We start from the raw sequence: 54,239 nt of genomic DNA, 5'->3' as shown, positions 1-54,239 counted from the left end.
CTTGGTCACAAGAGCTTCGCGGTCGTTTGCCCGCTCGCCCTGGTTGGCACCGCCTCATATCCGGTTCTTGTTCATCGGCCCGCAGTTTCGATCCACGCTTCCTCCCCACGGTCGGTCGCCCTTCCGCAGTTGCGCTTCTCTTCGTTCGCCGTGACCAGCTCACGGTGGGACTTCCACCCACAAGAATGCGCCCATGCTGGGCGCACAAACAAAACGCCCGCGACGAGCGCGGGCGTTCCAGTTTGTGTGTATCAATCAATCAGGCGGCGCGACGGCTGTAGGATGATGCGCCGTGGGATGCTGCCTGCAGGTTGAACTGGGCAAGGAGTTGCATCAGCTTTGCTGCTTCCTGCGCCAGCCCATGGCTCGCTGCCGTCTGCTCCTCGACCATGGCGGCGTTCTGCTGCGTGCCCTGGTCCATCGTGTTGACGGCCGTATTGATCTCGGCAAGCCCCGTCGACTGCTCACGGGTTGCCGTGACGATTGCGTCGACGTGACGGCTGATCTCCTGAACCTGACCGACGATTGCTTCCAACGCCTTGCCGGTGTCGCCGACGAGCGTGACGCCCGAGCGAACCTGTGAGTTCGAGGCGGTGATCAGGCTTTCGATTTCCTTCGCGGCATGGGCAGAACGCTGTGCCAGCTCGCGCACTTCCTGGGCGACGACAGCAAAGCCCTTGCCGGCTTCGCCTGCGCGTGCCGCCTCGACACCGGCATTCAGCGCCAGCAGGTTGGTCTGGAAGGCAATGTCGTCGATGACACTGATGATATTGGCAATCTTCTGCGACGACTGCTCGATCTCGGTCATTGCCGAGACCGCCTTGCGGACGATGTTGCCGGACTCTTCGGCGCCGTTGCGGGTTCGAGTGACCAGCGTGCCGGCTTCCTCGGCACGGCGCGCTGTGTCCTTGACGGTCGTCGTAATCTCTTCGAGCGCGGCTGCCGTTTCTTCGATGGAGGCAGCCTGCTGTTCAGTGCGGCGGGCAAGCCCGTCCGCGGCGGTGCGGATTTCTCCGGCGCCCGCGTCGATCGCATGAGCGTTGTCACCGACCTCCTGAAGAACAGCCCGCAACTTGGCCACGGAGGAATTGAAATCACTGCGCAGCCGGTCGAGGTGGTCGGCAAAAGGCGTCTCGATCGTCCGCGTGAGATCGCCTTCCGAGAGAGCGCCCAGCGCTTCGGCAAGCGCATCGACGGCATGTTGGATCTCGCTGGCTTCACGTGCCTTCGAGGCTTCGTTACGGGAACGCTCCTGCTGAGCCTGCTCGCGAGTGTGCTCGGCGCTCCGTTCGAGGTCGAGGCGTGCGAAAGAGTTGTCGCGGAAGATCGCTACGGCAGCCGCCATGTCGCCGATCTCATCCTTGCGCCCGGCGTAAGGGACGGCCGCGTCGAGATCCCCGTCCGCCAGACGGGCCATGCGGGTGGCGATCGTCGAGACCGGCTGAGAAATGCGCGTCCAGGCAAGGAAGGCCGCAGCAACGGCGACGGCAAGCGCGACGACGAGGCCACCGACGATGGACGAGATGCCTGCGTTATAGTTACCGGTCGCGGCAGCGAGAGCGGCATCGGTCGACTGCCGATCCTTTGCCAACATTCCGTCGACGAGCGTCTGAATGTTGTTGGCGGACATGGAAAGTTCGCCGCGATAGAGGCTGTTGGCCTGGCTGCGCTTGTTGTCGAGCGCCAGCGCAATGATCTTGTCGGCAAGCGCAGCGTCGTTGGTGAGCGCCTTCTGCAGCCGGCCGAAATTCTGGCTCATGTAATCGCTCTTCGGCTGCTTGTCGAAGGCGCCAATGGCAGTGGCAAGGCGCTGGCGGCGGGCCTTGAGTGTCGTCTCCGCGTTGCGGAAGTCCGTCTTACCTGTTGCAAGGAGGTAGTCGGCGTAGCTGCGACGAACGTCGTTCAGCGTCGTGACGATCGCGTGAAGCCGTTCGGTGTTCGGAATGTTCTGCGCCCCGATCTGCCGGGTGTTGGCCTCCAGATTGATCAACGAGAAGGCCGCGATCGCACCCTGCACCAGGGCAATGACGACAAGGGACAGAAAAAGAAGCGGAAGAAGCGTCTTGATCTTCAATTTGGACATAGAGCGGCCTCATTGCGGCTGAACGATGTGCTTCAGTCAATCTCCTGTTGATCGCCTGGGGGAACACTCGTTTTAATGGTGTGGGGAGAACGGTACGGACAACGTCCATCCTGCATCATGCATTGCACGCCACTAAAGCCCAAGATCCGTAAGATTTGATTAAAAGTAATATTTTTTAATCACCGCTGGTCGCGCCCTCCAACGAGAACGCCCGCGACGAGCGCGAGCGTCCGGTCTTCGCAGGATTACATCAGGCCGCGCGACGGCTGACCGCAGCGTGGGATGCTGCTTGCAGGTTGAACTGGCTCAGCAACTGCATCAGCTTTGCCGCCTCCTGCGCCAGCCCATGGCTCGCTGCCGTCTGCTCCTCGACCATGGCGGCATTCTGCTGCGTGCCCTGGTCCATCGTGTTTACAGCAGTGTTAATCTCGGCAAGCCCCGTCGACTGTTCGCGGGTCGCCGTGACGATCGCATCGACATGACGGCTGATCTCCTGAACCTGACCGACAATCGCGTCCAACGCCTTGCCGGTGTCGCCGACGAGCGTGACGCCCGAGCGAACCTGACTATTCGAAGCAGTGATCAGGCTTTCGATTTCCTTCGCAGCCTGGGCCGAGCGCTGCGCCAGTTCACGCACTTCCTGGGCGACGACCGCAAAGCCCTTGCCGGCTTCGCCGGCGCGTGCCGCCTCGACGCCGGCATTCAGCGCCAGCAGGTTGGTCTGGAAGGCGATGTCGTCGATCACCCCGATGATGTTGGCGATCCTCTGCGAGGACTGCTCGATCTCGGTCATTGCCGAAACCGCCTTGCGCACGATGTTGCCGGACTCTTCGGCGCCGTTGCGGGTGCGCGAGACGAGATTGCCGGCCTCCTCAGCGCGACGTGCCGTGTCCTTGACCGTCGTGGTGATCTCCTCGAGCGCTGCAGCCGTTTCCTCGACCGAGGCTGCCTGCTGCTCGGTGCGGCGGGCAAGGCCGTCTGCGGCCGTGCGGATTTCGCTCGCACCGACATCAATGGCGTGCGCGTTGTTGCCCACGGCATGCAGAGCACCGTGGAGCTTGGTGACGGCGTTGTTGAAGTCATTACGTAGGCGGTCGAGATGCGGGGCAAACGGCGCGTCGATGCGATGCGCAAGGTTGCCATCCGACAGCGCGCCGAGGGCACTGGCAAGCGCATCGACGGCATGACGGATTTCGGTTGCCTCGCGGTTTTTCTGCTGCTCACGCTCATGACGCTCACGCTCGGTAAGGGCACGGCCGGTTTCGGCTTCACCCTCAAGGCGCTCTCGATCAACCGCGTTCTTCTTGAAGACAGCCACAGCCTCGGCCATCGAGCCGATCTGGTCGCGGCGCTGCTCGCCAGGAATGGAGACCGACAGATCGCCGGCGGCAAGCTTTTGCATCGCGGCGGTCATATCGGTGACGGGACGGATCACCAGGCCATGCAGCAGCCAGGCCATGGCGCAGATCATCAGGCCGACGGCGAGGATCGTGGCAATGGTTGCGGCAATGCGGAATTCGTTCAGCGAAGCGAAGGCGGCGTCGCTGTCCACGACGAAGCCGAGGTACCATTCGACCGACGGCAAACCTGCAACCGGCATGAAGCTGACGAGGACATCCTTGCCGGCAAACTCAGTCGGAACGAGCCCGGCCTTGATCGCCGGTGTCTCAGCCGGGAAAGCGTCGGCAAGCGTCTTTGTCACCAGCTTTGCATCCGGGTGGATCAGGATCTGCCCGCTCTTGTTGACGAGGAAGGCCGTGCCTTTGCCGCCGAGATCGATCTCCTTGATCATGTCGACCATGGTCTTCAGCGAGAAGTCGCTGCCGGTCACGCCGGCCAGCTTGCCGCCGTGGCTGACGGGAACGGCCGAGCTGATGATGAGATCGCCGCTCGACGCATCGACATAGGGCTCGGTCATGACGCTGGCGTTGGCCTTGACGGCATCCTGATACCAGGGGCGCTTGCGCGGATCATAGCCGTCCGGCATCGGCAGCTTCGGCCACATGGTGAAGACACCCTGCTCGTCGCCAAAATAGGTGCTGACGAACTGGCTGGTCAGAACATCGTTCTGGAGCACGGCTTCGACGCCCTTCTGATCGGCGGCGCGGCCGATGGCGTTCGCGACCATGGCGGTCAGCGTCACACGACCATTCATCCAGTTGGCCAGGCTGCTTGCAGCCTGCTCACCGGACGAGCTGATGTTGGCTTCGATCGCGGCAGTCGCGGTGCTCCGTTCGACGGAATTGATGTAGTAGGAAAAGGCGGCAAAGGCCACAAGAACAACGGCAGACGCGGCAACGAGGATGCGCGTCATCAAATTCGTCTTCTTTTTCAAGGATTTTCCTTTCGTGAGTGGTCCGCGCCGTACTTGACGAAGCGCGGGCTACTCGATGCGCAGGCTATGGGCAAAACGGGACAAAGCGCCTCATGCGCCCGGACGACTGCGCCATTAGCGCGCCGTCATACCCCTAATATTAGAGGGGTATTTAAAACTGGCTTAAAATTTGACGAAACTCGACCATTCCCACGTCAGCGGCGCATGAAGGCTTCGAAGGCGGCTTTCGCTTCGGCGCTGTGTAGGCGGTCGAAGAAGTGACGCGCCTCGTCATCGATGCGCGCAATGACTTCTTCCCGATCGCCCCGGATCAGGTTGCGCGCGATCTTCAGCGCTTCTGGCGGCTTGGCGGCAAGCTTGGCAGCGGTTGCGAGCGTTGTCCTTTCGACCTCATCGGGCGCACAGACTTTCCAGACAAGTCCCGCCTCCCGTGCTTCCTCGCCGGAGAAGCCCTCACCGAGAGCCAACATCGCAAAGGCGCGCTGGTGTCCCATGATCCGCGGCGCAAGCAGGCTGGACGCCGCTTCCGGAACGAGGGCGAGGTCGACGAACGGCGTGCGGAACTGGCTGCGCGCTGAGGCGATTGTCAGGTCGCAATGCATGTGCATTGTGGTTCCGATCCCGATCGCCAGCCCGTCGACACCTGACACGATCGGCTTTTCGGAGCGAACCATGGCGTAGAGGAATTCGACGATCTCGCGAGGCATGGCACCGCCCATCGCCGCTGCGAGGAAATCTCCGAGGTCATTGCCCGCGGAAAAGCAACCTTCGGTGCCGAGAAAAGCCGTCGCCTTGATCGCCGCATCGCCATTGGCGGCAATCAATGCCTCCGCCATTTTCCGATACATGGCGCGGGTGATGGCATTCTTCTTTTCCGGCCTGTTGAAACGGATGATCTGGATGCCGGGGTGTGCCGCAGCCTGCTCGACGATGACCTGCTCTGTCATGATGGTTCCTCAGGCGAGAACTATTTTGGCAGCCGCAAGGCTTGCGGCGCCGTTGATGACGCTGTCCTTCAGCGCCGTCACTTCCGAAAGAAGATTTTCCGCGGCAAAACGGCAGAGTGCGATGCGCCCTTCGGCACCTCCCGCCGGTGCCTGCGCGAGCCCGCCCTTGGCGAGATAGCAGCCGGTCAGGACAAGGCCGAAGAGCCGCTGATACGGTGTCGCGCCGGCCAGCGCCTCTGCCACCTTAGCATCGCGAACCTGCGCCAGCAGCCAGTCCGTCGCCTCGCCGAGGTCGGTTATTGCGGAATCGAGGCGATTTGAGGTCGCGCCGAAGCCGCCGAGGTTGGAATGGCGGACCTGGTCGGCGATCTGTTTCAGCTCGGCGATGAAACCGTGCACCTGGTCGCCGTCCGAAAGCGTCAATTTGCGGGTGACGAGATCGATCGCCTGAATACCGTTCGTGCCCTCATAGATCGGCGCAATGCGCGCATCACGCAGATAGCGCGCGGCTCCCGTCTCCTCGATGAAGCCCATGCCGCCATGCACCTGAATGCCTGATGAGGCGACGTCGACGCCGACATCGGTGGAAAAGGACTTGGCGATCGGCGTCAGCAGTGCTGCGCGCTCCTGCCAATGCTGCTTTCGATCCGCCGCGCGATGCGACATGTCGATGGCATGGGCACAGGTATAGGAAATTGCGCGGGCGCCTTGCGTCAACGCCTTCATCGTCAGGAGCGTGCGGGTAACATCCGGATGGTCGATGATCGGGCTCATGCCGCCACCCGCCCAGTTCGGCGCCTTGCCCTGAACCCGCTCTCTCGCATAGGCGACTGCCTTTTGCGTCGCCGCCTCGGCGATCGCGACGCCCTGCATGCCGACGGCAAGGCGGGCATTGTTCATCATCGTGAACATGCAGGCGAGGCCCTTGTTCTCCTCGCCGACCAGCCAGCCGATTGCCCCCTTCTCCTCGCCGAACTTGCCGTCGCCGTAGATCATGGTGCAGGTCGGCGAGCCGTGGATACCGAGCTTGTGCTCCAGCGAGTGCGCGAAGAGATCGTTGCGGGCGCCAAGCGATCCGTCCGCATTGACGAGGAATTTCGGCACGAGGAACAGCGAGATGCCACGCGTTCCGGCCGGTGCGTCCGGGAGGCGAGCGAGGACCAGGTGAATGATGTTGTCGGCGGCGTCGTGTTCGCCCCAGGTGATGAAGATCTTCTGGCCGAAGATGCGGTAGGTGCCGTCGTCCCGGCGTTCGGCGCGGGTCTTGAGCACGCCGAGGTCGGAGCCGGCATGCGGCTCCGTCAGGTTCATCGTGCCGGTCCACTCACCCGAGACGAGCTTTGCGAGGTAGGTATTCTTGAGTTCGCCGGACGCATGGCTGTTGATCGCTTCGATCGCACCCATGGTCAGCGTCGGGCAGAGCGCGAACGCCATCGATCCGGAATTCCACATTTCCAGGGCGGCGACGTTCAGCATATGCGGCAGCGCCTGCCCACCGAAGTCTTCTGGTGCGGTCAGGCCATTCCAGCCGCCGGCGATCCAGTTCTTGTAGAGATCGCGCCAACCATCGGGCGTTACTACCCTGCCGTCGACGAGGCGCGAACCCTGACGGTCGCCAACCTCGGCGAGCGGCGCAACTTCATCCGTGGCGAATCGTCCCGCTTCATGAAGGATGGCGTCGACGAGATCATCACCAAGGTCACCGAGCAAACCAGCTTCGATTGCATCGCCCAGGCCGGCAACATGCTTCAGCGTAAACGCAATCTCTTCGACCGGCGCCTTGTACATCAGTGATCTCCTCGCATCGCTGGCCGCCGATTGAACAGCCCTCCAGCCTCTCCAAGGGCAGAGCTAATTGATTTTTACGTAAACGTCAATTTCAAACTTCCAGCGACAAGCTGCCACGGAGTTACACATGTCTTGAATTATTACGCACTTGCACAAACAACCGTCATAGAGAATCTCTAAGGACACTCACCGCCATCGCAAGAGGACCGGCGCATCAATGGATACTTTGCCCGCCAACATCCACGGACTCGTGTGGGCCTACCGCTTTCCGCCGGAAGGCGGCAAGGCAATCCGTCTCCCAAACAGCGCGCCGCAGGCCGAGTTGACCGACGGCGGCGGCTTCTATTGGCTGCATCTCAATCTCGCCGATGCCAGGGTGCCCGGCCTGCTCGACAGTATCGTTGGCTTGAACGACGATGCCAAGGCAGCCTTGACCACCCGTGACACGCATGCCGCGATAACGGTCGACGAACAGCTGCTCTACGGCACGCTTGTTGATTGCCAGCGCGAATTCGATCGTGAAACCGCCGATCTTGGTTGGCTGCATTTTGCGATCTCCGACCGCTTTATCATTACCACGCGGCTGCAGCCGCTACGCAGCATCGAGCGCGCCCGCGCGCTAGTGGAGAAGAACCCGGCAAAATTCGAACGGCCCGTCGACCTGTTCGAGATCCTGGTGATCGAGTTCCAGCGGACACTGATCTCCATCGTCATGGAAATGACCGAGGAGCTCAACGTTATCGAGGATTTCGTCTACGACAACTCGCCACGCGACGAACGCCGGCGGCTGGCGCCGGTCCGACGTACGGTCGTCCGGCTGCACCGGCACCTGAGAACTGTGCTGGCCCTGATGCGTCGCGCTGCCGCCTCGCATGACGATGAAATGCCCTTCGGCTTCGATGATGTCGCGGGACGGCTGACGAGCCGCCTCGAAACCGTCGATCACGACATTTACGCGCTGCAGGACCGCGCGCGGCTGCTGCATGAAGAAATCGACTCGAAGGCGTCCTCGGAGACGAACCGGCACCTCTACATTCTGTCGATCATGACGGCCTTCCTGCTGCCGCCAACCCTGGTGACGGGCTTCTTCGGCATGAACACGGCCAATCTGCCTTTTGCCGAAGGAAGCGGCGGCACGGAATATGCCGTGGCGATCATTATCGCCTCCATCGTGCTCGCATGGTGGCTGCTGAAGCGCGTCCGCATCCTCTGAACGCAAAAGGCCCGGCATTGCTGCCGAGCCCTGAAACCGAAAGCTTGCTTCACTCAGTAGTACGGCGAAACGCACTGCTGGCGCGGGCCGTTGTACGGCTGGAACGTGTTGTCGTAGACCCGATAGGAACGGTAACGCGCCTGGCACCAGGCCACGTGACCCGAGCCGAGCGAAGCAGCCGGCGGAGGAGCCACATAGGTCGGCTGCGATGCAATAGCACCACCAATTATCGTACCAGCGCCGAAGGCGGCCAGCGGGAACCAGTAGCCGTCATAGTAGCGGTAGCCACTGCGATAGTAGGGATAGCCGCGATAGCCACCGTACCAACCCGGGCGATAGGCTGGGCGATAGCCTGGATAGTAGCCCGGCCGGTATCCGGGACGAAAACCGGGGCGGCAATACGGGCCACGGCAATACTGGACGTTCTGGACGTCACCAGATTTTTCGACCTGCGGCAGAGCCGGCATCTGCGTCGCCTGCGAGGGCGCATAGCCACTTGCCAGCGTGACAAAGGAAACGGCGGCAATCGCTATCTTCTTAAAAAACCCAGTCATGGAAGCTCCATTTCCAGTTGGAATACGCGCGCACGAGAACGCCAAGGCACTGAAAACGTTCCAATGACCAGTTTTCATGCTGTCGGTGCGACTTTCTGTTTTTAAGCGATCGCGGATTAACTGGACATTAACCGCCTATCACCACGCTCATTCCATGAAGCAATCCTGGAGAAATCTTCTGCTTCGCTTGATGGTTCCGGCGCTTGTCGCGGGACCTCCGACTATGGCTGTGGCGGCTGACACCCTACCCTGGAACAACCCCAACAACGCGCTCGTCATCGACGCGTACGAACTCAATACGATCGATTGGGATTCCCTGCTTTCGGACAAGCGCATCGCCGCCTTCATTTCGAAAGCTTCCGACGGACTTCCGGAGAGCTTCTCCTGCACCGGCGATCATGCCGGGGACACGGTTGCGCATTGCAAGACCATGTGGCGCAAATATGCGGTGAGCCGCGAGCTCTTTCAGACGCGGCGATTGGTTGCCCGGGCGGCCGGCCTCCTCTGGGGCTCCTATCACCTCGCCCGTCCCGGCAACCCGGTCGACCAGGCCAACCATTTCCTCGAATACGCCGATCCCAAGGACGACGAGATGATGATCCTCGATCTCGAGGGCATCGATCCGCAGAAATTCATGTCGCTGGAGGACGCACAGATATTTGCAGGCCATATCAGGGCAAGGACCGGACGCTACCCGGTTCTCTATACCAATCACAACACCGCCCGATATATTGCCGCATATCGCAACGACTATCCGGTGCTGGCGCGGCTACCGATCTGGTATGCGCGATACAGGCCCGACGTGAAGGGCGTGTTCCCGATGGGAAACTGGGACAACTACCTGATGTGGCAGTTCTCGTCGGGACAGAACTGCAGCAAGCGCCGCTGCCCTTACCGCGTTCCAGGCACATTGACGGATATCGATGTCAACGTCGCGCCCATGAGCCGCGCCGAACTCGCAAAGGTGTGGGCGCGGGGCAAACTCTTGCCGGCGCGCGAACCGGACCCGCCGCTCATTCTTGCAAAGATCGAGATGGAGCCGCGCGGAATGCCTGCCCAAGGCCCGGCAACCGCACAGCTTCCGCCGGATCCTGTCGTCACATCCTCGATACCGCAGAGCGACGTCGTGCGCACGCGTCGAGACTTCTGAGAAACGTGCGCACAAAAAAGACCCCGTCTCGAAGAGACGAGGTCACTTGGGAGGGAGTCTTTTGGATTAGGCGACGACGGAGAGCTTCGCCTGATCGCCCTGCAGGCGGTTGACCATGAAGTTCGAGTACCATTCGAGGAACTGCATGACGCCGCCTTCATGCGCCATCGAATAAGGTCCAGGCTCGTAGGCCGGCGAGTGAATACCGAAGGCATTCTCTTCGACGATGCGACGGTCCTGATCGTTGGTTTCGGTCCACACATGCGTGAGCTCGGCCAGATCGTAGTCGACACCCTCGACGGCATCCTTGTGCACGAGCCACTTCGTCGTGACGGCCGTTTCATTGGCACTGAGCGGCAGCACGCGGAAAGAAATCGCATGGTCGCCGAGAATGTGGTTCCAGGTCGTCGGGTAGTGGAACAGCAGCATCGTGCCGATGCGATCAAGCGTCACGTCGTCCGAAAGAGGCCTCTCGACGGCGCGCCTGCCGGACATGGTGTAGCTCTCTGCGTCCTCGATCAACGGCATGCGGGCGGTGCGGAACTGACCGTCGGGGGAAATCTGGAACTTGCTCGGCAAGCCAGCCGCCTCGCAGCGTGCCCAGTGACCCGCAATCTCGGGATCGTCGGCACCGCCGTCCGTGCCGGTGACGCTCGGCGCTTCCGGGTAGGTGCGGCAGAGTTCGGGGTGGTTGGCCGCGCAGTGATAGCATTCGCGGTTGTTTTCCCAGACGAGCTTCCAGTTGCCCTTCTCGATGATCGTGCTCTGGAAGGCGACCTTCGCCTCGCTCAAACGATGCGGCAGCATATAGGGCGCGACCATGTCGCGGATCGGCTGGAAATCCGGTGCATTCTGCGCGAGACAGATGAAGATGTAGCCGCCGAAGCTCTCGCAATGGACCGGCTTCAGGCCGTAACCGCTCTTGTCGAAATCATCGCCCATGTGGCGGGCAAAGGCGAGCTTGCCATCGAGGTCGTAGGTCCACTGATGATAGGGGCAGACGAGGCGAACCGAGGAGCCGTGCTCCTTGGTGCAGACGCGCGAGCCGCGATGGCGACAGCTGTTGTGGAAGGCGCGAATGACGTTGTCACGGCCACGGACGATGACAACGGGATAGTCGCCGATCTGGACCGTGAAATAAGCGCCCGGCTTCGGCAGCTCGCAATCATGGCCCATGAACAACCAGTCGCGATAATAGATCATCTCCATATCGAGCTTGAAATAATCCTCGTCGATATAGAAGGGCCGCTCGAGACTGAAGCCTTCCCTGCGGGTCTTGAGTTGCCGCAATACGTTGCTGCGAATATCCATCTGCATATCCTCGTATAATGGGCCGCCGCTTGATCGAAGGCGAGAGCCGCCGGAAGCTTCGCTCCCTCTCCGTCAGGAGACTTTCTTGATAGACATTTAAACACCGCTGGCGCGCGGCGTTTGGTTGTAAAGCGACATCGGCTTCGAAAATGACGACAGGCGGCAAAGGAGTGCGGAATCGAACGCGGTTCCAGCCTAAAAATGCTTCATTCTCGGCCAGCAAGGCCAATTACGACATTGCCGCAACCCAATTCACACTTGGGCTCTCGGCACAACCTTGCCACAGCTATCGTATTTGCAACATGGCGGCGGTGGCCAATATCCACCAACCCGCGCATGACGGCCGAATTTAATCTGCCATTAAGCATGATTGCCTATCCTTTCCACATCAATCATCCATGTGGATATCTCTCATGGCGAAGCTTCGCTATTTCGACGCCACTAACAGCAATTCCCGCAACGCGGTACCGGTCACCTCGCATTCTGAATTTCTGCGCACCGGAAAGATCACGCGCACCCGGGCCCACTGGCTCGCCGAGGAGCGGCGCTACCTCACACATGACGAAGTCGCAGAGAAGACGGGCCGCAAGCTGGAGACAGCCGGCGCCAAGACGCATCGACATATCAACGGATTTCACCGTTCGATCCAGTTTCCGAAGCTGCTCTTCCACCGCACGCTGCAGGACAGCCCGCATTTAGGCTATTGCCACGTGACTGCGTCGCGGACGAAATTCGCCCGCTTCGAAGAAGTCAGCTGGGCGTTCTACATCGCGAATTTCTACGCCGACATCGGCGACAACGACAATTTCTTCCACAAGATCGATCTGAAGTATTCGCGCATGTATTTCGCGGTGGCGATCAAGCCCGGCGAACATACGCCGGAGAAGATGACGATCGACCGCTCGGTGAGGGGCAACGGGGTGCTTTTCCGCACCGACGATCCGCAAATCGCCATCAAGAACGTATTGCTGCTCGGCGCGCGCAACGAGCAGCTGCGCGAGATCATTCGCCAGCTCTGATCGGCATCATCGGCCCGCTTCGATATTGATCCGATCGCCGGGAAGGCATAAGGACTGCCGGACAGCAATCCGGACAGCGCATGGCACGATCGATCGACATCACGAAGGACAGGCAGCAGGCTATCGAAGCCGGTTGCGCGGTGCTTGGCGAGGGCTTCCCGATCGCGATCCCGACGGAGACCGTCTATGGGCTCGCTGCCGATGCGACCAATCCGGTCGCAATTGCCCACATCTACGAGACCAAGGGCCGCCCCCGCTTCAACCCGCTTATCTGCCACATGGCCGACCTTGCCATGGCTGAGAAGCACGCGGAGTTCGACCCCGTTTCACACGCGCTGGCGGAAGCATTCTGGCCGGGGCCCCTCACGCTCGTCCTGCCGTTGAAGCCAGAGAGTGCCATTCAATCGCTGGCGACCGCAGGGCTTGATACCGTTGGCATCCGCGTGCCGAAGGGTTTCGCGGGAGAGCTGATCCGCGCCTTTGGGCGGCCGCTCGCCGCGCCCAGCGCCAACACGTCAGGCAAGATCAGCGCGACGAGCGCTGCCCATGTCGACGCCGATCTCGGCGAGCGCATCAGACTGATCCTTGATGCCGGTGCAAGCACCGTTGGCGTCGAGTCCACGATCGTCAAGGTCGAGGATGGCAAGCTCAGGCTCTTGCGGCCGGGCGGGCTGCCTGCCTCGGAGATCGAGCGCGTGGCCGGTCAAAAGCTGCTGCGAGCCAGGAAGGCGTCCGCGGCCATCGAGGCGCCGGGGATGCTGGCATCCCACTACGCGCCCGGCGCAACCGTCCGGCTGGACGCAACGCATGTCGATTCCCACGAGGCGCTGATTGCCTTCGGCAAGACGGCCGTTGCCGGTGCCGACGACGCCAGGATCGTCCTCAATCTCAGCCGGGACGGCGATCTCGCGGAAGCCGCGGCGAACCTCTTCGACTATATGAAGAAAGCCGACGCCAGCGGCGCGCAGACGATCGCCTTTGCAGCCATTCCCGACGAGGGGCTCGGCGAGGCAATCAACGATCGGCTCCGCCGCGCAGCCGCGCCACGTGAGTAAGCAAGAAGGATCATGTTTCGATGAGCAGCGTTTCTCCCGAACTTCTCGACCGTTTCGACGCCATCGTCGGTGAGATGCATGCGCTTAGGAGCGAAGCCGATCTCGCGCCGCATCTGATTGAAAACCGCGGCCTTTACCACGGCTCGTCCCCTCTTCTCCTGAAGCCCGGTTCGGTCGAAGAAGTGTCGTCGATCCTGAAGCTCGCAACCGAGACCGGAACCGCGGTCGTGCCGCAAACGGGCAACACGGGTCTCGTCGGTGGCCAGACGCCGCGCGAAGGCAAGTCCGACATCATCATCTCGCTCGAACGCATGAACAAGGTTCGTGATGTCGATCCCGTCGCCAATGTCCTCGTCGCCGATGGCGGGGCGATCCTCGCGGACGTGCAGAAGGCGGCAGAGGCATACGGTAGGCTGTTTCCCCTCTCGCTTGGCTCCGAAGGTTCGTGCCGCATCGGCGGCAATCTGTCGACGAATGCCGGTGGCACGGCGGTGCTTGCCTATGGGAACATGCGCCAGCTCTGCCTCGGCCTCGAGGTCGTGCTGCCGACCGGCGAAATCTGGAACGGCCTGCGCCGCCTGAAGAAGGATAACACCGGCTACGACCTTCGCGACCTCTTCATCGGCGCGGAAGGCACGCTCGGCATCATCACCGGCGCCGTGCTCAAGCTCTTTCCGCAGCCTCTCGGAAAGCAGGTCGCTTTTGCCGGCCTTAACTCGGTCGAGGATGCCCTTGCCTTTTTCAACCTTGCGTCCAGCCTTTGCGGCACCTCGCTTACCGGCTTCGAACTGATGCCGCGCTTCGGCGTCGAGATTACCGCACGCAACATCGAGGGGGTACGCGATCCACTGGAATCGGCGCATCCCTGGTATGTCCTTGTCGATATTTCCACGTCCGATTCAGCCGAAACCGCCGAGCGCATGATGACGGCGCTGCTTGAGCAGGGCTTCGAGGCGGGGTTGGTTCAAGACGCAACAATCGCCACTTCGGTCGCGCAACAGCAGGCGCTCTGGCACATGCGCGAGAGCATGTCGGACGCGCAAAAACCAGAAGGCGGATCGATCAAGCACGACGTTTCCGTGCCGGTTTCGGCAATCCCGGTCTTCATGCACGAGGCCAGCGATGCAGTCATGGCGGCCATGCCCGGCGCTCGCATCTGCGCCTTCGGCCATATGGGCGACGGCAATATTCATTACAACATTTCCCAGCCTGTTGGCGCCGACAAACAGGCCTTCCTGGCGCGTTGGCGTGAACTGAACCACATCGTCCATGGCTTCGTGCTGGCGCACGGAGGATCGATTTCCGCCGAGCACGGGATCGGTCAGCTGAAGCGCGACGAACTGGCCTCGATCCGCCCGCCGATTGAAATGGAGCTGATGCGCAGGATCAAGCACGCCTTCGACCCGGCCGGCATCATGAACCCCGGCAAGGTCGTCAACGTCGACTAAGGGGCGACGATTTAAAGAAGGCTGGTGCTGGTCGTGCCGCCATTGGTCAGGATGGTGAGCGCCGGGGATGTGCCAGAGTTGTTCTGCAGATCATACATTGCCGTAAAGCGCTTCATGAGCTTGTCGACCTTCTTGGAATCCTGGAGATCCTCGAGATTGACGAACTTCCCAAGCATGGAAACCTGTTTTTCGACATCCATGTTCGAGACACTGGTCGGCAGGCTGAAGGTGGTTGTAATCACCTGGAACAACGCCTTGTCGCCTAGAATCGTGTAGAGCGATGTGATGTCGGGTGCGCTGCGCGCGAAATACAGCGCGAGGCGTACGCCGTCGTTCGTTTCACCTTCCTGCGATTCCAGCGTCTGCTGAACGTACTTTTGCTCCGTCCGGTCTTCGGCGCCAACATTCTGGACTGTCCCGATCTTGGCCCGCGTCAGGTTACCGTTGGTATCGAAGTTGAAGTCCGAGACAATCTCCTTGAACTTCGACTCAGCCTTCGTGTTGAGGTAGCTCTTGGGATCGGACGGATCGGAGGTAAAGATCTTGCGCAGCGTCTCCTCGTCGTATTTCTTCGGGTCGAGGCCGTTTGCCGTCAAGACCAGGCTGGTCAGCTTGTCGTTTGACAGGAAGTCGTCGAGAGACTTCACCTCCGCCATGCCTTTGGCGAATGCATCGACCGCTTTCGTCGCATCCTTGGAAGCCTTGTCCCTGAGCGGGCCGTCGCTCATGCCCATCAGCATGCGCGACTTATAGTTCGTCGCATATTTCGCCATCACGGCGGACGGCAGCGGCTGTATCTCCGCGGATATCTTGCCGTCAGCTCCAAAATTGAAGGCGCGGACCAGATTGGTGATCCGCTCGTCCTTTAACGAGGCGACGTAGCCGTCGGGATCGTAGGGGTCACTCTTCAGCAGCTTGCGGAACATGGAACGAGACACGTCCTGTTCCGTCAGTCCGTAGGCGCGAAGCGCCATATCGTAAAGTTCAGGTAGGTCGTCGTTCTTCTTGTCAAAGTCTGCGGCGGCGTTCGATCGCAGCAGGTCGTCAACCTTCTTGATCTTATCGTCGGCCATTCGCGTCTTGTAGTTTGCCACGGCCTCGTCGATCGCCTCGTTCTGCGCGTCCGCATATCGCACGCCGTAGAACGTCGTCGTATCCATCAACTGAGCACTCGATTGCGGGCCGGATGCAGCGGCGGCCGAACCATCGGCCGCGAAGCTGAACGCGGCATTGAGCGCACTGAGCCCCTGGCTAGCGGCGAAGCTGGCATCAGTCAGGATTCTTTTGATGTCTGCGTCGCTGACGCTCGTGGGGACGCCATAGGCCGACCGCAGAGTGTTCATCATTTGCCCGTCAGCGATCAGGTCATCGACATTGGAGATCGTCGGGATCACAGTCTGGAAGTAATCGAGATTGGCGCGGACCTGCGAACTCGTGGCCCGTGCCTGCGCGATTGTTTGCGCCCCGGCGCCAGTGGCAACGCTGCCGTCGGCCTGGAAGTTGAAGGCCGAGTGGACGTCGTCGTAACCCAGCAAGCTGGCGTAGCTCGCATCCGTCAAGACGCTGCGAAGGTCGGCATCGCTGACGCTCTGGGGAAGCGAATAGGCATCCCTGATGTACTGGGTCAGCTTGGTATCAGCGATCAGGTCATCGACATTGGTGATGCTGACGATCTTTGATTGATAATAGCCCGTGGTGTTTGCGGCCTGGTCGGACATCGCTTTCATCTGATCCGACGTCTGTGCCGCATAGGACGCCGCAGCGGAATTGATGGTACCGTCCGCGTTGAAATTGAAGCTCTGATTGACGTTGCTGAAATCCAGCAAGCTTGCATAGCTCGCATCGGTAAGAACCAACCGGAGTGCCGCGTTGCTGAAATCGTCGCCCATGCTGAAGGCCGTTTTGATATAGGACGTCAGCCGCTTGTCGGCGATGATGTCGTCGACATTGGTGACGGTCCCGATCTTGGACAGATAGTAGGCTTTGTTGTAGTCGGCAGCCGCCGAGGTCGTGATCGATGGGACAGTCAGATTGTACTGCTCCATGACGGCGTCTTTCTGGGTGGCCGTCTGCGCTGTGCCGTTAACGGTGCCATCTGCATTGAAGCTGAATTGTGCGGCAAGCGCCTTATACTTGTCGTTGCCGTTGAGATTGACAAAGCTATTGGGATCGTTGACGTCGCTCGTCAAAACCTGCGCCAGGAAATCCTTGGAAACATAAGTGGGATCGATGCCGTAGGCCTTGAGAACATAGGTGCGCACGCGGCTGTCGCCGACGAGATCGGAAACGTTCTGAACCGCGTCTATCGCGTTGCTGTAGTATTTCGTTTCGGCCGCGGCATTCTTGCCTTCGTCCGCGAAGGATTGCGTGTAGAGACCGATCAGGTCGTCTTCCTGCGCGTCGCTCTGGGCATCCGCCGCGGGCGTGTGGAAATTGAACGCAGCAGCGAATTCCTTGTAGCGCGAATCGGAAAGCTTGTTGGCGAAGCTATTGGCGTCCGTCAGATCGCTTTCCAGCACCTTTTTCATGAAGGCCTTGGCGTAAGTCATGTCTTCGAGGCCATAGGCCTTCATCGCATAGCTGTAGAGCCGATAGTCGCCGAGGAAATCGTCGACGTCTTTGACGTTGTTGATGTTGTCCTTGTAATACTCGGCGTCGCGTTTGACCGTCGCCTGGGAGGCGACGCGATCCAGGCTCTGCTTCATGTTCCCGGACAACAAATTGTAGGCCATCGAAGCCGAGATCATAGTGCGTCCTTTTCCGGCAAAGTCTTCAAGCATGACAGATTGGTTCTGCGCCATTTTGCGATAAAAAGCTTACCCGAGACTTACCCATCCTGCGTTGCAATATGGCACAGCCGGCGTTCACCCTCCGGAAACCTTGCCGGCTTCGGTTTTGATAACCATCCAGGGAGGCAAAGTTTTCTTAACCGCGATTTTTAAGCTGTCTCGAACAGGCGGCGCCTATTGTCAGGCCATAGAGGGCGAAAAGCCCCGAGGAGAAGACCGCAAATCGGCTCTCAGGTAAGACAAGGGTAGAATGAACATGAACAACACCGTTATGAAGCCCGTATGGGCTGGAACGACGCTGCGTCTCGATCCGTCTCGCTTTCCCCAGCAGGTCAGCTACGCCATCCATGACTCCTCAAGTGACGTGAACATAACGATCGACGAACGTGGCGCCATCCTGCGCAAGGTTCTCTCCTCCAGCGGCCTGCCGCTTTCGATCGCGCTGCCCAAGCGCGCCTTCAAGGGCGTTGCGGCCCGGGCCATCGACCATGGCAACGGCGAAGTCACTGTTACGCTGGAGCTTCACCACGAGGACCCCGAGCTCTGCATACCGCTGCTGGTCGCCCACGACCTCGCAGATATCGCAGCCGACTGGCGAAGCTGGTCCGAGGCCTTCCGCATTCCGATGCTGATGGTCGAGGCCGACGGCGTTGCCCGCCCGCTGGAAGAGCATCTTGGCGACCTGCGCACCAGCGCATTGAAGCCGCGCCGCCGGCATTCCTACTTCGCAAACCGGCGTCCGCGCTTCCTCGTGCGCCGAACGACGGGCAAGCTCGGCGTCGCCATGAAGATCGAAGGCAAGGAAATCATCGCCCGCAACTAAGCGGTGCGTCATTTCAGACCATCAATGCCCGGCCATTGTGCCGGGCATTTTCGTTTCCGCCTCAGGGCAGGACGAAGAGAAGCGACAGGAAGAGGCCGAGAAAGATGATCAGGCCGACGCGATTGTTCGACTTGAACAGCGCAAGGCACTGGTCGGCATCGTCGATATTGAGCGTCACGATCTGCCAGGCGAACATGCCGGCCGCGATGAGCAGGCCGAGATAGCCGAACGGGCCGACGCCTGCGGACAGGAAGGCGCAGAAGGCAAGCACGAGCGTCAGGCCATAGAGGCCGACCAGCCACTGTTTCGTCTTGTCGCCGAACAGCCGCGCGGTCGAGCGGACACCGATCAGCTCGTCGTCCTCTTTGTCCTGGTGGGCATAGATCGTGTCGTAACCGATCGTCCAGACCACCGAGGCGACGTAGAGGAGGATTGGCGCCAGTGAAAGGTCGCCGAAGATTGCCGCCCAGCCCATCAAAGCACCCCAGGAAAAGGCAAGGCCAAGGAAGAACTGTGGCCAGTCTGTAAAGCGCTTGGCAAAAGGATAAAGCGCCACGATAGCGAGCGAGAGGACGCCGAGAATGACGGCAAACCAGTTCAGCTGCAGCACGACCAGCAGCCCGACCAGCGCCTGCAGGACGATGAACGCCTTGGCCTGCGTGCGTGTCACCCGACCCGATGGCAGCGGCCGCGAGCGGGTGCGCGCCACTTCCATGTCGATCTTGTGGTCGACGAGATCGTTGTATGTGCACCCAGCCCCGCGCATCGCGACAGAGCCGATGAAATAGAGCACGAGATGGAAAATCAGCTGGCCGCCGGAAAACTGGCCAATATGAGCCGCCGCATTCGCGGCCATGGCAGCCGACCAGAAGCAGGGCCACATCAGCAATTGCCAGCCGATCGGCCGATCCCAGCGCGCAAGCTGCGCGTAGGGCCAGAGCCAGGGAGGCAGGACCCGGTAAACCCAGTTGTTCGAAGGCGCATCCGCAACGCGCCCGTTTATTCCGCCGATCTGTTGCATGACGCCATCTAGCGAGCCGTCGAGGCGCGGGTCAAGGTCAATTCACGGCCGCCGGGGCGACCTTTCAGCGCTGGTTCCACCGCCTGATCACCGGCTCCGTCAGGTCGTGCTCGTAGCCGAGAACGCTGATGCTTGCCGTGTCGAGGATGAAGCGCGCGCCATCGGTCGGCGGCAATCCGAGCCAGCGCGCGCCAAGGACGCGCAGGAAGTGCGAGCTGGAAAAGATCAGGATCGGGGCATTGGCCAGCCGCAACTCCGATATGATCCGATCTGCTCGCCCGCCGACATCGCCCGCCGCCTCGCCCTTGGGGCAGCCGTCGCGAAACAGCTGCCAACCGGGTCGGCTCGCGTGGATTTCCTTGGTGGTGATACCCTCGTAGGCGCCGTAGTCCCATTCCGCCAAGTCATCCTTGACGATCGCGCCGGCGCCAAAGCCCGAGAGTTCGCAGGTGTCGCGCGCGCGCTGCGACGGGCTCGACCACACGGCCGCAAAACCTCTACCCGCAAGGCGCGAACCGACGTCACGTGCTGCGGCCTCGCCTTTTGCCGTGAGCGGAATGTCACTGCGACCGGTGTGCCGCCCAGACAAACTCCACTCGGTTTCGCCGTGACGCACGAGATGGATTTCCGGAAGGGTGCTTGCCATTGTCATCAAGCTCCGAATTTAAAGACGGCGCGGCCTTTGCCGCGCCTTTTGATCTGGATCAGAGAATGACTTTTTCGAGCGGCGTGCGCGTCGCCTCGAACTCTTTCAGCTTCGCCTCGTTCTCGGCAATGTAGTCGCGGTTATCGGGGGTGGAATACTGGTTCTTGGAAATCTGGATCTGCATGATGAAAAGTTCGTCCCAGCGGAAGCCCATTTCCGACCCCGCAAGGTAGAATTCCCACATGCGGAAGAACTGCTCGTCATAAAGCGCAACCGCCTCGGCCCTGCGCGCCACGAAGCGTTCACGCCAGTGACGCAGTGTGTAGGCATAGTGCAGCGGCAGAACTTCGACATCGCGGACGAGCAGTCCCGCCTTTTCGATAAAAGGTATGGTCTCACCGATCGATGGGATATAGCCCTGCGGGAAAATGTACTTCTCGATGAAGGCATTGGTCGCAAAGCTTGGCTTCGGACGTGCGATCGAGTGCAACACCATGACGCCGTCATCGTCTAGGAATTCATGCACTTTCTTGAAGAACTTGCCGAAATTGCCGATGCCGACATGCTCGAACATGCCGACCGATACGATGCGGTCAAATTTCCTGCCCGTCATCGTGCGGTAGTCCTGCAGTTCGAAGCGCGCGCGATCGCCAAGACCACGCTTCTGAGCTCGCTCCCGCGAGATCTTCAGCTGCTCCTTGCTGAGCGTGATGCCGGTGAGCTCCAGTCCCGGCGTGGATTCCACCAGGTACATGCCCATGCCGCCCCAGCCGGAGCCGATCTCCAGGACACGCTGGTTCGGTTCGAGCAGAAGCTTCGCGGCAATGTGCCGCTTCTTGGCGACCTGCGCCTCCTCCAGGCTGATGCCGGGTGGGTTGTAGTAGGCGCAGGAGTATTGCCAATCCTCGTCCAGGAAGAGTTCAAAGAGCTTTTCGGACAGGTCGTAGTGGTGGGCAACGTTTCGCCTGTTGCGGTTGATCGGCATGCGGCTCTTCAGCTGCTGCAGGGCGATGCGTCCGATCAGGAGAGCCGCCATCGGGATATCGAAGATCTCGTTGGTGGTGTTCTTCTTCACCATCGCCAGGAAATCGTAGATGTTGCCCTGTTCCAGAATGAACCGGCCTTCCATGTACATTTCGCCTAGCTTTAGGGTGGGATCGCGGCGGATCAGCTGTTCCGCCTCTTCATCGGCAACGCGGGCGACAACGAGTTCGCCTGTGCCATCACCGACCGCATGCGTCTCGCCATTGGCGAGAGTGAGTCTCAGATTACCCTTACGGATGATTTTTTGGACAATCGATAAGAAAGCCGACGCCATAAGTAAGGCCTCGCAATGTGACAGGATGATCCGATCAACTTAGTATCTCTCATCCGCCTTACAAGCGCCGTAATTCGCACCTCGGCAACATGGTCGCCGAAGTGTGACATTTTTGCAAATTTGGTTGCTAAGCGCTTATTTTCGCTTCATGGCCTCAGCCAGTGCAGCTCCAAACGCACCTTGGCTTTCCTGCTTTGGCGAAGCCGACCGCCGGTCACTCTGGCCGCGAACCGGCTGATTTCCACGTGACTCGCCACGCGGAGCGGAGGTCTGCGAACCATCGTCCTTTCTCATCGACAGGCCGATGCGCTTACGCTTGGCATCGACCTCGACGACGCGGACTTTTACGACGTCGCCAGCTTTCACAACTTCGTGAGGATCTTTGACGAAGCGATCGGCAAGCTGCGAAACGTGCACCAAACCGTCCTGATGGACGCCAATGTCGACGAAAGCCCCGAAGGCCGCGACATTGGTCACGGTGCCTTCCAGCATCATGCCCGGCGTGAGGTCCGAGATCTCATGAACGCCTTCGGCGAAGGTTGCTGTCTTGAAGCTCGGGCGCGGGTCGCGGCCGGGCTTTTCCAACTCGGCCAGGATGTCCTTCACCGTCGGCAGGCCGAATTTCTCATCGATGAACTGACGCGGATCGACGGCCTTCAGCACGGCGGTGTCGCCCATCAGCGAACGCAGGTCGCGGCCGCAGGCGGAGACGATCTTCTTGGCGACGCCATAGGCTTCTGGGTGGACTGAGGAGGCATCGAGCGGCTCCTTGCCATCGCGAATGCGCAGGAAGCCGGCGCATTGCTCGAAGGTACGCTGGCCGAGGCGGGCGACCTTCAACAGGTCACGGCGGGTCTCGAAGCGACCTTCGCTGTCTCGATGCTTGACGATCGCGTCGGCAATCGAGGCGCCCAGGCCGGAGACACGGGAGAGCAGCGGCGCGGAAGCGGTGTTAAGATCGACGCCGACGGCATTCACCGCGTCTTCGACGACGGCATCGAGCGAGCGCGACAGCTTCTGCTGATCGACATCGTGCTGGTACTGCCCGACGCCGATCGACTTCGGCTCGATCTTGACGAGTTCGGCCAGCGGATCCTGCAGGCGGCGGGCGATGGAAACGGCGCCGCGCAGCGAGACGTCGAGGTTGGGGAACTCGAGGGCGGCGGTCTCCGAGGCGGAATAAACCGACGCGCCAGCTTCAGAGACGATCACCTTGGTCGGCTTCGGCGCCGGCAGATCGGCCAGCATGTCTGCCACCAGCTTTTCCGTCTCGCGGCTGCCGGTGCCGTTGCCGATCGAAATCAGTTCGACATTGTGCTTGCGGATCAGCGATGCCAGTTCGAGCTGCGCACCGCGCACGTCGTTCCGCGGCTGGAAGGGATAGACGGTCGAGGTCGCCACGACCTTACCGGTGGCGTCGGTGACGGCGACTTTGACACCGGTGCGGATGCCCGGATCAAGGCCCATGGTCGGGCGCGAACCGGCTGGCGCTGCCAGCAGCAGATCCTTGAGGTTGCGGGCGAAGACGTGGATCGCCTCTTCCTCGGCACGTTCGCGAAGTTCGCGCATCAGGTCGAGCGACAGCGACATGGAGAGCTTGACGCGCCAGGTCCAGCTTGCGACGTCCATCAGCCAGCGGTCGCCGGGACGGCTCGCGCCGATCTCGTAGGCGGCGGCGATCATGCGCTCGACCGGCTTGTTGGGAGAGACGGTCTCGGCATCGGCCTCGATGGTCAGCGTCAGCACTTCTTCGTTCCAGCCGCGAAGCATGGCTAGCGCGCGGTGACCGGGGGCGGTCGCCCAGCGCTCGGAATGGTCGAAGTAGTCGGAGAACTTCTCGCCAGCGGCCTGTTTGCCATCGACCACCTTGGCCTTCAGCAGGGCAGCGCTGCGCATATGGGCGCGCAACTTGCCAAGCAGATCGGCATTTTCGGCGATGCCTTCGGCGACGATGTCGCGCGCGCCTTCGAGTGCCGTCTTCACATCCGGCACATCGGCGGTGATGTAGCCCTCCGCCAGCGTCGCAGGCTCCTTCGAGCGATCAGCCAGGATCGCCTCCGCCAGAGGCCCGAGGCCACGCTCGCGGGCGATCTCGGCGCGGGTGCGACGCTTCGGCTTGTAGGGGAGATAGAGATCTTCAAGCTCGGCCTTGGTGGCGGCACCGGCGATCTTGCCAAGCAGTTCGTCGGTCATCTTTCCCTGGCCGTTGATGGACTCGACGATCGTATCGCGCCGCGCTTCCAGTTCGCGCAGGTAGACCAGTCGCTCCGCAAGGTTGCGCAGCTGCGTATCGTCCAGCCCGCCCGTTACTTCCTTGCGGTAGCGGGCGATGAAGGGCACGGTCGCCCCCTCGTCCAGCAGCTCGATCGCCGCCTTGGCCTGGTCCGGCCGGGCGTTGATTTCGGAGGAGATGACAGCGGCGAGCGAGCGGAGGTCAGCGGCCATGAGAATTCCTGCGTTTTCACAAAAGTTGCGGGACCATAGCGGCGAAAAACGGCAAGGCAATGCCCGACGTCCCTATCCACAGCAACATAGCACGGCCAGCGGCCGTTTTTGCGGTTGTGCAGATGCGGCATTCTTTGCTAGCAGAGGCGACCGTTTTTAGCCCCGCCTTTGTGGCGCCTTCCCCAGAGAAGGCAAGGAAAGTGACATGCCAGATCTGCTCCTAGAACTCCGCTCCGAAGAGATCCCGGCCCGCCTGCAGCGCAAGGCTGCCGGCGACCTGAAGAAGCTCGTGACCGATGCGCTTGTCGAAGCAGGACTTTCCTACGAGGGTGCGCGCGAATACTGGACCCCACGCCGGCTGACGCTCGATATCCGCGGCCTGACGGCGCGCTCCGCCGATGTGCGCGAAGAGAAGAAGGGTCCCCGCACCGACGCCAACGAGAAGGCGATCGAAGGCTTCCTGCGCGGCGCCGGTCTGTCTTCCGTTTCCGAGGCGCAGATCCAGAGCGACCCGAAGAAGGGCGACTTCTACATCGCCATCATCTCCAAGCCCGGTCGCACCGCTGAAGAGATCATCAGCGATGTCATGCCCGGCATCATTCGCGATTTCCCCTGGCCGAAGCCGATGCGCTGGGGCGCGGCTTCCGCTCAGCCGGGCTCGCTGCGCTGGGTCCGGCCGTTGCAATCGATCGTCTGCACGTTCGGCACCGAGCATGAAGAGACCGTCGTCATTCCGTTCTCGATCGACGGCATCGTCGCCTCCAACGTGACCTACGGCCATCGTTTCCATGCGCCCGGCGCCATCACCGTCAAGCGTTTCGGCGATTACATCGCGAACCTCGAAAAGGCCAAGGTGATCCTCGATGGCGAACGCCGCAAGGACATTATCCTGCATGATGCCCGCGATGTCGCCTTTGCAAACGGACTGGAACTGGTCGAGGACGAAGGCCTGCTCGAAGAGGTCTCGGGCCTCGTCGAATTGCCGCAGGTCCTGTTGGGCAGCTTCGAGGAAGACTACCTCTCGATTCCGGCGGAGATCATCCGCCTGACGATCAAGACGAACCAGAAGTGTTTCGTGACGCGCCCTGTTGGCGGCGACACGCTGTCGAACAAGTTCATCCTCGTCTCGAACATCGAAGCCAGCGACGGCGGCAAGGAAATCATCCACGGCAACGGCAAGGTCGTGCGCGCGCGCCTGTCCGACGCGCTGCACTTCTGGAAGCGCGACCAGGGCGATCTGCCTGATCTGGAGACACTGGAGGCTTCGGCAAAGAAATTCGACCTCGACCTCAAGAAGCCGCTCGACCAGCGCATGGCGAAGCTCGATGCGCTTGATGTGACGTTCCACGCCAAGCTGGGTACACAGGGTGAGCGCGTGGAGCGCATCCGCGCCATGGCCGCAAAGGTCGCTTTCCCGGTCGGTGCCGATTACAAGCTGGTCGACAGGGCCGTGGTGCTTGCCAAGGCCGATCTGCGCACCGAGGCTGTCGGCGAGTTTCCGGAACTGCAGGGCGTCATGGGGCGCAAGTATGCCGCCCTTCAGGGCGAGGATGCCGTTGTCGCGACCGCGATCGAGGAGCACTACAAGCCGCAAGGCCCGTCCGACCAGCTGCCACAGGACAAGGTCGCGATCACAGTGGCGCTTGCCGACAAACTCGACACGCTGATCGGCTTCTGGGCTGTGGACGAAAAGCCGACCGGTTCGAAGGATCCGTTTGCGCTGCGCCGGGCTGCCCTTGGCGTCATCCGCATCCTTCTCGAGCGGAGTGTGCGCCTGACGCTGCTGCCGCGCATCGCCAGCCACATGGGCCGCATCGATACGGATATAGGCAAGACTGTTGACGACAACGACCTGTCACGCCAGTTCGACCTCCTCTCCTTCTTCCATGACCGCCTGAAGGTCTATCTGCGCGATCAGGGCGCGCGCTACGATCTCATCGATTCCGTGCTGACGCCGGAGGCCGACGACCTCTTGATGATCGCCCGCCGTGTCGAGGCACTAACGGCCTTCATCACGTCCGAGGATGGCAAGAACCTCCTGGTCGGCACCAAGCGTGCCACGCAGATCCTGGCTGCCGAGGAAAAGAAGGGCACGGTGATCGCCGACGGCGTCTCCGAAAATCTCTTCCGACTCGACGCCGAGAAGCAGCTCTTTGCCGCCATCACCACCGCTTCCGCAGAAGCCTCTGCGGCCGTCGACAAGGAAGACTTCCGCTCGGCGATGGAAGCGCTCTCCAGGCTGCGTGCTCCGGTCGACCGCTTCTTCGACGACGTGTTGGTCAATGACGAAGACGCTGCAATCCGCGCCAATCGCCTTTCCCTGCTTCGCCTGATCCGCGAGGCAACCGGCACGGTCGCCGACTTCTCGAAGATCTCGGGTTAAGCGCATCAGATGCGGCGTGCGGATGACGCCTTAACATCCGACATTTGCTGCAGATTTCCATCCTTGCTCAGATTTTGATTCAAGGATGGAAATCTCTGATTTCCGTCAGCCAGCAACTCCGATTGTAGCCGCCGAGAGAACCGCATAACGCGCGGCCTTGGCAATGGTCACAAGCAGCAGGAACATCGGAAGCGGTTCGCGCAGCACACCGGCGACGATGGTGATGGGATCGCCGATAACAGGCATCCAGCTCAGAAGCAGCGACCACTTGCCATAGCGCCGATACCAGCTTTGCGCCTTGTCGAGCGCAGGCTGGCGGACGGGAAACCAGTGCTTGTCGCGAAATCGTTCAATGCCGACGCCGAGCAGCCAGTTGACGGCCGAGCCAAGGACGTTGCCTATTGTCGCCACCGCGATCAGCGCAATGACCGGATGCTGCTTCGCCAGGATGAGCGCGACGAGGCCGGCTTCCGACTGCATCGGGAATATCGTGGCAGCCGCAAAAGCCGCCAGGAACAGCGCGGCATAAACCGCAAGATCGGTCATGGCTTGTCCGCGCCAATGCTTAGCTGCACCCTGCATCCCTTCATCAAGTCTCACGGCGGACTGGAACTATCACGTCCTTGGCGTTATGCCAAAGTCATGAACAAGATCCTCGTCAGCGCCTGTCTCATGGGCCATGCCGTCCGTTATGACGGCCAGTCGAAGCCGCTCGCCCATCCCGCGATCGCGCGCTGGATCGAGGAAGGCCGGCTGGTGACAGTCTGTCCCGAGATGTCCGCCGGAATGCCGGTGCCGCGTCCGCCCGCCGAAATTGAAGGCGCAGCCACGGGCGAGGATGTCCTCTCCGGCCGTGCACGCGTCGTCGAGGTCAGCGGCGGCGATGTGACGGGCGAGTTCAAGCGGGCTGCCGAGAATGCACTGGCGCTCGCGATCGAAACAGGCTGCCGTTATGCGCTGCTGATCGATGGCAGCCCCTCCTGCGGCTCGGGCTTTGTCTATGACGGCACGTTTTCCGGGCAGAAGCTCGCAGCAAATGGCGTGACGGCCGCGCTTCTGAAGTAGGCTGGCATTGCCGTCTACTCCGATCGCGAAATTGAGGAACTTGTCGCAGGGCTTACTGCCGACGAGGCCGCGACGGCCGACTCCCCTTAATTCAAAACGGCCGTCGGAACGCCCGACGACCGTTTTCTTGCTTGGCGCCCGAACCTCAGGCGGCCCGGCGAACCTGCGCGCTGTAATCCTGGCTGTCACCAACGCGGAAACCGCGGATGAGGTTCAGAAGCTCGTCGGTGTCGCTTGCCAGCGACTCGGCCGACGCAGTGGTTTCCTCGGCCATCGCGGCGTTCTGCTGCGTCGCAGCGTCGAGCTGGTTCATCGAGGACGAGATCGACCGCAGCGTGGTATCCTGCTCGGAGGCGCTGTGGGCGAACTTCGCAACGATCTCGTTGGCGGCCTTGATCTGGTCAGAGATACGCTTCAGCGCCTCGCCGGCTTCGCCGACCAGACGGACGCCCTGATCGACCTGGCCGGACGAGCGGGCGATCTGATCCTTGATCTCCTTGGCAGCCGCAGCCGAGCGCTGTGCCAGCTCGCGCACTTCCTGAGCGACGACCGCGAAGCCCTTGCCGGATTCGCCGGCACGGGCGGCTTCGACGCCGGCGTTCAGAGCCAGCAGGGCCGTCTGGAAAGCAATGTAGTCGATGACGCCGATGATCTTGCCGATCTCGGCAGACGACTTCTCGATACCGCTCATCGCTTCGATCGCTTCGGAGACGACGGCATCGCTACGGCTCGCCTCGCCGCTGACGGCCTCGACACGCTTGCTGGCTTCATGGGCGCCTTCGGCGGTCTGGCGGACGGCGACGGTCAGTTCATCGAGCGCTGCGGAGGTTTCTTCGAGGCTCGCGGCCTGACGCTCTGTGCGCTGCAACAGATCGTTTGAGGCGCGACGGATCTCTTCCTTGCTGACGGCAATGTCGCCGCCCTTGGCGCTGACCTTGGCCATGGCAGCTTCGAGATGCGCAAGCGCATCGTTGAAGTTGTCGCGAAGAGCTGCGTACTTCTGGCCTAGATCGGCGCAACGGACCGTCAGGTCACCTCGGGCGATCAGCTCCAGCGCCTGGCCGATGGTCGAGACAACATGGTTCTGGGCGACCGTTTCCTCGCGCTGCAGGCGCTGGCTGCAATCCCGGATCGATGAACTCCCGACCTCTGCGTTGACCACGCGTGGCGACGACAATCATGCGTCTTCCGGCTTTGGTTGTTAGAGTTAGAGTGAATGAATTAACAATTGCCAAGTGCGGGCGCTCAAAGGATTATCAAATATAATCAGTGCATTCTTGCAGTGTGCGGCAAGTTTGATTCATCTGCGCGCCCTTAAGTTGAAGTGGTGTCGCAAGGCACGCCGTACAGTTTTCCGACTCTGGCGGTTGCGCTATACTTGCTGCATGGCTGAGGCTTCGCATGCCTTCGGTGAATTCGTTCTCGATCCCGGCTGCGGCTTGCTGCGGAATGGGCGGGCGGTCGCGCTTGGCCAACGCGGCGCGGCTCTTCTTGAAGTGTTACTTGAAGCCCGCGGCAATGTTGTTTCCAAGAATGCGCTGATGGAGCGCGTTTGGCCCGGAGCCGCAGTCGAGGAAAGCAACCTGACTGTCCAGGTGGCGGCGCTTCGCAAAGTGCTCGGTCTTACACCCGATGGGCAGGAATGGATTGCGACGGTGCCGCGTGTCGGTTACCGCTTCATCCGCGCGAACATTGAAACGAAAGCCGCTGCTCCAGCCCCGGAGTTGAAGCCGACCCTAGCTGTCCTCCCCTTCAGCAATCTTAGCGGCGATCCAAACCAGGACTACTTTGCCGATGGGATCGTCGACGACATTATTGCAGCCCTCAGCCGGTTCCGAAGCTTTGCCGTCGTCGGCCGGGACTGCTCCTTTGCCTACAAGGGCAGCGGGATGGATGTGCGCAAGATCGCGGCGGAACTCGGTGTCAGCTACGTGCTTGAAGGCAGCATCCGGCAGCAGGGCAACCGCTTGCGCATTGTCGCCGAACTCGTCGAGGGTCAAGGCGGCACGCATATGTGGGCGCAGACCTTCGACGGGACGCTGGACGAGATATTCGACTTTCAGGATCGCATCACCGAGCGCGTCGCAACGCTGATCGAACCGCTGATCCAGACGGCCGAGATCGAGCGGTCACGACGTGAAAGGCCCGGAAGCGTAGCCACCTACGACATCTACCTGCAGGCGCTGGCCAAGATCTCGACCGAAATCGAAAGCGATAACGCTGCCGCCTATGCGCTTCTCATGCAAGGGCTGGCCGTCGAGCCTGACAATGCGCAGTTGCTTGCCCATGCGGCATGGGCGCTCGAGCATCGCTACACGATGGGTTGGCCGTCGCTCACCGAGGACGACGTGCAAACCTGCGGCGCACTGGCGCGGCGGGCGCTGGAGCACTGCGCCGGCGACGCCATGGTCATGGCTCATTGCGGCGTCGCCCTGATGCAGACGGTGAAGGACTACGATTGGGGTCCTGCAGTTCTGCAGGCGGCCGCCGAATCCAATCCCAACAACCCGATGGTCGTTGTCAGGGCCGGCATCGGGCATCTTCATTGCGGCAACGTCAACGACGCACTCAGCCACTTCCACAGGGCCAACCGCTTGACCCCAGGTGACCGCGGCGCGCATTTCTCGCATTGCGGCATCGCGCATGCCCACGTGATCCTCGAAGAATACGAGCAGGCGGTGGCCTGGGCTTCGAGAGCGCTGGCCAGTAATCCGAATTTCGAGCCAACGCTATGGTTGCTCATTGCTGCGAGTGCGCATCTCGGCCGCATGGAGGAAGCCCATCGCCACCTAGCGGCGTTGAGACGACTGACGCCTGATATAACCGTCGAGCGCATCCGCGTCGGCCAACCCGGCAAATATCCGGATCGCATTGCTGCCCTCCTCGACGGGTTGAGGTTGGCAGGTGTCCCTGAGCGCTAGTTTCGGATCGTTTCGGAACTTTTCCTTGGGCCTTTCAGGACCGGAAGGCCGCAACCGGCAGAGACTGCTTCCCACAGCAAAACCGCAAGTGGGAGACGGCCATGATTACGACGCTGACCATCCTTTCCCTCGATCAGGGACGCATCTACTCCCCTCCGCCGGAGCCGGTTCCCGAGCTGACGGCTGCTGAAGCTGCCGCTGCCGTTGCTGATAGCCAAGGCACCAAACACCATTTGCGTTGGCTGGATGTTTCGACTGGATTGCACGCACTTGCGCGCCTGCTTGCGCCGAACTTTGGCAACTCCCCGTTCGGCAAAGCTCACTAGAAATAAAAAAATGCGTCCCTGCTTCTCTCAGGGACGCATTTTATCCACCGCGGGGTGGACCCCGGACGACCGAAACTTTGGTCAGGCTGGGGCAGGGAACTGGAAATCAGGGTCGAAGTTCAAAGTTGAAAACGTCGAGCGGCGCCTTTTGTTCCTTCGGCACGCCTGCCACGCCTGCCGCGACCGGCTTGACGTCGCCACCGATGACTGCAGCCGTCGTCGAGGCGCGGTCGATGTTGTCGGCCGGCTGCGTGGCGGCTGTCATTGGTTCGGCTGGCGCCTTGGTTACAAAAACAACGGGCGAGCCGCCCATCCAGCCTTCGGTGCGATAGAGCTTCTTCTCACCGTTGACGTCGCGAACTTCCGAGGATTGCAGCGCGCCAGGTGCCAGCGTCGGTACGGTGTAGTCCTTCCCGCGCTCGACCTTTTCAAGCGGCGGGCAGGTTTGGCAGCTTTCCTGGCTGATGCTCCCGCCATTGGTGCGCGCGTCCTTGCCCACGACTTCGATCGAGGAGGCACAGGCAGACCCTGCCGTAAACACAGCTATCGCACCCAAGATGACCTGACGCATGGAACACTCCGTCTCACGTTGAGAAGAGACTAGCGTGGCTTTGTTTCCATCCCGTCAGGGGAAAGGGTAAAAATTTAGAGAACTGACCCGATTTCGGGTTTGCTCACGCTTTTTCGCGGTCGATCGCGCGCCAACCGATGTCGCGGCGGCAGAAGCCGTTGTCCCAGTCGACCTTGTCGAGGAGCGCATAGGCACGCGTCTGCGCCTCACCAACCGTCTTCCCAGTGGCGGTAACGTTCAGCACGCGGCCACCCGTTGCGACCAGCGCTCCGTCCTTGAGCGCTGTGCCGGCATGAAACACCTTGGCGCCCTCGCCCGCTTCCGGGACATGGCGGATCGGCGTGTCCTTGTCGTAGGAGCCCGGATAGCCCTCCGATGCCATGACGACCGTCAGGGCCGGATCATCCGTCCATTCGGCGGACACCTGATCGAGCGTCCCGGTGGCGGTGGCGTGGAGAAGCGGCAGAAGATCGCTCTTCAGACGCATCATCAGCACCTGGCACTCGGGATCGCCAAAGCGGACATTGTACTCGATAAGCTCGGGGCCCTTGGCGGTGATCATCAGGCCGGCAAAGAAGACGCCGGAGAAGGGATAGCCGCTCTCGGCCATGCCGCGCATGGTCGGCTCGATGATTTCCTTCATCGTGCGCTCGACCATCTCTTTGGTCATCACGGGCGCCGGGGAATAGGCGCCCATGCCGCCGGTATTCGGGCCGGTATCGCCCTCGCCCACCCGCTTGTGATCCTGGGCGGTTGCGAGCGGCAGGACATGCATGCCGTCGCAGAGGCAAAAGAAGCTCGCTTCCTCGCCATCGAGATAGGCTTCGATAACGACCTCGGCGCCAGCGGCACCGAAGGCACCCTCGAAGCAATCGTCGACGGCAGCAAGCGCCTCATCAACGGTCATGGCAACAGTCACACCCTTGCCGGCAGCAAGGCCATCCGCCTTGACGACGATCGGGGCGCCCTGCTGGCGAATATAGGCCTTCGCCTTCGGCGGGTTGTTGAAGCGCTGATAGGCGCCGGTCGGAATGTCGTAGCGGGCGCAGATATCCTTGGTGAAGCCCTTCGAACCCTCGAGCTGGGCTGCCGCTGCCGATGGGCCGAAGACTGCAAAGCCTACGGCGCGCAGCTTGTCAGCAATGCCGGCGACGAGCGGCGCTTCCGGGCCAACCACGACGAAGTCGATCGCCTTGTCCTTGCAGAAGGCAAGGATGGCATCATGATCGTCGACATTGACGGCAACCAGGGTCGCGTGGTCGGCAATGCCGGGATTGCCGGGCGCGGCGTAGAATTCCGTCATGAGAGGCGATTGCGCCAGCTTCCAGGCCAATGCGTGCTCGCGTCCGCCCGATCCGATCAACAGAACCTTCATGCCCGTCCCTTTCACGTTTCCGTCTGGCGGTTAAGGGGAGAGCGCCGAAAGGTCAAGCAGGAATGCTTGCCCCGAGGTCAAGCAGGAATACTTGCTACGTCAAGCACAGTCGCTTGCCGGGGGCTCAAGCAGGAATGATTGAGCAGGACGCCTTACCAGCCGCCGCCACCGCCACCACCACCGCCGCCGCCGGAAAAGCCGGAGGACGAGCCGCCGGAAAAGCCGGAGGACGAACTTGATGGCGGTGCCGGAATGGTGGAGGCGATCGTCGAGGCCATCGACGAAGAAAAGCCGCCGATGCGATCGGAGAAATTGCCGCTGCCAAAATTACCCGAATACCAGGAGGGAGCATAGGCCGCTGCAGCGGCACCCGCCGCCGCAGCAGCAAGCCATGTTTCAAACGCGCGCGACCAGGGCTTTTCGACGCGAAGCGCCACGGCATAGGGCAAGAGCTTCTCGAAATGCTGGGGCGACATCTCAGGCGCCCCAGCCATGTTCATGCGGTCCTTCTCGGCCAGCGTCATGTACTGGCGGAGACCGTCGATGCCATCCATCAGCTTGGCACCGAGCGGGGTCGGCGCACCCATGATGAAGACGTAGAGCAGGTTCAGGAGAATGATGCCGCCGATCGCAAACAGCATCGGCGTCTCATGCAACTCGACCAGCGACGACAACAGCGCCAAAGCCAGCGACGAAACGATGCTGAAGCCGATGAAGACAGCAATGGCGATCGCGATCACCGACATGATCTTCGCGCCGAGCGATCTGCCGGGGCGGAACGACTTGGCGAAGCCAGCGACGAACACCGAGATGAAGACGACGACGCCAATCGGAATGATCATCAGGGCGATCGCATCGGGTTCAAGCGTTCCGAAGACGAAGAGGGCCACCAATGAAGCGGCGCTGAGCGCTATGCCGCCGGTCGTGTAGCCAGCATTCGCGTTGTAGTACTTGCCGCGGTGCTCGCGCTCGATAGCTGCGCGGAAGCTGTCGCCGACCGATTTCACCTTCGTTCCGTTCGCTTCATCGATCGTCAGCGAGCCCTTGGCTCCGACTGCGTTAAGCAGGCTGGCTTCCCCTGCTTCCAGCTTCTCCTTGCCGACCGGCTTGTCGGTGCGGCGGATGACGATCGCGTTCTTGAGGTCCTCCAGCACGACAAAGCCGCGCACCGCGAGATTGAGGGCCGTTGCCGACAGCGCCGTCCAGCCCTGCCCGGAGAAGCCGCGATTGTCGATGTAGTTCACCAGCGCCGGCGAGATTCCATCAGGCGGATCCCAGCGCGGCACCAGCACGCCACGCGCCGGGTCACGGCCGACCTTCAGCCAGGAGCGCGTGTAATAGAGGAAGACCAGAATGAGACCGCCAAAGCCGAGGAAGTAATCGCGGTTGTCGCTGAGCCACCAGCGCCGCGCATCGTCAGCGCTCGGCGGATTGATCGAGCCCTTCGGCATCTTGACTGCGATCGTCAGCCCTTCGCCTGCGTTCAGCGCCCGGGTCGTCGAAAACAACAGTCGACTTCCGCCGCCTGAAATCTTTGCATTCCTGTCCGTCGCGCCCTGCGGGCCGGTGAAGAAAGCAGTATCGATCGAGCTGACGCCATCTGGAAGGTTCACCGTCGCCGTCGCCATCAGGATCGGGAAGATCCAACCATTGCCGGTTACGTTCCAGTAGAGTTCGTCGTGATCGTCGAAGTAGCGGATCTGGCGATTGGTGCGGTAGGTGAAGACATACTCGTGCCGGCCATAGCTCACGGTAACGTCTTCCGAGCCGGCATAGATGCGGATGCCGCCGCCGATGGATTCGGTGTGCCAGGGCTCGTCGCGGCCATCGCGCTTGACCGCGATGACGTCGAAATCGACTCGGCGGAGGCGGCCCTTTTCATCCTGATAAGTCAGCGGAAAATCGCGGAAGATGCCACGCCGAATGCGGTTGCCTTCGGCGGTAACTGATATCGTCTCCGTCACGGTCATCGCGCCGCTCTTCTCCAGCGCAATGTTTGACGCGAAGGCGTTGATCACCTCCGCAGCGATGGCGCCACGCGCCGCAAGCATCAGAAACAGAACGAAGCAAAGGCCGGAAAGCCGTCGGATCATCATACCCCTCGCCTGCGGCGTCCTGGCCGCGTCAGATAATGTCAGCTCTCATCGGCATAAGTCACGCCAAGCCCGGCCAGTGTCCGCCAATAGGCCGGGAAGGTCTTGCCGACGCAGTCCGGATCAAGGATCGTTATGCCCGCGATCTTCAGACCGGCGAGCGCAAAGCTCATGGCGATGCGGTGGTCGGCGAAGGTATCGATCTTGGCAGGCAGACGCTGTCCGGCGAGCGAGGGATCGGACTGGACAATCAGATCGTCGCCTTCCTCGTAAGCGAGACCCGGGCGGATCTGCGTCAGGCCGGTCGAGACGGCGCGGATGCGATCGCATTCCTTGACGCGCAGATTGGCGATGCCGACGAAGCGGACCGGCGTCTCATTGAAGGCGGCGAGCACAGCAAGGGTCGGAACCGCATCCTGCATCTGCGAGCCGTCGATAACCGCGGGAAGATGCGGGAACTGGGCGATCAGGTCATAGGCCTTCGCGTCCGGCTGCGTGAACGCGCCGTTTGCAACGCCGAGGTCGATCTTGCCTGATGTCAGCACCTCCGCAGCCCAGAGGTAGGTCGCGGCAGAGGCGTCGGGCTCGACCACGAAATCAGCTGCCGCGTAGCCGGTCGGCTCGACGCGCCAGGTCACCGCGCTCGTCTTCTCGACCTTGGCGCCGAAGGCGCGCATCGCCGCTGTGGTCAGATCGATGTAGCCGAGCGCGCCGATGTCCTCGCCTAGCAGTTCGATCGTCACCGCCCTGTCGCCGCCAGCAGCCATCATCAGCAGCGCCGAGACATATTGGCTCGACAGGCCGCCATCGATCTGGATGCGGCTCGCCTCAAAACGGCCAGTGCCCTTGACGGTGACCGGCGGGTAGCCGGTTTCGGTCGACGCGTCGATGCCGAGCGAACGCAGTGCATCGACCAGCGGACCGATCGGGCGCTTGCGCATGTGCTGGTCGCCGTCGACGACGACGGTGCCATCCACCAGGGCGGCAGCGGCCGTGAGGAAGCGCGTCGCCGTTCCGGCGTTGCCGAGGAAAAGCGGCACCTGCGGCGGCAGCAGCTTGCCGCTGCCCGTGACGACAAAGCTCGTATCATCCGGCTCTTCGATGATGACACCCATGGCGCGGAGAGCGTCGGCCATATAGCGCGTGTCGTCGCTCTTCAAAGCGCCGGTCAGGCGGCTCGTGCCCTTGGCGAGACCTGCCAGGAGCAGCGCGCGGTTGGTGATCGATTTCGAGCCGGGCGGGACGGCGCGACCTGTCAGCGGCTTGTCCGGCGGGATGATGGTGAGCTTGTCTTTACTCATTGCCTGTCTTTTCCGTCTTTGCGCGAGGGCCACATCAGGCCACGATCATGCCCTGCTCATAGCAGTTTTTACGCAAAGGCAAATGGCGGATATCAGAACTTTACGGTCGGAACGGCGCGATCCGCTTCGTTGGTGATCTCGAAATAGTCCCGCTTCTGGAACCCGAACTGGCCAGCGACAAGGTTGGAGGGGAAGCTTTCGACCTTGACATTCAGATCACGGGCGGCGCCATTGTAATAACGGCGGGCCATCTGGATTTCGCTTTCCATCGTCTCCAGCGAGGTCTGCAACTCGCGGAAATTCTCGTTTGCCTTCAGGTCGGGATAGGCTTCGGCGAGTGCCAGCAGACGTCCAAGCGCCTGGCCGAGCAGGCCTTCTGCCTGAGCGCGACCGGCGACGTCGCCCGTCGGAACCGATTGCGCCTTATTGCGGAGGGCAACGACCTCTTCGAGTGTCGTCTTCTCGTGGGCGGCATAGCCCTTGACCGTCTCGATCAGGTTCGGGATCAGGTCGGCGCGGCGCTTCAGCTGCACATCGATACCGGACCAGGCTTCCTCGGCCATCTGCCGCGCGCGAACAAGGCCGTTGTAGACAAAGACGGCATAGAGCGCGACCAGAACAGTAAGGCCAAGAATTACATACATTCGCGAATCCCCCGCAACGACCGAAAGTATGCCCGGAGACTATGCGGGTTACCGCAGATTGTCATCCCGCTTTCCGGCCCTCTTTCGGGGCAATCACTGGACGGGGGGTAGTGAAAAATCACGATACCGTCGCACCGGCCGAAGCCTCTGCACGTTGAACTAGTGTGCATACGCAAACTGCGACAAGGATCATTCAGACCATGAGCGCGTTTATTTTCCTGCTCAACATACTGGCCATCGCAACGTACTTCTTCGTCCACGCAAGGCTCGTCCGGTGGAACGCCGCGTCGAGATCAGAAGCGACGAGCGCCGCTGACTGCCGCTCTTCAAGCGGCGGTTTTCGCCAAGTTCACCCCACCCGCATCCGTCTGCAGGAAGGCCTCACCGCAGGCCTTCGCCAGCGTCCGCACACGCAGGATGTAGCTCTGACGCTCGGTAACCGAGATGACGCCGCGCGCATCCAGCAGATTGAAAACGTGTGACGCCTTGATGCACTGATCGTAAGCTGGGAAGACGCACTTGTGCAGCTTCTGATTATCGCTGTCGCCAGGAGCGCCGGCGGCGAGAAGCGCTTGGCATTCCTTTTCGGCATCGATGAAGTGGCGATGCAGCATTTCCGTATTGGCGTATTCGAAATTGTGGCGTGAATATTCCTGTTCGGCCTGTAGGAAGACATCGCCGTAGCTGATCTTCTCGTCGCCTTCGCGGCCGTTGAAGTTCAGGTCGTACACGTTGTCGACGCCCTGCACATACATCGCCAGACGCTCGAGACCATAGGTCAACTCGCCCGAGACGGGCGAGCATTCGATACCGCAGACCTGCTGGAAATAAGTAAACTGCGACACTTCCATGCCATCGCACCAGCATTCCCAGCCGAGACCCCAGGCACCGAGCGTCGGGCTTTCCCAGTCGTCCTCGACAAAACGGATGTCGTGCAGCAGCGGATCGAGGCCGATCGCAGCCAGCGAGCCGAGATAGAGCTCCTGCAGGTTCGACGGATTCGGCTTCAGGATGACCTGGTACTGATAATAGTGCTGCAGACGGTTCGGGTTCTCGCCGTAGCGGCCGTCCGACGGGCGGCGCGACGGCTGCACATAGGCGGCCTTCCACGGCTTGGGGCCGAGCGCGCGCAGCGTCGTTGCCGGGTGGAACGTGCCGGCACCGACCTCCATGTCGTAAGGCTGCAGCACCGCACAACCCTTGTCCGCCCAATAGTTATGGAGCGTGAGGATCAGCGCCTGGAACGAGCGCTTCGGGTTCATGTGGTCGGGAATTGCTGCAGACATGGAACGGCTTCCGAATTCGTACAAAAAGTGCGCGGACAGGTGCCACGCCGCGCCAGACGGGTCAAGGCTTTTGCGGCCCTACTCGTCCTCGTCCTTCTTCAGATGATATTCGCCGGTGACCGGATCCTTGACCAGCGTGCCGATGGCGCCCGTCTGGCGCTCCTTCTCGGCACGCCGGGATCGCTCGGCGAGCCGCTGTGCATCGGCAACGAAGCGGCGGTAGAGTAGCCAGGCTCCGACCACCAGCACGATGATGATTATCAGTTGCGGCATAATGCCAGCCTTTTATCCCTCAGAGCCCGTAGCGGCTCCACAATGCCTTCTCCTCGGCGGCCTCGACAAGTCCGGTCGCAAGGCCAGCTCCGGCGTCTTCCAAGTTGGCTGACGATATACCCGGAATGCGCCTTCCGAAAAGGCCGCGCGCGGGCATCACCAGCTCGAGCTTGGTTTTCGCCCCATAGCGACGCTTCAGCTCCTGCCGCATGTCGCCGAGCCCGTCGATCAGGCCGAGTTCGAGACCACGCGTGCCGGTCCAGAAAAGTCCGGAGAAGACCACTTCGTCGCTCTTCAGCTTTCCGGCGCGGCGTTCACGAACCATGGAGATGAAGACCTGATGAATCTCTAGCTGCAGGGTCTTCAGGTATTCGATGTCCTTTTCCTTCTCGGGCTGGAACGGATCAAGGATTACCTTGTTTTCCCCCGCCGTGTAGACGCGACGCTCTACGCCGATCTTCTTTAAGAGTTCGGGAAAGCCGAAGCCGCCGGAGACGACACCGATCGAGCCGACGATGGAGGTGGGGTCGGCAATGATTTCGTCGCCAGCAAGAGCGATCATGTAACCGCCGGATGCCGCAACATCCTCGACGAAGACGAGAACCTTCTTCTGCTTTTCACGCGCAAGATCGCGAATGCGCGCGAAGACGAGCCGCGACTGGACCGGGGAGCCGCCGGGTGAATTAAGCGAGATGGCGACCGCCGGCGCATCCTTGAAGCTGAAGGCCTTTTCGAGGACCTGTGAAGTTGCGGCGAGATTGAGGGTCGGCCGGAACTGGCTTCCGCCGCTCATGATCGGACCGTGAAGTCGAACGACGGGGATGACCACGCCTTCCTTGCGGAACCGCTTCGGAAGCAACCTCTTCAAAAATCCGGCCATTTTCCATCCTTTGCGACAAGATCAGCGAACGTCTTCCATGTATGCAACGGCGCGGCAAACGCAATGGCCGGCGCAGAAAACATCTGCCAGTTCAGAATTCTTGTTGCGAATGACTTGCATTATCATTCTAATCAGACATACTGGCCGCATTGATAGTAGGCGGACACTGCATGGACATCGTAAATCCGAACGCAAAGACCGGCTGGCGACACGAGCGCGAAGAGGCATCGCTTTCCGATGTCTACCGTTCCGTCCAGACGCACAAGCATGGCACACGTTGGCGCCGGATCGCTGCGTTCCTCGGACCCGGCTACATGGTGGCCGTCGGCTATATGGACCCCGGCAACTGGGCAACCTCGCTCGCCGGTGGATCGAAGTTCGGCTATGCGCTGCTGACCGTTGCTCTGCTGTCCAACCTAATGGCGATCGTTTTGCAGTCGCTCTGTGCGCGCCTTGCCATCGGTTCCGGTCGCGACCTCGCCCAGGCCTGCCGCGACGCCTTCCCGAAATATGTTTCCGTGCCGCTTTGGGCTTTTGCCGAAGTCGCCATCATCGCCACCGACATTGCCGAAGTGATCGGCACGGCGATCGGCCTCAATCTGCTTTTCGGAATCCCACTCGAGCTCGGTGTGCTTATCACGTCGCTCGACGTATTCCTCATTCTCTATCTGCAGAAGATCGGCTTCCGCTGGGTGGAAGCCTTCGTGATCGCTCTGCTCGGTATCATTGCGGTGTGCTTCGGGGTGCAAATCTTCCTTGCCGATCCGGAATGGGGCGCCGTGATCCGGGGCTTCTTCCCGACGACCGAGATCGTCTCCAACCCCGAGATGCTCTACCTCGCGCTCGGCATTCTCGGCGCCACGGTGATGCCGCACAATCTCTATCTGCATTCCGGCATCGTCCAGACCCGCGCTTACGGCCATTCGGTGCCGGAGAAGCGCGAGGCGCTGACCTACGCCACGATCGACTCGACCATAGCGTTGTGCTTTGCGCTGCTGATCAACGCATCGATCCTGATCCTTGCAGCAGCCGCCTTCCACGCCAACGGCAAGACGGATGTCGTGGAACTGGGCGAAGCATCTGCGCTGCTCTCGCCGCTGCTCGGCCTGGCAATCGCGCCAACGCTCTTCGGCATCGCCTTGCTCTGCTGCGGCCTGAATTCGACGGTGACGGCAACCCTTGCCGGCCAGATCGTCATGGAAGGCTTCTTGAAGATCCGGCTTCAGCCATGGGTTCGCCGCCTCATCACCCGCGCGATCGCCATCATTCCGGCCGCCTTCGTCACGATCTGGTATGGCGACCAAGGGACGGCGGAACTGCTGATCCTGACGCAGGTCGTGCTCAGCCTCCAGCTCTCCTTCGCCGTCTTCCCGCTGGTGATGTTTACCGCCAGCAAGGCGAAGATGGGTGCGCTGGTCGCCCCGCGCTGGCTGAGCGCCATCGCCTATGTGATCGCGGTCCTGATTGCCGGCCTGAACGTCAAGCTGCTGTTTGACTTCGTGACCGGCTAGCGCCTGGCATAGGCCGCCCGGCCATTGTTGAGATCGTCCACGAAGGGGGAGAATTTATGCGTCCCCTCCTCGTGCATGATGAGTGGCGCGCGCAGCGAAAGCCGCGCGCGCGATCCTTTTATCGCCGTGACGAGGATGCGCACGGCGTTCTCGCCTTCGCGCGGATGGATTGCGGTCACCTCGATGCCGCCGAAACGGCGTCCGCAGGCATCGATGATTTCGGCGATCGATTCCGGCTTCGCAATCAAGGACAATTGTCCGCCGGGGATCATGATCGCCCCGGCCGTCCGCACCCAGCTTGCGAACAGTCCGTCCGTCATCGCATGCGCCTCCGCCTTCAAGGCATCGGGCGTCCGGCGATCGCCTGCATCGTTGAACGGCGGGTTCATGATGACATGATGGAAGCTCTCATCGACAAGACCGGCTTCGTTTCGCGCCTTCGCCCTTAGCGTCACATCCGCCTCGACGACTGAAACGCGGCCGGCCACATGCGCATTGTCAGGCAGGAGGATGCTGCGGCGCGCATAGTCAGCCATCTCGCTCGAGCGCTCGAAGAGCACGACTTCCGCGGCCGGCAGCCGTGACGCGACGGCCAAGCCTGCAGCACCCGCGCCGGCACCGAGATCGGCAACCTTGATCGGACGATCGTCGGCGACGAGCGCTGCGAGCAGCATTGCATCCATGCCGGAGCGATGCCCCCTGCCCTTCGGCTGCACCACATGGAACAGCCCCCGGTGAAAGGCATCTATGGTCTCGGCAACATCTTCCGTCATCAAAAGCTCACTTCGGCATCCGCAGTTCGTCGCCGAGCCCGGCATCCACGAGAATGCGGCGCGCCCGATCCGCCTCGTCATCATCGACGAGAAGCCGGCGCGGCAGCATGCCGAGTGACCCTTCCAGAATGCTCATGCCCTGATCGGCGATGAAGCAGTGAATCCCCGCATCCTTCAGCAGACTTTCCGCAAAGGAGAGCAGTACGGGATCATTGGCGCGAATAAGTTCATGCATTTGCGGGAAAATCCCTTTCAAATTTGCGCGACGCGACAATTCACCCCTTGCCGCGCCAATCGCCCCTTTCTATTGTCGAACCCAATAATTTAACAGGAGTCCGGGTCGTTGGGCGTGGTCATACCGCTTGAAGAAAGCAAAAACAAACTGGCATCCGTCAAGCCGCTGGTCGATTTGACCAAGGCGGACATGCAACGGGTCAACCAGCTTATTCTCTCCAAGGCCGGTTCCGACGTCCAGATGATTCCTGAGGTGGCCAACCATCTCATCTCGTCCGGCGGCAAGCGTCTGCGCCCGATGCTGACTTTGGCCTCGGCTGCGCTGTTCGGCTACAAGGGCGAAAACCACATCAAGCTTGCGACATCGGTCGAGTTCATGCACACCGCGACGCTGCTGCATGACGATGTGGTCGACGAGAGCGACCTTCGCCGCGGCAAGTCCACGGCTCGCATGATCTGGGGCAACCAGGCCAGCGTGCTCGTCGGAGACTTCCTGCTCGGCCAGGCGTTCCGCATGATGGTCGAGGTCGGCTCGCTCGAAGCGCTCGACGTGCTCTCCTCGGCTGCCTGCGTGATCGCGGAAGGCGAAGTGCTGCAGCTCTCCGTCGCCAAGAACATGGAAACAACTGAGGACGACTACCTCGCCGTCATCCGCGCGAAGACGGCGGCATTGTTTGCCGCGGCTGCCGAAGTCGGCCCGATCGTCGCCGATGCCGGCAAATCCGGCCGCAACGCGCTGAAGTCCTACGGCATGAACCTCGGGCTGGCCTTCCAGCTGGTCGACGACGCGCTGGATTACGGCGGAAAGGCAGCCGATCTCGGCAAGAATGTCGGCGACGACTTCCGCGAGGGCAAGATCACGCTGCCTGTGATCCTGGCCTATCGCCGCGGCACCGAGGAAGAACGCGCCTTCTGGCGTCAGGCCATTGAAGGCGGCGAAAGCAGCGACCAGCATCTCGAAAAGGCACTTGGCCTGATTACCAAGTACGTCACGCTGAACGATACCATCGCCCGGGCGGTTCACTACGGCACGATCGCACGCGATGCGCTTGCGCCCCTTCCCGACACGGCATGGAAATCGGCCCTGATGGAAGTCATCGACTTTTGCATCGAGCGCGTCAATTAATCGACGGTCACTGATCGCGGGCTGATTTTATTGCAGGACCGCTTCAAAAAAGCCATCCTGTTGTGAGTCAGTCATTTCAACTGATTTGCAGTCGGACGAGGCCGGCTGCCACAAGAGAGGTTTTCTAATGCGGCAAAAACTTGCCATCCGTCTTCTTTCGAGCGCAGCCATGGCAGCGGTCATATCGCTGGCAGCGCTCGGCGGCGTGAATGCCGAAGAGACGGCCAAGAAGGACGATGCCGCGACAGTGATCTTCGATCCGGATAGCGTCACGAGCTTCTCCGGTGCGTTTTTGGCTGCCCGGACCGCCGATGTCGATCACGATTACGAGACGGCGATCGAACTCTACAAGAAGGCGCTGCAGATCGAGCCGGGAAATCCGGAAATCCGCCAGCGCCTGATGATCTCGCTGCTTTTGAACGGCGACATCCAGGACGGCGTGAAATACGCCAACGACCTGAAGGGTGATCCGACCGTCGAGCGCATCACGACCATCGTGCGCAGCATGGATGCCATTCGCCGTGGCGAATACAAGACGGCTGAATCCCTTCTGAAATATACCGGACCGAACGATCTCGACCGGATGATGAACGATCTGCTCGCCGCTTGGGCCCGCGTCGGCGCCGGCCGTGGCAAGGAAGCCCTCACCACGATCCAGAAGATGAAGGGACCGGATTGGGTCGGCATCTTCAAGTCATACAATGCCGGCGCGATCGCGATCGTGAACGGCGACATCAGGGCCGCTCGCCAGAACCTCAACGACGCCGTGCTCGACAAGGACGGCGGCGCGACCGCTCCTGATACCTTCATGCGCGCCGTCATCGCTCTTGCCCGGCTCGAAGCCTCACAGGGCAACAAGCAGAAGGCGCTCGACGCAATTTCCGTCGGCGACAACCTGCTGCCCAACTACGCGCCGCTCAAAGCGCTGCGCCAGAGCATCGAAAAGGGCGAGAAGCAGGAGCAGCAGATCCAGACGGCCAAGCAGGGTGCTGCCGGCGTGCTCTTCTCCATCGGTGGCGCGCTGAACCGCGACGGCGCCGAGGATATTGTTTCGCTCTACCTGCAGACCGCCAAGACGCTGGATCCCGATAGCGCCGATACGCTCGTCATGCTCGGTGGCATTGCCGAGAAACAGGAGCAGATGGACCGCGCCATCGCGCTCTACCAGCAGGTACCCGAGAACTCGCCGATGCGCCGCATCTCCGAGCTTCAGCTCGGCCTTGCACTTGCACAGGGCGGTAAGGTGGATGAGGCACGCAAGCACCTTCAGAACCTGATTGCGTCCGATCCGAACGACGTTCGCAGCTATCTCGCCTATGGCAGCGTGCTGTCGGACGTGAAGGATTACGCCGCGATGGCCGAAAACTACGACAAGGCTGTCGAAGTTATCGGCCCACTGCCGGGCAAGGGCGCGTGGACTGTCTTCTTCCAGCGTGGCATTGCCTATGAGCGCCTGAAGAAATGGGACCAGGCCGAGCCGAATTTCCGCAAGGCGCTGGAGCTCAACCCGGATCAGCCGCAGGTTCTAAACTACCTTGGCTACTCGTGGATCGACATGAACCGGAACCTCGACGAGGGGCTGGCGATGATCAAGAAGGCGGTCGACCTGCGTCCCGACGATGGCTACATCATCGACTCTCTCGGCTGGGCCTATTTCCGGCTGAACCGCTTCGCCGAAGCGGTTGAGGAGTTGGAGAAGGCTGCGCAGATCAAGGCCGGCGACGCGACGATCAACGACCATCTGGGCGATGCCTATTGGCGCGTCGGACGCAAGCTCGAAGCCGTCTACCAGTGGAACCGCGCGCTCGGCTCCGACCCTGAGGCATCCGAGATCCCGAAGATCAAGGACAAGATCGCCAACGGCCTGCCGCAGGATACAGACAACTCCAAGGCTGCGGACAAGAAACAGCCTGACCCGGCGCCGATCCAACCGAAGCCTACCGATAAGAAGTCCTGATCGGCGATGCCAGAGGCGAGTATGGGCGATGACGTGACGGTCATCGAGGACGCTCCGGCAAAAATCAATCTGGCCCTGCATGTGACGGGCCAGAGATCCGATGGCTACCATCGGCTCGACATGCTCGTGACCTTCACCAAACATGGTGACCGGCTGGGCTTTGCGCTGGCGGATAAAGATGAATTCGTGATCTCCGGGCGTTTTGCCGAGGCGCTTGACGACAGCCGCGACGACAACCTCGTCCTGAAGGCTCGGGACTTTATGCGCGAGGCGATCGCTCGCGAGGGCGGCTCCGCTCCCGCCGTCCGCATCCATCTCCAAAAGAACCTGCCGATTGCCTCCGGTATCGGCGGCGGCTCGGCCGACGCGGCGGCTACGCTTCGCGGTCTGATGCGGCTCTGGAATGTCTCGCTTCTGAACGCGACCATCGAGGCAATCGCCATTCGACTTGGCGCCGACGTGCCTATGTGCCTGGCGAGCAGACCGCTGATCGCCAGGGGCATTGGCGAGCAAATCGTGCCTGTCGACGACATGCCGGCCTTTGCCATGGTGCTGGCAAACCCGTTGAAAGGCGTATCAACGCCCGAGGTTTTCCGAAGGCTGACGAACAAGGCCAATCCGCCGCTCGACATGACGCCGCGTTTCAACTGGGTCGAGGCGATACGCGCTACGCGCAATGACCTTGAGCCGGTCGCTCGCGACCTGCTGCCCGAAATTGCCGAGATCTCGACGATGCTCAAGAAGCAGGGCGCATCTTTCGTTCGCATGTCTGGTTCCGGTGCGACCTGCTACGGTATCTTCCCTACGCTTGCGGCGGCGGAAGACGCCGCCGCCGCGCTTCACAGCGAACGGCCGGACTGGTATTTCGAAGCCACGGAAACGACTGCGGGAGGTCATGATGCCGGGTTTGGATGAAACGCGTCCCTTCATTCCTGTCGGCATTGCCGTGCTGACGGTCTCGGATACACGCACGCTTGCCGATGACCGCTCCGGCGATACGCTGGCCGCCAGAATCAAGGAGGCGGGGCACCGGCTGGTCGACCGCGCGATCGTCCCCGATGATCGGCAGGCGATCGCTTCCCGCGTGAAGGCGTGGACCGAACGCTACGATATCGACGTCGTCATCACCACGGGGGGAACCGGCTTTACCGGCCGCGACGTCACCCCGGAAGCTCTGGAGCCGCTCTTCGAGAAGAGGATGGATGGCTTTTCGGAAGTGTTCCACCGTATCTCCTACGACAAGATCGGCACCTCGACGATCCAGTCCCGCGCCACGGCGGGCGTTGCCAACGCGACCTTCATCTTCGCGCTGCCGGGCTCGCCTGGCGCCTGCAAGGACGCCTGGGACGGCATATTGAAATCCCAGTTCGACTACCGCCACATGCCCTGCAATTTCGTGGAGATCATGCCGCGCCTCGATGAGCACCTGAAGCGCGGCGCCGGCAAGTAACGGACTGCTTCGGCAGGCGACCGTCTGCCGCTCTATGCCCCTATGCCCGGCAGAGCAGGCATCGTATCCCAGCTATCACCCGACAGCAGGATGCAGCTTACGCCGTGAACATCCGTGATGAGCAGCGTCCACGTGCCGCTCTGCGCGGCGTAGACCTCAAGCATGGCGTTCTGGTTGATCAGCCCGACCGCCGTCAGTCTCTCGGCAAAATTCTTGTCGAGGAAATTGACGACCTCGGATCGGCCTGCGCAACTGCGCATCATCTGCGATGCTGCCGAATGCGGATGCGCGATCATCGATGTCGTCAATATGACGGCCGCTATCAGGCCGCGGATCATATTGCGTTTCATGACGCACCTCCTTTTGCCGGAAACCGGCAGAAGAGGAGACTTCCGCTGACCTGTTCTGCCGCCTGCCGGCATTCCATGGTCGACCGTCACGAAGCGAGGCGCTCGGGCGGCGCCATGATGGAATTATAGCGCAAAATTGTATCGGGCGCCAATTATCGCATGGGCGGCACGTGCAGCAGCGCCCTACCCTACTATCGCGCCGCGCGCGCGACCCAGGATGGAATCAGCTCGCTGCTGAGCTTGCGCAGCTTTTGCCCCTTCGCGAATTCCGCGAGACGCATTCCGCTTCTTGCGGCAGTGATCGCCTGCGTCTTCGAAAGGAGAAGCCCAAGCTCCAGCGGCGACGAAGCACGACCGATACGCTGCAGGAAAGGCCGCCGGTATCCACGCGACGCGGTGAACCGCGCCGGCAGCTTGTTGAGGGCCATATACTCAGCAATCTCATCGATCCACCCGGTCTGCGGTCGCGCCCCCGGTTCCACGAAAAGGAGCCAATCGCCTCGCGCCGAATGCACTATATCCTTGATATCCCATTGTGAATGAAAGCGGCAGCCGGCGGCGTCGGCCACCCTCGACGTTCCATCCCGCGAGTCGTGGTCCAGCACCACGACGTCGCTGACGAGCCCCTCCACTGCGCCTGCAACCAACACCGATAACGTCTGCGCCAGTTCCGGTTCCTGATCCTGGCATTCCAGTACAACTGTCAACATTGCCTATTCATAGAGCGCCGCACAAAACTTTGCCAGCGACACTTTCCTCATTTTGTTCTTGCATTGTTCTCTTTTTGCCGATAGGAATTTAATCATCAAAACGGATGGAAGCAAAGCTTCCGCCAGCGGAGAATCCGATGAATGAGCAGTCCCTTGCAGGGCAGGCCGCATTCGCGCCTGCCCATACGGCAGATATTGCCGATACGATGATCGTATCTGCCGGCCTGCGGATCGATGTCGACCGCCGCCGTGGGCGTGCGGCCGGGCTTAATCCGAGCGGGCGCTTTGAGCCTCTGCGCCGGGAAGCGTTCGACGATGGCTGGCAGAACCTTGAGGATCTGCCGCCGTTCAAGACCGACGTGCAGATCGAGAAGCCGCGAACGGTCATCACCCGCAACGAGTCGCCGGACATTCCCTTCGACCGCTCGATCAATCCCTATCGCGGCTGCGAGCATGGCTGCATTTACTGCTTCGCGCGGCCGACGCATGCCTATATGGGCCTTTCGGCCGGTCTGGACTTCGAAGCCAAGCTGTTTGCCAAGCCGGATGCGGCGAAACTCCTGGAGCGAGAATTGGCGAAGCCTGGTTACAAGCCGCGGGTGATCGCGATCGGCACCAACACCGATCCCTACCAGCCGATCGAAAAGGAATGGCGCATTATGCGGCAGATCCTTGAGGTGCTCGAAAAGGCGAACCATCCGGTTTCGATCGTAACCAAGTCGGCAATGATCCTGCGCGACCTCGACATTCTCTCGGCGATGGCGGAGAGGAACATTGTCCGCGTTTCACTGTCGGTGACGACGCTCGACCGAAAGCTGGCGCGGACTATGGAGCCCCGCGCCTCGACGCCGACGCGCCGGCTGGAGGCCATCCGCGCACTCTCCGACGCAGGCATCCAGACATCGGTCCTGGCTGCCCCGATGATTCCGGCGCTCAACGACCATGAGCTTGAGCGAATTCTGGATGCGGCGCACGCGGCGGGTGCCACCGAGGCGGGTTATGTCATCCTGCGTCTCCCGCTCGAGGTGTCGCCGCTGTTTCGCGACTGGCTGCTGCAGAACTATCCCGACCGCTATCGTCACGTCATGTCGCTGGTCCGCTCGATGCGCGGCGGAAAGGATTACGATGCTGAGTTCGGCAAGCGAATGAAGGGCGCCGGACCCTATGCCTGGCAGATTGCGCGCCGTTTCGAAATGGCGACGAAACGGCTGGGCATGACCCGGCGCAGCATGCGGCTGCGGGACGACCTGTTCGTTCCGCCCGATGGCAGCGGCGTCCAGCTCTCGCTGCTCTGACATTTCAGCTTCGCGGATGGTCGCCCTGCCCTTCCGCGCTGGAGTCCCCGGCCCGCCGCCCTGATCCGGGGACTTGCAGGAAATCGGGTTGGCGTGCGAGGGTCAGCTGCATGAGCCGTCGCACGTCACCCGATTCTCCCATGCTTTTCGAAGATGTCCCCCTCGTGCCGGATTTCCGGCTGGAGCTGAAGGCGCGCAAGGCCGGTCACTGGCCGGTTGCAGGTGCCGATGAGGCCGGACGGGGACCGCTGGCCGGTCCCGTCGTGGCGGCAGCCGTCATTCTCGATCCGAAACGCATTCCTGAAGGCCTGAACGATTCCAAGCAGCTCTCGGCCCTGAGGCGCGAAGAGCTTTTCGTTCAGATTCTCGCAACCGCGACCGTCTCGATCGCCTCTTCAAGTTCGACGCGCATCGATGAGACCGATATCCGCAAGGCCAGTCTGGATGCCATGCGCCGCGCCATCTGCGGCCTGTCGACACCAGCTAGCTTTGTCCTGACCGATGGGCTTGACGTTCCGCCTGGGCTCGCCTGCCCCGGCCAGGCAGTCGTGAAGGGTGATGCGCGCTCCGTCTCGATCGCCGCCGCATCGATCGTCGCCAAGGTGACGCGCGACCGGATGATGGCGCGCGCCGACAGCACCTTTCCGGCTTACGGCTTTGCCGCGCATGCCGGCTATGGCACCGCGCAACATAGGGCCGGTATCGAGAAGCACGGTCCCTGCTCGCTGCACAGGATGACCTTCAGCCCGCTGAAGAAGGTGCAGTGTATCGAGCTCGACAGCGATTGATCCCGTCCGCGACTTACCATTACAGCTCCAAATCGGCATAGGGGGCGATCGATGTGATCGCACCCCTGCCACACCACCCGGCATGCGGGTCCGCACCGGGCGGTTCGAGAGATTGAGGTTAGACGAGCCTGGGCATTCCAAGTTGGTCAGCCCATCTAATGGTGAGGGTGGCGTTAAGGAGCTTGCCGCTGTTGCGCCACCAGCGACCGGCATTTGCTGCCACTTGCGAGATCTCCCCATATGTGAACGGCTCCCACTTGCAAGGGTTTTTACAGATAATTTTGATCGGATCGCTTCCTCCCCACGGTTGGTCACCCTGCCGCAGTTGCGCTTCACTTCGCTCGCTGTGACCAGCTTACGGTGGGACTTCCACCCACAAGAATGCGCCCATGCTGGGCGCACAACAAAAGAGCCCGGCATCAGCCGGGCTCTTAAGTACTTGGCGCTCAGCTTAGTTGAGGCGGCTCTTGACCTGACCGACCGCGTCGCTGAAGAGTTCGGACCGAACCTTCGTGTCGGCCTTCTTTGCCAGAACATTTTCGGCAGCAGCGATTGCCAGATCGACGGCAGCGGAACGCACCGCCTTCATCGCATCGGCTTCCGCCTGCTTGATCTTCTGCTCGGAAACCGTCGTGCGGTTTGCGACGAATTCTTCCGTCTTCTTCTTGGCTTCGGCGGTCAGCATTTCGGCCTCGCGCTCGGCTGCAGCAACGATGTGTGCAGCTTCAGCTTCGGCTTCCTTACGCTTGCGCTGATATTCGGCCAGCAGGTGCTGGGCTTCCTCGCGCAGGCGCTTGGCTTCCGAGAGCTCGTTGCGGATCTGATCGGCGCGGTCGTCCAGCGACTTGGCCATCATGCCCGGAACCTTGAGGTAAACAACCAGCGCCAGGAACAGGACAAGGCCGACAAATGCGAAGAATGTTGCGTCGAATGCAAATTCCATCGATCAAGCCCCCTTCTTGATATCAGCGACTGCGGCGGCAACATCTGCCTTTGCCGAGGTGCCGATCAGCTGCTCTACGACAGCCGTTGCTGTTTCTTCGGCGATGGTGCCGACGTCAGCGAATGCCTTCGCCTTAATGTCTGCGATGCGACCTTCGGCAGCCTTGAGCTTTTCGGCCAGACCTGCTTCCACGGCCTTGCGGTCGGCTTCCGCCTTCAGCTTGGCAGCGTCGCGGGCGGCTGTGCCGATCGCGTTCGACTTGGCGCGCGCGGCGGCCAATTCGGCTTCGTAAGCGGCAACATCGGCGTCCGCTTCCGCCTTCAGGCGGCCTGCCTCATCGAGGTCCTGCGAGATGCGGTTGTGACGCTGCTCGAGGATATTGCCGATGCGCGGCGCGATGACCTTTTGCATGAGCACGAAGAAGACGACAAACGTAATTGCCAGCCAAAGCAGCTGCGAAGCGTAGGTCGTCGAATCGAAAGGCGGAAACACGCCGCCACCATGATGCTCGGCTGGTACGCCGGTCTCGGTGTGGACATCGCCTGCTGCCGGGGCGGCATGCGTGTCTGTACCGGTTGCTGCACCAGTTTCTGCGGTTCCCGCCGGGGCCTCTTCGGCGTAAGCCGGGGTCACAAAAAACATGCTCACCTCCAGGTGTACTGCAAATGCAAAGGATCACGGCATGCGGACTGCAGGCCGTGATCCTTCAATGCGCCTGTATTAAACGGCGAAGAGCAGGAGGAGAGCGACGAGCAGCGAGAAGATGCCCAGAGCTTCCGTAACGGCGAAGCCGAAAACCAGACGGCCGAACTGGCTGTCAGCAGCAGACGGGTTGCGCAGAGCGCCGGACAGGTAGCTGCCGAAGATGTTGCCGAGGCCGAGAGCCGTACCGGCCATACCAAAGCAAGCCAGACCTGCACCGATGAACTTTGCTGCTTCCGCTTCCATGTTGAACTCCTTTGAAATGGTTGTGTTGCGGCGAAATTGACTGACGCCGGAGGGACGTCAATGTCGGTATCCCTTAGTGGCCACCCGGATGGATCGCGTCATTGAGGTACATGCATGTCAGCACCGCAAAGACGTAAGCCTGGAGGAAGGCGACGAGGAACTCGAGACCGGTCAGGGCGACCGTCATAATCAGGGGAAGAACGGCTCCACCAACACCGACCGCACCCAGCGCTCCAAGCGAGGCAACGAAGCCTGCGAACACCTTCAGGGTGATGTGACCAGCCAACATATTGGCGAAAAGACGAACAGAGAGCGAAATCGGGCGGGACAGGAAGGAAATGATTTCGATCGACACAACAAGGGGCAGAAGAATGCCAGGAACGCCTTGCGGGACAAAAACATTCAGGAAGTGGAAGCCGTGCTTATAAAAGCCGTAGACGAGAACCGTGCCGATAACGAGCAGCGCTAGCGCGAAGGTGACGATGATCTGGCTGGTGACCGTAAAGAAGTACGGGAACATGCCGAGCAGGTTTGCCGTCAACACGAACATGAAGAGCGAGAAGACCAATGGGAAGAACTTCATCCCCTTGGATCCGGCGCCTTCCTTCAGCATGTTGGCGATGAACTCGTAGGACATCTCCGCAACCGACTGTGAGCGGCCCGGCACGATCGCCCGGTTGGACGTCGAGAAATACAGGAAGCCGGCGGCAACGGCAGCGGACGCCACCATGAAGAGCGATGCATTCGTAAACGAGAAATCAATTCCGCCGACTTCGATCGGCACAATCTTCTGGATCAGGAACTGATGGGTCGGATCGTTAGACACCGCTTGTTCTCTCTATCTTTAGCCCGCGCGAGACGGGATTATTGCACTGGATCGAACGCCGGAGAGCGCCCTGCCCTATTTTCCGCCATCCTGGCGCTCGGTAGGATCCGGTTTTGCAACCTTCCCCGCAGCGCGCAGAACGTTCAATACGCCGGCACAAAACCCAAGAAGAAGAAGAACGATCAATCCCCAAGGCGCCGTGCCGACAAAACGGTCGAGGAGATAGCCAAGAACGGCGCCTACGACGATAGCGGAGATGAACTCGCTCGAAAGCTTCATCGCCTGGGCATAACCTTTGCGGCTTGCCTCGGCGCTGGCTTCGATAGCCTCTTCCTTCCCCGCTTCTACGCGCTTGGTTGCGAGTTTCGCTTCCAATTGCGCACGGCGCTTCTCAAGACTTTCCTCGCGGTCTTCCGCCATGGTGCTCTCCTCCGCCAGCCGCTGTCCGCGATCCCGCTACCCCGGTTTTCCGGACAACGACCCCAAGGTTTGAGAACCTTTCGGCCCGTTTTGAAGTCGCGCGCAACATAGTTTTAGCAAAAAGCATAGTCAAGGCGTGAGCGGTGGATGTCCAGCCATAAAATAGGCGATAAAAAACATGGGCTTAGGCCGATCTTGGCGCACTTATCCAAAATCGACCGAAAGAATCCGCTTTCCTGTGCTGCCAAGAGACGCAAAATCGCGTCAGGATTGGCTTTTTCCTCAGCTCCAACCGCCGCCATAGGTGCGATAGAAGACGTGCAGGCCGATGCGGCCGACCTTTTCCATGGTCTTTGCCCATTTCGGACGAACATAGACGGCATGGTAGTGCGTGGCGGAGCCAACCTGCGGGAGCCAGATCTTGCCGGCGGTGACCGCCATCGCGAGTTCGCGGGCGATTCTCCAGTGATACTGCGAGTTCACCCGGTCCTTGATGTTGTCGCAGGCAAAGGAGAACTGGCATCGGTTGCGCCAATCCTCGTTCTGGTAGACGACGCCGCAGATCGTCTTCGGGTAGGCCGGATTGCGGACGCGATTGAGAATGACCTGCGCGACGGCGGCCTGCCCCTTCACCGTTTCGCCACGCGCTTCGAAATAGATGCCGGATGCCAGGCACTGCTGCTCGGCCGCCGAAAACACCGAGGGCGCCAAGATGCTTGCGGCCCAGGCGTGATCCCGCGGGCCGATCTGCGGCACGAAGCGGCCGTCGTCGGCCTTGTCGGTGAGAATCGAATCGAACGGCGACTGACGGGAGTAGTCGGGAGCGGACGGCGCATAGGCCGTCGCCAGCACGTCAGCCTTTGCGTTGGTCACGAGACCAGCCAGCATGGGCGAGACGCCGCGGTCCGGCTTGGGCGGTTCCTTCTTATAGAAATTGGTCGCGATCTGGATTTCCTTGCCCTTGATCTTCGGCTTCACGAAGGCGGATTTGTCCTTCAGGTCGAAGGTGGGCTGAAAGAGCAGGCCCGTTCGCTGGAGAATGGACCCGGCGGAAAAGTCCTTCGGCGGCTGCACCGTTTCGACAGCAACGACGCGGCCTTTCTTGGCCGGGCGATTGACGCGGTCCTCGTCCGACGTCGCCTCGTGTCCCTTGTCCTTCGCCATGAATGCGACCTTGCGGCCGTCGGGCAAAACCATGCCGGCCCCGGCAGCAATCGTGCCCGTGACTACGGGATCGGCAAAGGTCAGCTCAGCCTGATGGATCGAACCTGCCGGCGAATTGGTTAGAACCATGCGCCAGTTTTCCCTACCCTGGTCGAGGCCGGCAAGCAGAGCCGCGAGGTCGGCATGCGACGCCATCGTCGGTGACATCAGCCACCCGCAAACGCCGAAGAGCGCGGGTGAACTCCAATTTTGAAGCAAGAGGCGCAGCTTGCCGCGGGAAGGGCTATTTCGACGCAACGCGAGACTCCGGCATGAGACGCATGAACATGCCGTTGAAAATGTCTCATTAACCTTGATGCTTGGTTAATGCCGAGGCCCTGCTGAGACGAAAGATTAGCGCGAGGGAAAAATAAAAAAGCAACGGTGTTAGGCGTCAATCACCGTTGCTCGATAGTCTCTCATTTTGGCATTGAGGATTATGATCATCCTTCGCATGACCGCGACGAGAGCGACCTTTCCGGGCTTTCCTTTCGCTTTCAGTCGTTCGAAGATGGCCTTCATGGCTGGATCGAAGCGGATGGCGGGCAAGGCGGCGATGTAAAGGGCGTCGCGCACTGGTTTGCGGCCGCCGGCAATCATCCTCTTGCCACGCATCAGGCCACTGTCGCGATTGATAGGGGC

Annotated in this window: 47 protein-coding genes and 2 pseudogenes; 17 read left to right on the top strand and 32 right to left on the bottom strand. The window is 61.1% G+C overall.

The genetic code is table 11. The features are described 5' to 3' along the window. Positions 1–259: 259 nt before the first annotated feature. The 4 genes from C934_RS0125320 to C934_RS0125305 all read right to left on the bottom strand — a co-directional run bounded on the left by C934_RS0125320 (position 260) and on the right by C934_RS0125305 (position 7,153). Positions 260–2,083 carry a HAMP domain-containing methyl-accepting chemotaxis protein gene (locus C934_RS0125320; RefSeq protein WP_018859359.1) on the bottom strand — a complete coding sequence of 608 codons (1,824 nt, stop codon included), beginning with the start codon at positions 2,081–2,083 and terminating at the stop codon, positions 260–262. 250 nt (positions 2,084–2,333) lie between these two features. After that, entirely contained in the window at positions 2,334–4,418 is a 2,085-nt protein-coding gene (gene mcpU / locus C934_RS0125315; protein WP_018859358.1) for a methyl-accepting chemotaxis protein McpU, read from the bottom strand. A 194-nt stretch (positions 4,419–4,612) separates the two neighbouring features. Further along, positions 4,613–5,365: a crotonase/enoyl-CoA hydratase family protein gene (locus C934_RS0125310; protein WP_018859357.1), complete on the bottom strand. Its 753-nt coding sequence runs from the start codon at positions 5,363–5,365 to the stop codon at positions 4,613–4,615. A gap of 9 nt (positions 5,366–5,374) precedes the next feature. Beyond that, the gene (locus tag C934_RS0125305) at positions 5,375–7,153 is read right to left on the bottom strand and encodes an acyl-CoA dehydrogenase (RefSeq protein ID WP_018859356.1); all 1,779 of its coding nucleotides are present in this window, start codon (positions 7,151–7,153) and stop codon (positions 5,375–5,377) included. Positions 7,154–7,370: 217 nt separating this feature from the next. Between C934_RS0125305 and C934_RS0125300 the strand changes: the two genes are divergently transcribed. After that, a complete protein-coding gene (locus tag C934_RS0125300; RefSeq protein ID WP_018859355.1) occupies positions 7,371–8,366 on the top strand; it encodes a transporter in 996 nt (331 codons plus the stop codon). Positions 8,367–8,419: 53 nt separating this feature from the next. On the opposite strand, the gene C934_RS0125295 is transcribed toward C934_RS0125300, so the two are convergent. Further along, entirely contained in the window at positions 8,420–8,920 is a 501-nt protein-coding gene (locus tag C934_RS0125295; protein ID WP_018859354.1) for a BA14K family protein, read from the bottom strand. A 190-nt stretch (positions 8,921–9,110) separates the two neighbouring features. Between C934_RS0125295 and C934_RS0125290 the strand changes: the two genes are divergently transcribed. Then, positions 9,111–10,070, top strand: coding sequence for a GH25 family lysozyme (locus C934_RS0125290; RefSeq protein ID WP_018859353.1), 960 nt, complete (start codon positions 9,111–9,113; stop codon positions 10,068–10,070). A 66-nt stretch (positions 10,071–10,136) separates the two neighbouring features. Here C934_RS0125290 and C934_RS0125285 read toward each other — a convergent pair whose 3' ends face one another. Beyond that, positions 10,137–11,381 (bottom strand): aromatic ring-hydroxylating oxygenase subunit alpha, encoded by a 1,245-nt coding sequence (locus C934_RS0125285; protein WP_018859352.1) that lies wholly within the window; start codon positions 11,379–11,381, stop codon positions 10,137–10,139. 413 nt (positions 11,382–11,794) lie between these two features. Between C934_RS0125285 and C934_RS0125280 the strand changes: the two genes are divergently transcribed. The 3 genes from C934_RS0125280 (at position 11,795) to C934_RS0125270 (ending at position 14,903) form a co-directional block, all read left to right on the top strand. Continuing rightward, positions 11,795–12,400 carry a DUF6656 family protein gene (locus tag C934_RS0125280; RefSeq protein ID WP_018859351.1) on the top strand — a complete coding sequence of 202 codons (606 nt, stop codon included), beginning with the start codon at positions 11,795–11,797 and terminating at the stop codon, positions 12,398–12,400. Between the two features lie 80 nt (positions 12,401–12,480). Then, a complete protein-coding gene (locus C934_RS0125275) occupies positions 12,481–13,455 on the top strand; it encodes an L-threonylcarbamoyladenylate synthase (protein WP_018859350.1) in 975 nt (324 codons plus the stop codon). Positions 13,456–13,475: 20 nt separating this feature from the next. Further along, complete coding sequence (locus tag C934_RS0125270; protein WP_018859349.1) at positions 13,476–14,903, top strand: FAD-binding oxidoreductase; 1,428 nt, start codon at positions 13,476–13,478, stop codon at positions 14,901–14,903. Between the two features lie 11 nt (positions 14,904–14,914). On the opposite strand, the gene C934_RS0125265 is transcribed toward C934_RS0125270, so the two are convergent. Then, positions 14,915–17,650 carry a DUF1217 domain-containing protein gene (locus C934_RS0125265; protein WP_026372070.1) on the bottom strand — a complete coding sequence of 912 codons (2,736 nt, stop codon included), beginning with the start codon at positions 17,648–17,650 and terminating at the stop codon, positions 14,915–14,917. Between the two features lie 298 nt (positions 17,651–17,948). Here C934_RS0125265 and C934_RS0125260 point away from each other — a divergent pair, with 298 nt between their 5' ends. Beyond that, a complete protein-coding gene (locus tag C934_RS0125260) occupies positions 17,949–18,515 on the top strand; it encodes a DUF6101 family protein (protein WP_025661901.1) in 567 nt (188 codons plus the stop codon). Positions 18,516–18,576: 61 nt separating this feature from the next. Here the strand turns inward: C934_RS0125260 and ubiA are convergent, their stop codons facing one another. The 4 genes from ubiA to C934_RS0125240 all read right to left on the bottom strand — a co-directional run bounded on the left by ubiA (position 18,577) and on the right by C934_RS0125240 (position 23,945). After that, positions 18,577–19,536: a 4-hydroxybenzoate octaprenyltransferase gene (gene ubiA / locus C934_RS0125255; protein WP_018859347.1), complete on the bottom strand. Its 960-nt coding sequence runs from the start codon at positions 19,534–19,536 to the stop codon at positions 18,577–18,579. A 64-nt stretch (positions 19,537–19,600) separates the two neighbouring features. Then, positions 19,601–20,182, bottom strand: a complete 582-nt coding sequence (locus C934_RS0125250; protein WP_018859346.1) for a histidine phosphatase family protein — start codon at positions 20,180–20,182, stop codon at positions 19,601–19,603. Between the two features lie 58 nt (positions 20,183–20,240). Beyond that, positions 20,241–21,500, bottom strand: a complete 1,260-nt coding sequence (locus C934_RS0125245) for an SAM-dependent methyltransferase (protein WP_018859345.1) — start codon at positions 21,498–21,500, stop codon at positions 20,241–20,243. A gap of 135 nt (positions 21,501–21,635) precedes the next feature. Next, positions 21,636–23,945 carry a Tex family protein gene (locus tag C934_RS0125240; protein WP_018859344.1) on the bottom strand — a complete coding sequence of 770 codons (2,310 nt, stop codon included), beginning with the start codon at positions 23,943–23,945 and terminating at the stop codon, positions 21,636–21,638. A gap of 205 nt (positions 23,946–24,150) precedes the next feature. Between C934_RS0125240 and glyS the strand changes: the two genes are divergently transcribed. Then, positions 24,151–26,328, top strand: coding sequence for a glycine--tRNA ligase subunit beta (gene glyS / locus C934_RS0125235; RefSeq protein ID WP_018859343.1), 2,178 nt, complete (start codon positions 24,151–24,153; stop codon positions 26,326–26,328). A gap of 105 nt (positions 26,329–26,433) precedes the next feature. Here glyS and C934_RS0125230 read toward each other — a convergent pair whose 3' ends face one another. Continuing rightward, a complete protein-coding gene (locus C934_RS0125230) occupies positions 26,434–26,874 on the bottom strand; it encodes a YqaA family protein (RefSeq protein WP_018859342.1) in 441 nt (146 codons plus the stop codon). 96 nt (positions 26,875–26,970) lie between these two features. On the opposite strand from C934_RS0125230, the pseudogene C934_RS32545 reads away from it, so the two are divergent. Next, positions 26,971–27,483 (top strand): annotated as a pseudogene (locus tag C934_RS32545) (DUF523 domain-containing protein). A gap of 55 nt (positions 27,484–27,538) precedes the next feature. Here C934_RS32545 and C934_RS32540 read toward each other — a convergent pair. Beyond that, positions 27,539–28,480 (bottom strand): annotated as a pseudogene (locus tag C934_RS32540) (methyl-accepting chemotaxis protein); the annotation flags it as partial. A gap of 298 nt (positions 28,481–28,778) precedes the next feature. On the opposite strand from C934_RS32540, the gene C934_RS0125215 reads away from it, so the two are divergent. After that, positions 28,779–30,314, top strand: coding sequence for a winged helix-turn-helix domain-containing tetratricopeptide repeat protein (locus C934_RS0125215; protein ID WP_018859339.1), 1,536 nt, complete (start codon positions 28,779–28,781; stop codon positions 30,312–30,314). A gap of 101 nt (positions 30,315–30,415) precedes the next feature. Further along, entirely contained in the window at positions 30,416–30,640 is a 225-nt protein-coding gene (locus tag C934_RS0125210; protein WP_018859338.1) for a hypothetical protein, read from the top strand. 106 nt (positions 30,641–30,746) lie between these two features. On the opposite strand, the gene C934_RS0125205 is transcribed toward C934_RS0125210, so the two are convergent. The 8 genes from C934_RS0125205 to C934_RS0125170 all read right to left on the bottom strand — a co-directional run bounded on the left by C934_RS0125205 (position 30,747) and on the right by C934_RS0125170 (position 39,063). Beyond that, positions 30,747–31,211, bottom strand: a complete 465-nt coding sequence (locus tag C934_RS0125205) for a plant virulence effector HPE1-like domain-containing protein (protein WP_018859337.1) — start codon at positions 31,209–31,211, stop codon at positions 30,747–30,749. 103 nt (positions 31,212–31,314) lie between these two features. Further along, on the bottom strand, positions 31,315–32,586 hold the full coding sequence (gene purD / locus C934_RS0125200; protein ID WP_018859336.1) for a phosphoribosylamine--glycine ligase: 1,272 nt from the start codon (positions 32,584–32,586) through the stop codon (positions 31,315–31,317). Between the two features lie 152 nt (positions 32,587–32,738). Next, complete coding sequence (locus C934_RS0125195; protein ID WP_026372069.1) at positions 32,739–34,679, bottom strand: DUF2207 domain-containing protein; 1,941 nt, start codon at positions 34,677–34,679, stop codon at positions 32,739–32,741. A 41-nt stretch (positions 34,680–34,720) separates the two neighbouring features. Then, positions 34,721–35,980, bottom strand: a complete 1,260-nt coding sequence (aroA, locus tag C934_RS0125190) for a 3-phosphoshikimate 1-carboxyvinyltransferase (protein ID WP_018859334.1) — start codon at positions 35,978–35,980, stop codon at positions 34,721–34,723. A gap of 92 nt (positions 35,981–36,072) precedes the next feature. Further along, entirely contained in the window at positions 36,073–36,624 is a 552-nt protein-coding gene (locus C934_RS0125185; protein ID WP_018859333.1) for a LemA family protein, read from the bottom strand. Positions 36,625–36,950: 326 nt separating this feature from the next. Next, positions 36,951–37,910, bottom strand: coding sequence for a glycine--tRNA ligase subunit alpha (locus C934_RS0125180; protein WP_018859332.1), 960 nt, complete (start codon positions 37,908–37,910; stop codon positions 36,951–36,953). 78 nt (positions 37,911–37,988) lie between these two features. Further along, positions 37,989–38,183: a membrane protein gene (locus C934_RS0125175; RefSeq protein ID WP_018116661.1), complete on the bottom strand. Its 195-nt coding sequence runs from the start codon at positions 38,181–38,183 to the stop codon at positions 37,989–37,991. Between the two features lie 19 nt (positions 38,184–38,202). After that, positions 38,203–39,063: a S49 family peptidase gene (locus tag C934_RS0125170; protein ID WP_018859331.1), complete on the bottom strand. Its 861-nt coding sequence runs from the start codon at positions 39,061–39,063 to the stop codon at positions 38,203–38,205. A gap of 170 nt (positions 39,064–39,233) precedes the next feature. On the opposite strand from C934_RS0125170, the gene C934_RS0125160 reads away from it, so the two are divergent. Continuing rightward, entirely contained in the window at positions 39,234–40,574 is a 1,341-nt protein-coding gene (locus tag C934_RS0125160; protein ID WP_018859329.1) for an Nramp family divalent metal transporter, read from the top strand. On the opposite strand, the gene C934_RS0125155 is transcribed toward C934_RS0125160, so the two are convergent. Both C934_RS0125155 and C934_RS0125150 read right to left on the bottom strand, forming a co-directional pair. After that, complete coding sequence (locus tag C934_RS0125155) at positions 40,571–41,347, bottom strand: tRNA1(Val) (adenine(37)-N6)-methyltransferase (RefSeq protein WP_018859328.1); 777 nt, start codon at positions 41,345–41,347, stop codon at positions 40,571–40,573. The two genes, C934_RS0125160 and C934_RS0125155, sit on opposite strands and share 4 nt — an antisense overlap. 7 nt (positions 41,348–41,354) lie before the next feature. Then, on the bottom strand, positions 41,355–41,582 hold the full coding sequence (locus C934_RS0125150) for a putative signal transducing protein (RefSeq protein ID WP_018859327.1): 228 nt from the start codon (positions 41,580–41,582) through the stop codon (positions 41,355–41,357). A 108-nt stretch (positions 41,583–41,690) separates the two neighbouring features. Between C934_RS0125150 and C934_RS0125145 the strand changes: the two genes are divergently transcribed. The 4 genes from C934_RS0125145 (at position 41,691) to moaB (ending at position 46,114) form a co-directional block, all read left to right on the top strand. Further along, complete coding sequence (locus C934_RS0125145; protein WP_018859326.1) at positions 41,691–42,707, top strand: polyprenyl synthetase family protein; 1,017 nt, start codon at positions 41,691–41,693, stop codon at positions 42,705–42,707. Between the two features lie 127 nt (positions 42,708–42,834). Then, entirely contained in the window at positions 42,835–44,664 is a 1,830-nt protein-coding gene (locus C934_RS0125140) for a tetratricopeptide repeat protein (RefSeq protein ID WP_018859325.1), read from the top strand. Between the two features lie 6 nt (positions 44,665–44,670). Beyond that, on the top strand, positions 44,671–45,579 hold the full coding sequence (locus tag C934_RS0125135; protein ID WP_051085620.1) for a 4-(cytidine 5'-diphospho)-2-C-methyl-D-erythritol kinase: 909 nt from the start codon (positions 44,671–44,673) through the stop codon (positions 45,577–45,579). Continuing rightward, on the top strand, positions 45,563–46,114 hold the full coding sequence (gene moaB / locus C934_RS0125130; RefSeq protein ID WP_018859323.1) for a molybdenum cofactor biosynthesis protein B: 552 nt from the start codon (positions 45,563–45,565) through the stop codon (positions 46,112–46,114). The genes C934_RS0125135 and moaB overlap by 17 nt, the downstream gene beginning before the upstream one ends. Positions 46,115–46,146: 32 nt before the next feature. Here moaB and C934_RS0125125 read toward each other — a convergent pair whose 3' ends face one another. Further along, on the bottom strand, positions 46,147–46,464 hold the full coding sequence (locus tag C934_RS0125125; RefSeq protein ID WP_018859322.1) for a hypothetical protein: 318 nt from the start codon (positions 46,462–46,464) through the stop codon (positions 46,147–46,149). Positions 46,465–46,655: 191 nt separating this feature from the next. Then, complete coding sequence (locus tag C934_RS0125120) at positions 46,656–47,174, bottom strand: glycosyl transferase (protein WP_018859321.1); 519 nt, start codon at positions 47,172–47,174, stop codon at positions 46,656–46,658. 137 nt (positions 47,175–47,311) lie between these two features. On the opposite strand from C934_RS0125120, the gene C934_RS0125115 reads away from it, so the two are divergent. Continuing rightward, positions 47,312–48,469 (top strand): PA0069 family radical SAM protein, encoded by a 1,158-nt coding sequence (locus C934_RS0125115; protein WP_026372068.1) that lies wholly within the window; start codon positions 47,312–47,314, stop codon positions 48,467–48,469. A gap of 110 nt (positions 48,470–48,579) precedes the next feature. Beyond that, positions 48,580–49,257, top strand: coding sequence for a ribonuclease HII (locus tag C934_RS0125110; RefSeq protein WP_018859319.1), 678 nt, complete (start codon positions 48,580–48,582; stop codon positions 49,255–49,257). Between the two features lie 451 nt (positions 49,258–49,708). On the opposite strand, the gene C934_RS0125105 is transcribed toward C934_RS0125110, so the two are convergent. From C934_RS0125105 to C934_RS0125075, 7 genes are all read right to left on the bottom strand, one after another. Continuing rightward, positions 49,709–50,200, bottom strand: coding sequence for a F0F1 ATP synthase subunit B (locus C934_RS0125105; protein ID WP_018859318.1), 492 nt, complete (start codon positions 50,198–50,200; stop codon positions 49,709–49,711). Positions 50,201–50,203: 3 nt separating this feature from the next. Beyond that, the gene (locus C934_RS0125100) at positions 50,204–50,842 is read right to left on the bottom strand and encodes a F0F1 ATP synthase subunit B (RefSeq protein ID WP_018859317.1); all 639 of its coding nucleotides are present in this window, start codon (positions 50,840–50,842) and stop codon (positions 50,204–50,206) included. A gap of 78 nt (positions 50,843–50,920) precedes the next feature. Beyond that, on the bottom strand, positions 50,921–51,148 hold the full coding sequence (locus tag C934_RS0125095; protein WP_003588243.1) for a F0F1 ATP synthase subunit C: 228 nt from the start codon (positions 51,146–51,148) through the stop codon (positions 50,921–50,923). 73 nt (positions 51,149–51,221) lie between these two features. Next, positions 51,222–51,974, bottom strand: coding sequence for a F0F1 ATP synthase subunit A (locus C934_RS0125090; RefSeq protein ID WP_018859316.1), 753 nt, complete (start codon positions 51,972–51,974; stop codon positions 51,222–51,224). Between the two features lie 75 nt (positions 51,975–52,049). Then, a complete protein-coding gene (locus C934_RS0125085; RefSeq protein ID WP_018859315.1) occupies positions 52,050–52,394 on the bottom strand; it encodes an AtpZ/AtpI family protein in 345 nt (114 codons plus the stop codon). Between the two features lie 282 nt (positions 52,395–52,676). Next, a complete protein-coding gene (locus C934_RS0125080) occupies positions 52,677–53,855 on the bottom strand; it encodes a cell wall hydrolase (protein WP_026372067.1) in 1,179 nt (392 codons plus the stop codon). Positions 53,856–53,984: 129 nt separating this feature from the next. Next, a partial coding sequence (locus tag C934_RS0125075) for a transposase (RefSeq protein ID WP_018859313.1) occupies positions 53,985–54,239 on the bottom strand: 255 nt, incomplete at its 5' end.

Origin of the sequence: Rhizobium sp. 42MFCr.1 (assembly GCF_000377185.1) — a bacterium.
Taxonomy (GTDB): Bacteria; Pseudomonadota; Alphaproteobacteria; order Rhizobiales; family Rhizobiaceae; genus Rhizobium; species Rhizobium altiplani.
The sequence above is the reverse complement of the archived record's forward strand: the minus strand, read 5'-3'. Positions and strand labels throughout refer to the sequence as shown.

What these genes read in the sequence shown, in the direction of transcription:
- C934_RS0125180 (WP_018859332.1), bottom strand. Translation starts at nt 37,910, where the DNA reads ATGTCTGCAGCAATTCCCGACCACATGAACCCGAAGCGCTCGTTCCAG.
- C934_RS0125245 (WP_018859345.1), bottom strand. Translation starts at nt 21,500, where the DNA reads ATGGCGTCGGCTTTCTTATCGATTGTCCAAAAAATCATCCGTAAGGGT.
- aroA (WP_018859334.1), bottom strand. Translation starts at nt 35,980, where the DNA reads ATGAGTAAAGACAAGCTCACCATCATCCCGCCGGACAAGCCGCTGACA.
- C934_RS0125275 (WP_018859350.1), top strand. Translation starts at nt 12,481, where the DNA reads ATGGCACGATCGATCGACATCACGAAGGACAGGCAGCAGGCTATCGAA.
- C934_RS0125110 (WP_018859319.1), top strand. Translation starts at nt 48,580, where the DNA reads ATGAGCCGTCGCACGTCACCCGATTCTCCCATGCTTTTCGAAGATGTC.
- C934_RS0125285 (WP_018859352.1), bottom strand. Translation starts at nt 11,381, where the DNA reads ATGGATATTCGCAGCAACGTATTGCGGCAACTCAAGACCCGCAGGGAA.
- C934_RS0125270 (WP_018859349.1), top strand. Translation starts at nt 13,476, where the DNA reads ATGAGCAGCGTTTCTCCCGAACTTCTCGACCGTTTCGACGCCATCGTC.
- C934_RS0125250 (WP_018859346.1), bottom strand. Translation starts at nt 20,182, where the DNA reads ATGGCAAGCACCCTTCCGGAAATCCATCTCGTGCGTCACGGCGAAACC.
- C934_RS0125115 (WP_026372068.1), top strand. Translation starts at nt 47,312, where the DNA reads ATGAATGAGCAGTCCCTTGCAGGGCAGGCCGCATTCGCGCCTGCCCAT.
- C934_RS0125160 (WP_018859329.1), top strand. Translation starts at nt 39,234, where the DNA reads ATGGACATCGTAAATCCGAACGCAAAGACCGGCTGGCGACACGAGCGC.
- purD (WP_018859336.1), bottom strand. Translation starts at nt 32,586, where the DNA reads ATGAAGGTTCTGTTGATCGGATCGGGCGGACGCGAGCACGCATTGGCC.
- C934_RS0125230 (WP_018859342.1), bottom strand. Translation starts at nt 26,874, where the DNA reads ATGACCGATCTTGCGGTTTATGCCGCGCTGTTCCTGGCGGCTTTTGCG.
- C934_RS0125260 (WP_025661901.1), top strand. Translation starts at nt 17,949, where the DNA reads ATGAACAACACCGTTATGAAGCCCGTATGGGCTGGAACGACGCTGCGT.
- C934_RS0125155 (WP_018859328.1), bottom strand. Translation starts at nt 41,347, where the DNA reads ATGACGGAAGATGTTGCCGAGACCATAGATGCCTTTCACCGGGGGCTG.
- C934_RS0125320 (WP_018859359.1), bottom strand. Translation starts at nt 2,083, where the DNA reads ATGTCCAAATTGAAGATCAAGACGCTTCTTCCGCTTCTTTTTCTGTCC.
- C934_RS0125100 (WP_018859317.1), bottom strand. Translation starts at nt 50,842, where the DNA reads ATGTTTTTTGTGACCCCGGCTTACGCCGAAGAGGCCCCGGCGGGAACC.
- moaB (WP_018859323.1), top strand. Translation starts at nt 45,563, where the DNA reads ATGCCGGGTTTGGATGAAACGCGTCCCTTCATTCCTGTCGGCATTGCC.
- C934_RS0125240 (WP_018859344.1), bottom strand. Translation starts at nt 23,945, where the DNA reads ATGGCCGCTGACCTCCGCTCGCTCGCCGCTGTCATCTCCTCCGAAATC.
- C934_RS0125310 (WP_018859357.1), bottom strand. Translation starts at nt 5,365, where the DNA reads ATGACAGAGCAGGTCATCGTCGAGCAGGCTGCGGCACACCCCGGCATC.
- ubiA (WP_018859347.1), bottom strand. Translation starts at nt 19,536, where the DNA reads ATGCAACAGATCGGCGGAATAAACGGGCGCGTTGCGGATGCGCCTTCG.
- C934_RS0125170 (WP_018859331.1), bottom strand. Translation starts at nt 39,063, where the DNA reads ATGGCCGGATTTTTGAAGAGGTTGCTTCCGAAGCGGTTCCGCAAGGAA.
- C934_RS0125135 (WP_051085620.1), top strand. Translation starts at nt 44,671, where the DNA reads ATGCCAGAGGCGAGTATGGGCGATGACGTGACGGTCATCGAGGACGCT.
- C934_RS0125185 (WP_018859333.1), bottom strand. Translation starts at nt 36,624, where the DNA reads ATGTATGTAATTCTTGGCCTTACTGTTCTGGTCGCGCTCTATGCCGTC.
- C934_RS0125205 (WP_018859337.1), bottom strand. Translation starts at nt 31,211, where the DNA reads ATGCGTCAGGTCATCTTGGGTGCGATAGCTGTGTTTACGGCAGGGTCT.
- C934_RS0125210 (WP_018859338.1), top strand. Translation starts at nt 30,416, where the DNA reads ATGATTACGACGCTGACCATCCTTTCCCTCGATCAGGGACGCATCTAC.
- C934_RS0125300 (WP_018859355.1), top strand. Translation starts at nt 7,371, where the DNA reads ATGGATACTTTGCCCGCCAACATCCACGGACTCGTGTGGGCCTACCGC.
- C934_RS0125105 (WP_018859318.1), bottom strand. Translation starts at nt 50,200, where the DNA reads ATGGAATTTGCATTCGACGCAACATTCTTCGCATTTGTCGGCCTTGTC.
- C934_RS0125175 (WP_018116661.1), bottom strand. Translation starts at nt 38,183, where the DNA reads ATGCCGCAACTGATAATCATCATCGTGCTGGTGGTCGGAGCCTGGCTA.
- C934_RS0125195 (WP_026372069.1), bottom strand. Translation starts at nt 34,679, where the DNA reads ATGATCCGACGGCTTTCCGGCCTTTGCTTCGTTCTGTTTCTGATGCTT.
- C934_RS0125120 (WP_018859321.1), bottom strand. Translation starts at nt 47,174, where the DNA reads ATGTTGACAGTTGTACTGGAATGCCAGGATCAGGAACCGGAACTGGCG.
- C934_RS0125290 (WP_018859353.1), top strand. Translation starts at nt 9,111, where the DNA reads ATGGTTCCGGCGCTTGTCGCGGGACCTCCGACTATGGCTGTGGCGGCT.
- C934_RS0125140 (WP_018859325.1), top strand. Translation starts at nt 42,835, where the DNA reads ATGCGGCAAAAACTTGCCATCCGTCTTCTTTCGAGCGCAGCCATGGCA.
- C934_RS0125125 (WP_018859322.1), bottom strand. Translation starts at nt 46,464, where the DNA reads ATGAAACGCAATATGATCCGCGGCCTGATAGCGGCCGTCATATTGACG.
- C934_RS0125295 (WP_018859354.1), bottom strand. Translation starts at nt 8,920, where the DNA reads ATGACTGGGTTTTTTAAGAAGATAGCGATTGCCGCCGTTTCCTTTGTC.
- C934_RS0125085 (WP_018859315.1), bottom strand. Translation starts at nt 52,394, where the DNA reads ATGGCGGAAGACCGCGAGGAAAGTCTTGAGAAGCGCCGTGCGCAATTG.
- C934_RS0125150 (WP_018859327.1), bottom strand. Translation starts at nt 41,582, where the DNA reads ATGCATGAACTTATTCGCGCCAATGATCCCGTACTGCTCTCCTTTGCG.
- C934_RS0125305 (WP_018859356.1), bottom strand. Translation starts at nt 7,153, where the DNA reads ATGTACAAGGCGCCGGTCGAAGAGATTGCGTTTACGCTGAAGCATGTT.
- C934_RS0125215 (WP_018859339.1), top strand. Translation starts at nt 28,779, where the DNA reads ATGGCTGAGGCTTCGCATGCCTTCGGTGAATTCGTTCTCGATCCCGGC.
- C934_RS0125280 (WP_018859351.1), top strand. Translation starts at nt 11,795, where the DNA reads ATGGCGAAGCTTCGCTATTTCGACGCCACTAACAGCAATTCCCGCAAC.
- C934_RS0125265 (WP_026372070.1), bottom strand. Translation starts at nt 17,650, where the DNA reads ATGATCTCGGCTTCGATGGCCTACAATTTGTTGTCCGGGAACATGAAG.
- glyS (WP_018859343.1), top strand. Translation starts at nt 24,151, where the DNA reads ATGCCAGATCTGCTCCTAGAACTCCGCTCCGAAGAGATCCCGGCCCGC.
- C934_RS0125095 (WP_003588243.1), bottom strand. Translation starts at nt 51,148, where the DNA reads ATGGAAGCGGAAGCAGCAAAGTTCATCGGTGCAGGTCTGGCTTGCTTT.